The 57671-nt window shown below is 47.0% G+C and carries 36 protein-coding genes and 3 tRNA genes (2 of these 39 only partly in view); 5 read left to right on the top strand and 34 right to left on the bottom strand.

The features are described from left to right. From AC1DE7_RS16595 to AC1DE7_RS16560, 8 genes are all read right to left on the bottom strand, one after another. Window positions 1-3839 carry the beginning of an amino acid adenylation domain-containing protein gene (locus AC1DE7_RS16595; protein WP_477534816.1) on the bottom strand. The gene continues 3937 nt to the left of window position 1, outside the view, so 3839 of the gene's 7776 nt are visible here — the first part of the coding sequence; the start codon lies at window positions 3837-3839; the stop codon falls past the left edge of the window. Between the two features lie 70 nt (window positions 3840-3909). Continuing rightward, on the bottom strand, window positions 3910-19770 hold the full coding sequence (locus AC1DE7_RS16590; protein ID WP_477534815.1) for an amino acid adenylation domain-containing protein: 15861 nt from the start codon (window positions 19768-19770) through the stop codon (window positions 3910-3912). 44 nt (window positions 19771-19814) lie between these two features. Next, window positions 19815-21038, bottom strand: coding sequence for an ACP S-malonyltransferase (gene fabD, locus AC1DE7_RS16585; protein WP_405157580.1), 1224 nt, complete (start codon window positions 21036-21038; stop codon window positions 19815-19817). A 357-nt stretch (window positions 21039-21395) separates the two neighbouring features. Then, on the bottom strand, window positions 21396-23807 hold the full coding sequence (locus tag AC1DE7_RS16580) for an FtsX-like permease family protein (RefSeq protein ID WP_282320777.1): 2412 nt from the start codon (window positions 23805-23807) through the stop codon (window positions 21396-21398). A gap of 2 nt (window positions 23808-23809) precedes the next feature. Further along, window positions 23810-24586, bottom strand: a complete 777-nt coding sequence (locus AC1DE7_RS16575; RefSeq protein ID WP_127550779.1) for an ABC transporter ATP-binding protein — start codon at window positions 24584-24586, stop codon at window positions 23810-23812. A gap of 23 nt (window positions 24587-24609) precedes the next feature. Next, on the bottom strand, window positions 24610-25314 hold the full coding sequence (locus tag AC1DE7_RS16570; RefSeq protein WP_477534814.1) for a DUF4097 family beta strand repeat-containing protein: 705 nt from the start codon (window positions 25312-25314) through the stop codon (window positions 24610-24612). Window positions 25315-25401: 87 nt separating this feature from the next. Continuing rightward, window positions 25402-25944, bottom strand: coding sequence for an HAAS signaling domain-containing protein (locus tag AC1DE7_RS16565; RefSeq protein WP_164783394.1), 543 nt, complete (start codon window positions 25942-25944; stop codon window positions 25402-25404). Next, window positions 25941-26258, bottom strand: coding sequence for a PadR family transcriptional regulator (locus AC1DE7_RS16560; protein WP_127550772.1), 318 nt, complete (start codon window positions 26256-26258; stop codon window positions 25941-25943). Before AC1DE7_RS16560 ends, AC1DE7_RS16565 begins: the two co-directional genes overlap by 4 nt. A 287-nt stretch (window positions 26259-26545) precedes the next feature. Between AC1DE7_RS16560 and AC1DE7_RS16555 the strand changes: the two genes are divergently transcribed. Continuing rightward, window positions 26546-26764 (top strand): helix-turn-helix domain-containing protein, encoded by a 219-nt coding sequence (locus AC1DE7_RS16555; protein ID WP_390925961.1) that lies wholly within the window; start codon window positions 26546-26548, stop codon window positions 26762-26764. A gap of 332 nt (window positions 26765-27096) precedes the next feature. Here AC1DE7_RS16555 and AC1DE7_RS16550 read toward each other — a convergent pair. Continuing rightward, window positions 27097-27182 (bottom strand) — tRNA-Leu (locus AC1DE7_RS16550). A gap of 235 nt (window positions 27183-27417) precedes the next feature. After that, window positions 27418-27867: a general stress protein gene (locus AC1DE7_RS16545; protein ID WP_047843724.1), complete on the bottom strand. Its 450-nt coding sequence runs from the start codon at window positions 27865-27867 to the stop codon at window positions 27418-27420. 207 nt (window positions 27868-28074) lie between these two features. Between AC1DE7_RS16545 and AC1DE7_RS16540 the strand changes: the two genes are divergently transcribed. Then, window positions 28075-28299, top strand: a complete 225-nt coding sequence (locus AC1DE7_RS16540) for a hypothetical protein (protein ID WP_017687353.1) — start codon at window positions 28075-28077, stop codon at window positions 28297-28299. Window positions 28300-28493: 194 nt separating this feature from the next. On the opposite strand, the gene AC1DE7_RS16535 is transcribed toward AC1DE7_RS16540, so the two are convergent. Continuing rightward, the gene (locus AC1DE7_RS16535; protein WP_047843725.1) at window positions 28494-28976 is read right to left on the bottom strand and encodes a NucA/NucB deoxyribonuclease domain-containing protein; all 483 of its coding nucleotides are present in this window, start codon (window positions 28974-28976) and stop codon (window positions 28494-28496) included. A gap of 109 nt (window positions 28977-29085) precedes the next feature. Next, on the bottom strand, window positions 29086-30234 hold the full coding sequence (locus AC1DE7_RS16530) for a sensor histidine kinase (RefSeq protein ID WP_477534813.1): 1149 nt from the start codon (window positions 30232-30234) through the stop codon (window positions 29086-29088). Window positions 30235-30541: 307 nt separating this feature from the next. Between AC1DE7_RS16530 and AC1DE7_RS16525 the strand changes: the two genes are divergently transcribed. Together AC1DE7_RS16525 and AC1DE7_RS16520 are read left to right on the top strand one after the other, a co-directional pair. After that, window positions 30542-30736 carry a DUF6199 family natural product biosynthesis protein gene (locus AC1DE7_RS16525; RefSeq protein WP_036614780.1) on the top strand — a complete coding sequence of 65 codons (195 nt, stop codon included), beginning with the start codon at window positions 30542-30544 and terminating at the stop codon, window positions 30734-30736. A 140-nt stretch (window positions 30737-30876) separates the two neighbouring features. Continuing rightward, window positions 30877-32100, top strand: coding sequence for an MFS transporter (locus tag AC1DE7_RS16520; protein ID WP_477534812.1), 1224 nt, complete (start codon window positions 30877-30879; stop codon window positions 32098-32100). A gap of 41 nt (window positions 32101-32141) precedes the next feature. On the opposite strand, the gene AC1DE7_RS16515 is transcribed toward AC1DE7_RS16520, so the two are convergent. The 22 genes from AC1DE7_RS16515 to pyrR all read right to left on the bottom strand — a co-directional run bounded on the left by AC1DE7_RS16515 (window position 32142) and on the right by pyrR (window position 54621). Further along, the gene (locus tag AC1DE7_RS16515) at window positions 32142-32471 is read right to left on the bottom strand and encodes a DUF1904 family protein (protein ID WP_036614785.1); all 330 of its coding nucleotides are present in this window, start codon (window positions 32469-32471) and stop codon (window positions 32142-32144) included. 159 nt (window positions 32472-32630) lie between these two features. Beyond that, window positions 32631-32744, bottom strand: a complete 114-nt coding sequence (locus AC1DE7_RS16510; RefSeq protein WP_082219140.1) for a YjcZ family sporulation protein — start codon at window positions 32742-32744, stop codon at window positions 32631-32633. A 116-nt stretch (window positions 32745-32860) separates the two neighbouring features. Beyond that, window positions 32861-33535, bottom strand: a complete 675-nt coding sequence (locus AC1DE7_RS16505; protein WP_127550761.1) for a carbon-nitrogen hydrolase family protein — start codon at window positions 33533-33535, stop codon at window positions 32861-32863. Window positions 33536-33707: 172 nt separating this feature from the next. Then, window positions 33708-33857: a hypothetical protein gene (locus AC1DE7_RS16500; RefSeq protein ID WP_477534811.1), complete on the bottom strand. Its 150-nt coding sequence runs from the start codon at window positions 33855-33857 to the stop codon at window positions 33708-33710. A gap of 62 nt (window positions 33858-33919) precedes the next feature. Further along, window positions 33920-34735: an alpha/beta fold hydrolase gene (locus AC1DE7_RS16495; RefSeq protein WP_477534810.1), complete on the bottom strand. Its 816-nt coding sequence runs from the start codon at window positions 34733-34735 to the stop codon at window positions 33920-33922. 184 nt (window positions 34736-34919) lie between these two features. Further along, on the bottom strand, window positions 34920-36470 hold the full coding sequence (locus tag AC1DE7_RS16490) for a tetratricopeptide repeat protein (protein ID WP_477534809.1): 1551 nt from the start codon (window positions 36468-36470) through the stop codon (window positions 34920-34922). 236 nt (window positions 36471-36706) lie between these two features. Then, entirely contained in the window at window positions 36707-37129 is a 423-nt protein-coding gene (locus AC1DE7_RS16485) for a hypothetical protein (RefSeq protein ID WP_036614795.1), read from the bottom strand. Between the two features lie 182 nt (window positions 37130-37311). Next, window positions 37312-37385: transfer RNA gene (locus tag AC1DE7_RS16480), tRNA-Ile, on the bottom strand. A 56-nt stretch (window positions 37386-37441) separates the two neighbouring features. Continuing rightward, window positions 37442-37515, bottom strand: a tRNA-Met gene (locus AC1DE7_RS16475). A 71-nt stretch (window positions 37516-37586) separates the two neighbouring features. Then, a complete protein-coding gene (locus tag AC1DE7_RS16470; protein WP_047843730.1) occupies window positions 37587-37778 on the bottom strand; it encodes a hypothetical protein in 192 nt (63 codons plus the stop codon). A gap of 106 nt (window positions 37779-37884) precedes the next feature. Further along, entirely contained in the window at window positions 37885-39336 is a 1452-nt protein-coding gene (locus AC1DE7_RS16465) for an ABC transporter substrate-binding protein (RefSeq protein ID WP_036614797.1), read from the bottom strand. Between the two features lie 20 nt (window positions 39337-39356). After that, window positions 39357-40220: an ABC transporter ATP-binding protein gene (locus AC1DE7_RS16460; RefSeq protein ID WP_145323112.1), complete on the bottom strand. Its 864-nt coding sequence runs from the start codon at window positions 40218-40220 to the stop codon at window positions 39357-39359. A 2-nt stretch (window positions 40221-40222) separates the two neighbouring features. Beyond that, window positions 40223-43144 (bottom strand): ABC transporter permease, encoded by a 2922-nt coding sequence (locus AC1DE7_RS16455; RefSeq protein ID WP_127550752.1) that lies wholly within the window; start codon window positions 43142-43144, stop codon window positions 40223-40225. Next, a complete protein-coding gene (locus AC1DE7_RS16450; RefSeq protein ID WP_477534808.1) occupies window positions 43144-44253 on the bottom strand; it encodes an efflux RND transporter periplasmic adaptor subunit in 1110 nt (369 codons plus the stop codon). The genes AC1DE7_RS16455 and AC1DE7_RS16450 overlap by 1 nt, the downstream gene beginning before the upstream one ends. Continuing rightward, complete coding sequence (locus tag AC1DE7_RS16445) at window positions 44216-45163, bottom strand: ABC transporter ATP-binding protein (RefSeq protein WP_076250788.1); 948 nt, start codon at window positions 45161-45163, stop codon at window positions 44216-44218. The genes AC1DE7_RS16450 and AC1DE7_RS16445 overlap by 38 nt, the downstream gene beginning before the upstream one ends. Before the next feature lie 272 nt (window positions 45164-45435). Continuing rightward, entirely contained in the window at window positions 45436-46077 is a 642-nt protein-coding gene (gene pyrE / locus AC1DE7_RS16440) for an orotate phosphoribosyltransferase (protein WP_036674850.1), read from the bottom strand. After that, window positions 46074-46814, bottom strand: coding sequence for an orotidine-5'-phosphate decarboxylase (pyrF, locus tag AC1DE7_RS16435; protein WP_477534807.1), 741 nt, complete (start codon window positions 46812-46814; stop codon window positions 46074-46076). The genes pyrE and pyrF overlap by 4 nt, the downstream gene beginning before the upstream one ends. 103 nt (window positions 46815-46917) lie before the next feature. Beyond that, on the bottom strand, window positions 46918-50136 hold the full coding sequence (carB, locus tag AC1DE7_RS16430; protein ID WP_036614808.1) for a carbamoyl-phosphate synthase large subunit: 3219 nt from the start codon (window positions 50134-50136) through the stop codon (window positions 46918-46920). 1 nt (window position 50137) lies between these two features. Continuing rightward, the gene (carA, locus tag AC1DE7_RS16425) at window positions 50138-51280 is read right to left on the bottom strand and encodes a glutamine-hydrolyzing carbamoyl-phosphate synthase small subunit (protein ID WP_017687333.1); all 1143 of its coding nucleotides are present in this window, start codon (window positions 51278-51280) and stop codon (window positions 50138-50140) included. Between the two features lie 435 nt (window positions 51281-51715). Continuing rightward, window positions 51716-53020, bottom strand: a complete 1305-nt coding sequence (locus AC1DE7_RS16420; protein WP_477534806.1) for a dihydroorotase — start codon at window positions 53018-53020, stop codon at window positions 51716-51718. A gap of 126 nt (window positions 53021-53146) precedes the next feature. Then, window positions 53147-54058: an aspartate carbamoyltransferase catalytic subunit gene (locus AC1DE7_RS16415; RefSeq protein WP_127550745.1), complete on the bottom strand. Its 912-nt coding sequence runs from the start codon at window positions 54056-54058 to the stop codon at window positions 53147-53149. Continuing rightward, window positions 54058-54621: a bifunctional pyr operon transcriptional regulator/uracil phosphoribosyltransferase PyrR gene (gene pyrR, locus AC1DE7_RS16410; protein ID WP_477534805.1), complete on the bottom strand. Its 564-nt coding sequence runs from the start codon at window positions 54619-54621 to the stop codon at window positions 54058-54060. The genes AC1DE7_RS16415 and pyrR overlap by 1 nt, the downstream gene beginning before the upstream one ends. Window positions 54622-55332: 711 nt before the next feature. Between pyrR and AC1DE7_RS16405 the strand changes: the two genes are divergently transcribed. Then, window positions 55333-57671, top strand: the 5' portion of a protein-coding gene (locus AC1DE7_RS16405) for a YhgE/Pip domain-containing protein (protein WP_477534804.1). 337 nt of this gene lie beyond the right edge of the window; only the first 2339 of its 2676 coding nucleotides appear in the window; the start codon lies at window positions 55333-55335; its stop codon lies beyond the right edge, outside the window.

The raw sequence follows: 57671 nt of genomic DNA, 5'->3' as shown, positions 1-57671 counted from the left end.
GAAAGCTGCAATGTCTTGCCGTTAAAGCTCTGCACGGCCGGTCTACGGTAATCCAGCGGCAGGTTTAATAGAGGCAGTTCACCACAGAAATGCTCCAGCCAATAAGATTCATGGCGTTGCATCTCTTCCCCGCCGAGCCATTCATTCAACCAGAAGGCATAATCCTTATAGTGGATGTCAAGCGGCAGCAGGCCGTTGTCGTTATACATCCGCTCCAGTTCGTCCAGTAGAATGACTCCCGACAAACCGTCGGAAATAATGTGGTGCATATCGATCAGCAGCACACCCTCGGCCTGTCCGGTATGAAGCCATTGAATCCGCAAGAGCGGTGCTTCTTCCAAAGTAAACGGGCGGATAAACGACTTGATTTGTTCATCGATCTGCTGCTTACCCGCACCGGTCATTTCTACCTCTTCAAGCTTACAGTCCGCTTCGGGATGAATGATCTGGACCAGCTCCCCGTCAACAAAGCGGAACGACGTTCGAAATACTTCATGACGGTCAATCAACCGATTGATAATATGCTGTAAGCGCGCGGAATCCAAACGGCCTTGAACTTGGTAGGCGAATGGCATGTTATATGCCGTTGATTCCGACTCCTCTAGCGTATGTAGCACATATATTCTTTTTTGCGCCGGACTCACTGGATAAGCGTCATCGGCAGGTGCCGGTGAAATGGACTCTGCATAGTACACACCTCCGTTCATTTCCCGGATTCGCTCCGCCAAAAGAGCAGCGGTCGGATACTCGAAAATGTCCCTCACTGTTACGTCAACACCCAGCTCCCCTTGAATACGGGAAACAAGGATCGTTGCTTTTAGTGAATGTCCGCCTAAACCGAAGAAATTATCTTCTATGCTTACCCTCTTCACTTCCAGAATCTCAGTCCAAATGGAAACTAAGGACTCCTCCGTATCATTGCGTGCAGGTACAAATTCGCCCTCGTTACGCTCGATGACAGGTTCGGGTAACCGGCTGCGGTTAATTTTCCCATTGGCATTATGCGGCATATCCTCCAGTTGTATAAAGATTGTAGGAACCATATAATCCGGCAAACAGGCGATCAGATACTCCTTCAATTCGGATGCCGTTAGATCGACATAAGCCGTGTAATACGTGCATAAGTATTTCTCGGCCCCACCCTTGACAAGCACTGCTGCTTCCCGAATTTGTTCGTGCTCGCTTAACCTGTGCTCGATTTCTCCGAGCTCAATCCGGAATCCCCTGATTTTGATCTGTTGATCCTTGCGGCCGATGAACTCGACATTACCGTCAGGAAGCCATCTGCCCAAATCTCCAGTTCTATACAATCGAACGCCTGGCCTGGAAGCAAACGGATCCTCCATAAACCCTTTTGCAGTCTGCTCCGGATCATTAAGATAGCCTCTTCCTACTGCAATTCCAGATACACAAATTTCGCCAATGATTCCAATTGGACACAGTTGTGTTTGCTTGTTAACAATATACATTCGAATATTGGACAACGGTTTTCCGACCGGGATATATCCCTTATTCTCAGGTGCACAATCCATAACATACTGGCAAATATCATCAGATGCCTCCGCCGGACCGTATGCGTTAACCATTTTGATTCCGGGGCAAAGCTCAAACCAGCGTGTAGCCAGCGCAGGCGTGACGGCCTCCCCTGTAATCATCAAATGCTGCAGAGATTCAAAACGAAGTGAACGTGCCTTAACGATATCCAAAAGTATACTCAAATACGAAGGAACGACTTCGAGAAGGGTTACCCGATCCCGGATGAGCTGATGGATGAACCTCTCGGGTGATAGAATCAGTTCCTCTGGATAGATAACCGTGGTCCCGCCAAGTACCAATGCACCGAATAATTGCCATACCGAAATATCAAAGCAGTGATTTGCCGTCTGGGCGAACACAATATCATCAGATAATTGAAGATCATGCGCTTCAGCCCAAATATGGTTCAGCATCCCCAGGTGCTCGATCAAGACTCCTTTCGGCTTTCCCGTCGAACCAGAAGTAAAGAGTGTATAGGCCAAATCGGTCATTTCTACCGGGACGCCGATATTGCTTTCGGCCTCTTCACCCTCGGGAGGGACAAGGTTGTCCAGCTCCGCAAACCGGCCTGGATAACGTGCTTTCAACTCGTCCTCCACGTGTGCGGATAATGCAACAACGATTCTGGCATCCGAATCGGCAACGATCCCCGACTTCCTCTCCTGTGGATATTGAGGATCGACAGGTATATAAGCAGCTCCAAGTTTCCAAATGGCGAGTATGCTCGCTACCATTAGCGGTGAACGGTCCAGCATCACCGCTGCAAAATCACCCTTTTCAAGCCCGAACTGTCTGAATATGCGTGCCAAGCGATTCGCTTTTCGGTTCAACTGATCGTAAGTCAGGTATTCCTCCTGATAGCGAAGTGCAACTTTTTCCGGCTGACGTCGTGCTTGCTCTTCGAATAGTTCATGCGCAGGCTTGTCAAGCCTGAATTCCTTTTCCGTGTTGTTAAAGTCGGTCAGAATGACCCGCTTTTCCTGTTCGGAGATGATCTCGATATCCCGCAAATACACACCATCATTGTCCAATACAATGTTCACGATTTGCTTCAAGTGCCCTTCCAAGTTTTGCAGAAAATGCTCGTCATAGAGAAATCCGTTATAGGTGAACAACACTTCGAGTTCCTGTTCCGGGAATACGGTCACGTCCAGATTGTAATTGGTATGTTCCACCATTTCACTGTCGACTATCGACAGTCTGCCTTCATCGCCGCCCATCGTCTCCAGCGGATAATTCTCAAAAACGAGAATATGGTCGATCAGTTGATTTTTGAGTACTGTTTTTGACTGGATTTCCGCCAATGAAACATAGTTATACCGGTTCGCTTCCAGCATCGAATCATTCACTTGGGCAAGTAGTACTTGGAAAGAGGTGTCCTTATAGCTTCTGATTCGTAAAGGAACCGTATTAATAAACAGTCCCACCATGCTCTCGATACCAGGCAATTCTGCCGGCCTGCCCGATACGACCGAACCAAATACTACATCCTCGCTGTCGTTATAACGCTGCAACAATACACCCCAAATCGCATGGAACACCGTGCTTAACGTCACCTGATGTTTGACGGCCAGCGTTTTCAGGCGCCGAGTTGTATCTTCATCCCATTTAAAATGGTATTTGCGATGATCGAACCCTTTTCGATCCTCCCCTCCCCCCAGGGATGGGACCGTCGCACGCAATTCGTAATCCTCAAGGTATTGGCTCCAGTATTGCAGAGCATTCTTCTGGTCTTGCTCCCCGAGCCACCTTATATAATCGCTATAAGGATATACCGGAGCCAATCGTAGCGAGGAACCACTCTCCAAAGCCTCATAAATTTGGAACAAATCTTGGGCAAGGATCCCCATACACCAACCGTCCATAATGATATGATGGAATCTCCAGACGACTTTGTAGACATCCTTATCCAGTTTGAACACAGTCATGCGAAAGAGCGGACCTGTCTCTAAATCGAACTTTCGCTCCAGGTCCCGTGCTTGAAACACCTCGATGAGCCTCGGCTGTTCTTCCTTCGGACAGGTCGAAATGTCCTCAAAGCTTATTTCCGGCTCGCATTGGTTCAAGACGATTTGTAAGGGCTGCTCCACTTCCGTATATATAAATACCGTCCTTAATACATCATATCGTTCTACCAAGGTTGTAAAACTGCGCTTCATTGTTGGAAGTGATAGCATCCCTTGAATCGTGAAGGAAACATGCTCAAAGTACGCTTCAGAGTCGGGTTCCAATAAGGAATGGAACAAGATTCCTTCTTGAGTCGGCGTAAGCGGGTATATTTTATCAATTTCATGATTGCTCAATGTCACACACTCCCCATCTACTTTGGCTGCCGGATTGCCACCAATCCGGCAGCTTCCACCTACGGCAGGACTATAGCTTCTTCTTCAGCTTGCGAGAAATGGCATCCAATTGCTTTTGCGAAAGTTTGTTGTACTGGAAGTCGGTCGGTGTCATTTCCTTAACCTCCTTACGGGAGCAGTGTTGGACAATTTGTTCAAGATGTTCTCCAAACCGCTTAGCGAGCCGCTGAATCGTTTCCTGATGATATTGATACTTGTTGTAGTTTATTTCCATACTGAATTGACCGTTGGAAACCATGGCATTCAATTCCATCTTATATCCCTTCTGAACCTGCGGCCCGACCTCGGGTCCAGTCGAAATGTCGGACACTTGGAACACCGCCGTCCGCGCTGCCTCCTGGTCAAACTGCCCAAGGTAATTGAAGACAAGCTCCGGTTTGAGCAGGTAATCCAGTGAAAGTTCGGAGGTCGAGTCATGGAAGGTCAAATATTTCATAATTTCATAGCCCAACCCTTTACCCGGTACTCTTCGCAACTCATCCTTGGTACTCTTGATCAATTCGGCAAGATCGTCCGTCCCTTTCTCTCCGAGCACGAACGGGAACAGGGATGTGAACCATCCTACCGTCCTCGACACATTCACCCCTTTTATTACATCCTCCCGGCCATGCCCTTCCAGTTGGATCAGTATATTACCGGAACCTGCCCACTCTTTCAGCGTGCGGCTCAGAGCCGCAAGAAGAAGGTCTTGTATCTCCGTACTGTAGGCATGGTGAGCGTCTGTTAACAGGCTACGGGTAACATTGGTGTCCAATGTCAGCTTCTGAACCGCGTGATCCCCTGCCTGATTCGAAGAAATCGAATGGTCGACGGGAAGCTCGGTGACAGAAGTCCGCTCGACGGCACTCCAGTATCCTGTTTCTTTTAATAGTGACGAGCTTACGGAATACTTCCTCAGCTTCTCCGACCATGCTTGGAAGGAATCCGTTTTGTCCGGGAGCTTCGCCTCCGATTGTTCAAGCAATTGCTTGTAGGCAGTGGAGAAGTCCTCCAGAATGAACCGCCAGGACACCCCGTCAACGACCAGATGATGAATGATGAATAACAGATAATCTCCGGTATTTGTATGATAGATCGCCAGTCGGATAAGCGGTCCCTGCTCGATATTCAATTCCGTCTGCAGTTTGGCAGATTCCCGCTCGATTTCGGCCACAGTGTTTGCAGTTCCTTTGAGATCGATCACATTCAGCTTGTAATACTCCTGTTCTTCCAACCCTTGATTGAACTGAACGATCCTGTCATCCTCCATGCCAAACCTCATCCGCAGTGCGTCGTGGTGCTCCACCAGACGATCGAACGCCTCGGCGACCAACCCCGGAACAAAGCCTTCCGGCCTGTGCACCATGACTGAATGATTGTAATGATGGACATGCTCCCATTTCTGTTCGAACAGCCGATATTGAATCGGAGTCAAGCCTACCTCTCCAGTCACCGGCTCCTGACTGGTTTTGACAGTCAGCGTCTGTACGTATTTGCTCACTTCCCGGATTGTCGGATGTTTGAACAGATCCCTCATTTCCATCCGCAGACTGTAAGCTGTTAATCGTGAAGATACCTGCAGTGCCTTGATGGAATCGCCGCCGCATTCAAAGAAGTTATGATCCGTTCCTATACCTTGTACGCCCAACGTTTCCTCCCATACACGCAGCATCACTTCCTCAATTTCGTTTATTGGAGTCGAGTCTTCTCCGCAAAGCTTGACTTCCATGACCGGATCGGGAAGCGCTTTGAAGTTCACCTTGCCGTTCTCATTGAGCGGTATGTGGTCAAGGAAAACATAAGCAGAAGGCAGCATATATGCCGGAAGTCTGGCCCCTAAATAGTTTCTCATATCCTGCGCGGTCAACACTTGCGTAGTAACCAGATAGGTACAAACGTATTTGCTGCCGTTGTCGTCCTCCTTCACGGTGACTACGGCCTCTTGCACATCCGGATGAGCCGCAAGCTGAAACTCGATTTCAGCAAGCTCTACCCGGTAACCACGGATTTTGGTTTGATGGTCGACTCTGCCGATGAACTCAATGCTGCCATTCGGCAATCGCTTAGCCCGGTCTCCCGTTTTATACAGACGCTGTTCAGAATGGAGGGGATGGGAGATGAACTTTTGGTTCGTAAGTTCTGGCTGTCCCAAATATCCGCGTCCAACCCCCCGCCCGGCGATCACCAACTCACCTGGTATTCCATCCGGCAAAAAGTTTCCGTAATTATCCATAATTTGTGCTTCTGTATGAAAGATTGGCTGCCCAATTACCGGCTGACTGCTGAATTCCTCGAATGAATCCTGGTCGAATGGATGGGCAATACATCCGATCGTGGCTTCCGTAGGTCCGTAGTGGTTTACGAATCTGGTGTACGGATACCGTTCAAAATATCGCTTAACGTCCTGGATCCTCATTTTCTCGCCACCAAGAACGATCAGTTCCAGCGAGTTCAACAGCCCTTCCGTATCAAACCGTTCATGATTCGCCAAAATGTGAAACAGAGACGGCGTCACTTTAATAAATGTAATGCCGTTCAGTGACATGTAGTCCAGTACGAAAGCCGGGTCCACATAATCGTGTCGGTCGAGCAGATGCAGCTCGCAACCGCCCGCTAACGCCGGATACAGCGCGGTATAGCACAAATCAAAACCGGGCGAGGAAAGGAGCATTGTTTTGTCTGTGCCGTCGATTCGTTGACTCGTCACAAACCAGTGCACATAATTCACCAAATTGCGCTGCTCGATCATAACGCCTTTGGGTGTCCCGGTTGTCCCGGAGGTATAGATCAAGTAGGCCAAGTCGTCTTCTTTCACCGGAATATTCAAATTCTTCTCCAGACCATCTGTCGCTTTGAGATGATCTAGAAGGAATAATTGCCCCCCAGTGTCAGCTGCAAGCAGATCGGCAGCATAGGTCAACAGGAACTGGGCGCCGCAATCCGCCAACATATACTTGATTCGTTCCTGAGGGAACTCGGGATCAATCGGCAAATACGTGCCTCCCGCTTTGAAAACAGCAAGCAGGGCAGCTATCGTTTCAGGCCGGTTCTCCATCCTAATCCCGGCAATACGGTTGCCTTCTCCGAAACCGTTCTCCAGCAGCATTTTTGCCAACCGATTGGCTTTTCCATTTAGTTCGGAAAAGCTCCATCGATCCTCTCCGCAGACAAGCGCCGTCTGATTCGGCATCCGTTTTGCGGTCGACTCGAACCATTCAATCATTGTGCCAAATGCCGGTTTCTTCGCAGCTTCGGTATCTTGGAGCAGCTGCCTATGCGAACCGTCTGTCTTCTCCTCACCCGACAGCAGGGAGAGCTTGGCAAGCTCCAGCTCCGGCCTGTTCGCACACGTGTGAAGCACATGGACCAATAACTGAGCAAACCGTTCCAGTGTATCAGCAGTAAACAAAGCAGTGCTGTAGACGAATTCCAAAAGAATATTATCCCCGGTCCGTTTGACCAGCAGAGAGATATCAAACTTGGATGAGTTCTGCTGTAGCGCATAAGGCTTGACTGCCAAACCTTTCACTTGAAAATCGTCTTCGTCTGCATTCTGCATCGTCAGCATCACGTCAAACAATGGGCTTCGGCTCAAGTCTCTCGGAATCGACAATGCCTCTACCAAGCTCTCAAACGGAAACTGCTGATGTTCATAAGCGTTCAGGCATATGTCTTTGACTTCCATCAAATACTCACGGAAGCTCTTCCGGCCCTCTGGGCTAGTTCGAATCGCCAGTGTATTGATGAATACGCCCATCACCTTGCGCAGATCAACATGATCTCTTCCGGCTGACGCCGTCCCTACAATAATGTCCTCTTGCCCCGCGTATTTGGATAGGAGGATGCTGTACCCGGCAAGTAAAATCATATAGAGGGTTGTCCCCGTTTCGAGCGCTAACTGCTGCAATTGAGCTGTCAGCTCCGAACCGACAGAAGTTTCAAGTTTTGCCCCCTCATTACTTTGGTATTGCGGACGAGGAAACTCAGTCGGCATACTCAATACTGGAGGCTCTACGGCAAATTGCTTGAGCCAGTATTGCTTATCATCTTCAAACGATCCCTCATGCAGCTGCTCGTTATACCAGGCGGCATAATCTTTATATTGAATTCGAAGCTCCGGCAGTTCACCGCCGCTGTACAGCGTATTGAATTCCTCTATGAACACTTCAATGGAAGAACCGTCCGAAATGATATGGTGCATGTCAATCAGCAGGACATAACAGTTTGCATCCCTTTTTGCCAGACATGCCCTAAATAAAGGAGCTTTGCTTAGATCGAAAGGCATGATGAATCTCTTGGAAAGCGAGACTAAATCGGCATCGTCCATGCATTCGACAAGCTCAATGGCAAATTCAACCTCAGGATGAATGATCTGCACTGGCTCCCCGTCGACCGTCCGGAAGGAGGTGCGGAACGCCTCATGTCTTTGTATCATGGTACGGAAACTGGTTTCCAGCTTCCCAATATCCAGATCTCCCTCGACCTCAAAGGCTGCCGTCATGTTATATGCCGTGCTGGCCCCATTTAATTGTTCAAGGATAAACAGACGTCTTTGCGCCGCTGACAATGCGTAATGGCTGCGAGTTTCCGCAACGGGAATTTCATCAAACGTACGATGGTTGCCATGCTGAATCAACCTTGCTAATCCTCGTACCGTAGGATGATGGAAAAATTCCCCCACAGATATTCCCACACCCCATTCTTTGTTCATTCTGGCAATCATGATCGTCGCTTTCAGGGAGTGGCCACCCCGTTCAAAGAAATTATCATGAATGCCGACTTGCTCAAGGCCCAGTTCTTCCTCCCAAATCAGAACCAGTCGCTCTTCGATTGCATTTTCTGGAGGCGTATAAGACTCCAAAGTAAGTGCACTCACTTCCAGCTCAGGCATTGCTGTTTTGTCGATTTTTCCGTTTAGCGTCAACGGCATCTGCTCCAGCGGTATAAAGTAGGAAGGCACCATATATTCAGGCAGCGACTTGAGCAGACTTTCCCGAATCGAGCCCAGTTCGCTCCCCGCTTGCGGAACGTAATAAGCGCAGAGGTAGGAATTTCCTTGGTTGTCCTGTTTGGCCACCACAACGGATTCCTTTACCGGAAGCTGACGAATCATCGCTGCCTCAATTTCTTCGAGCTCAATCCGGTACCCACGGATTTTAACCTGAAAGTCCATTCTGCCTATATATTCAAGGCATCCATCTTCTCGCCATTTAGCCAAATCTCCGGTCCGGTACATTCTTTGGCCCCGGACTTGCGGATTGTCGACAAATTTCTGATTCGTCAAATCGTCGCGCTGCCAGTAGCCTTCGGCCAATCCATCTCCTCCGATGCACAGCTCCCCGGGCAGCCCGATCGGAACCAGCATATCGTTGGCATCCAGTAAATAAATCTGTGTATTGCTAATCGGTGTGCCGATATCCACTATTTCCTTCTTCGTCAAGTTACTGATACAGGACCATACCGTCGTTTCTGTCGGACCGTACATATTAAATATGTTTAAACTGGAACCCTCCTGAAGTCGGTGTAAAAAATAAATCGGGAGGGGTTCTCCGCCGAGCATAATGTCGGTCACGCTGCTTAGAAATGTCATGTCCGGGTCACCGCCCAGGAGCATTTTCAAACGGGACGGCGTCATTTGCAGCATTTGCACATGATGTTTCGTGATCAAACGGTTGAGCGCTAAGGGATCCCGCTGGTCCGACTCTCCTGCGATGACGACAGTGAGCCCTTTGGTTAAAGGCACCCACGTTTCGAGAACAAAAATATCGAAAGAAACCGTCGTCAGGCACAGTATGCTTTTGCCGGGGGAGAATGCGATCTCCTTGGTCGTAGCTTCGATAAAGTTATGGACTGCCCGGTGCGATATCATGACTCCCTTGGGATTTCCCGTAGAGCCCGAGGTATATATAACGTACGCATTGTGATCGGCTGTATGAACTGGTAAGGAAGACATATCTTCCGGTGTTATCCCCTGATACAAGCTTTCATCGTGCATGTTGATCGTTGCGATACTGTATTCCACCTGGACGTCCAGCCCTTGATCGGTCAGCAAAATTTGTGCACCGCTGTCGACCAGCATATACTCAATCCGCTGCACCGGATATTCCGGATCAATCGGCAGGTAAGCGGCTCCCGCTTTCAATACGCCAAGCAAAGCCACGATCATGTGAATCGATCGGGTAACCATTACCCCGGCAATCGTTCCGGGCAGCACCCCTTTTTGCCGAAGCGCAGCCGCGAGCTGGTCCGATTGGGCATCCAGTTCACTATAGGTATAAGACTTATCCTCCCAAATTACCGCAACCTCATCAGGAGCACGTTCTGCCTGCCGCCGGATCAACTCATCGATTGTCAACTGCTTGTCATAAAGAAGCTCGGCTGCATTAAATTCAAACAGCAGTTGTTGACGCTCCTCCGCGGATAAAATATCAATCTCCGATAGAGTCAATGCGGATTGATCCGCCGCAGCATTTAGAATATTTACATAATGCACGAGCATCCGCTCTGCCTTTTCATGCTTGAACAATTTTTTACTATAGTCCAGGTTTAAGGTTACCGATTCCTCATTCCAGTCCTCAGCACTAAGCGTCAGATCATAGGGCGACACACCAGGATTTTTCTCTTCCGGCTTAAATGTCACTCCCGCTCCAGACACACCCTCTAATTCCATATTTTGAAAAATAAACATGACATCGAACAACGGATTGCGGCTGGGGTCTCTTCGGATATTGAGCTTTTCCACCAGCATTTCAAAGGGATAACTTTGATTTTCGAATGCTCCGATGCTGCTGTGCCGAACTTCCTCCAAATACTCGGCAAATGTCTTGTCTTTGGCCGGATAACTACGGATCGCAACAGTATTGATAAACACACCAATCAGCGGCTCGATGTCGGGATGAATACGCCCCGAAACCGGAGTACCAACAACAAGGTCATCCTGGCAGGAATATTTATGCAAAAGTACTTTATAAGCCGTAAGCATAACCATATACAACGTGGTGCCCGTATCCGCGGCCAATCGGCGAAGTCTTTTCGTCAATCCTTCGTCCAAGCAGGAGGTTAGTCGTTCCCCCTCCACGCTCAGTTGTCCAGGCCGCGGATAGTCCATTGGCATATTCAGAGTGGGCAGCTCTCCTACAAATTCATTAAGCCAGTAAGCTTCCTGCTCTCTCATACGTTGTTCGTTAACCGTTTGATTCTGCCAGACAGCGAAGTCCGTGTATTGTACTCTAAGCTCTGGCAGTGCATCTCCTTGATACAATCCCACTAGCTCTTTCATAAATACGGCCATGGAATAACCATCTGAAATCAAATGATGCATATCTACTAACAGCAGAGATTCAGCATCGGACAGTTTGACAAGCTCTGCCCTGAAAAGTGGCGCTTGGGTCAGATCAAACGGCTTTACGAAATTTCGGAACCGGTCATCTGTTGTTTCCTCAGAAGAAAGTTCCGAGTACGGAACGTCCAGCACAACCGCATCACCAATTCTCTGCACAATTTCCTGGCCCCGAATTTCAAAAGACGTTCGAAACACCCGATGTCTGTCCACAATTTGTTGAAGAGCAGTAATTAACCGGTCCGGATCCAGTTCACCCGCAAGATGGATCTGACCCGGGATATTGTGGATAAGACTGTTCGCCTCAAGCTGCTCCAATATATAAATCCGCTTCTGGGACGCGGATATTCCATAGTACTCCTGCTGAGGCTGTACCGGAATCAGATCGTATGATTCCTCCGCATGTCCGTTCAACAACCCGGATAACTGGCGAACCGTCGGCTGCTGGAACCACTGGCCAATTGGAATTTGAATACCGAACTCCCGGTATATTCGCGACAGCATGACTGTCGCTTTCAAAGAGTTGCCGCCAATGTTAAAAAAATGATCGTTAGCACCAACATGCTCGGTCCCCAAAAGTTCGTTCCAGATTTCAGCAATGCTGGACTCCATCTCATTTAACGGCTCCTGTTCCTGCGAGAACATATCCAGACCGGATAGTGCATTTTCGTCGATGGATCCGTCATCCAATCGCTGGAACGACTCCAGTACCGCCACATCAGCAGGTATTGCATACTCGGCCAGGCGTTCGGCCATCTCCACTCGGACACGCGAAACATCGATCGGCATCTGAGATGCAATATACGCCGCAAGTCTCGTGGATGCGTGATGACATTTTATTATCCGAACAACCACTTGAGCCTGTTTCAAGCTTTCCAGCTTCGTCAGCTCGGCTTCCAACTGTGTCAAGTTGATGCGGTATCCGCGAATTTCCGCCCAGCGATCAGTATCCCCACACATGATCATCGCCCCGGAAGGAACAATCATCGCGAGCTGTCCCGAAGGTATCATTGCATCGTTCTCTAAATTCAAGGTATGCAGTTCGCCGATGGAACCGATCGGAGTCGGTTTCCGCTGCGAATCAAGAATATACTTTCCCTTATGTTTATTCTGGAACTGCGATAGCGCATGCGTATGCTCTTCAGTACTCAGCGACATTTGCGATACACTCATGGAGGAATCTTGTGTCATGGAAAGTAATAGATGCCGGTAACCTTCCGCCCAAATCTTCATAACTTCCGGTTCGAATAAATCGGTGCTGAAATCGAAATCCAACCTCAGCTCTTGATTGATTTCCGTTACATTAAGAAACAAATCATAATGCAAATGGCGAACAGGGTACGGAAGAAGCTCAGTTTCTAATCCACTAAAGTTCAGTTGACGAACAGGACGGTCCATATTGAACATCATATTCAAGTTCGGTATATGCACATCGGGCATATGTTCCATCAGGCTTGCGAGCGAACAACTTTGATGCCGGTCCACCCGCTGCATGACTTCCTTTACGGCACCTAAGTAGTCAGCGATCGATTCACTGTCATTCAGCTCCGTATATATAGGAAGCAAATTCACACAATTTCCGATCAGGTGGGTTTCCCCCATGTGGGATTGTCCTGCCGTTGGAATGCTGACGATAATTTGTCTTTGACAGGTGAGCCGATATAAAAACAAACTGTAAGCAGCCAGCATGGTAATAAAAATACTGTTCTTACTACGAATGCTGAGCGCCCTTAACCTCTTCGTCTCATCCCGATCCAGCACCAGAGTATACCTGCCACCATTGAACATCTTTTTTCTAATGTATCCGTGAATCGAAGGCAGCTGTAAGGTTGGAACTGGCTGGCTGCATTGGGCCGACCAGAACGTCGCAGCCTCGTCGGCATCGGGTTGATGAAGTTTTTGTTCCTGCCATTGCAAATATTCGCGAAATTGGACCGGCTGCGGCAGCTGCGGTATTCGTTTTTCGCAGACCGCCGAATAAGCCTCTTCCAGCTCGCCTGCAAATATAGCGATCGACCAACCGTCAATGACGATATGATGGAAGGCAAATGCCAAAATGTATTCCTCATCGTCCATTTGCAACACGGTAATCCGAAACAACGGCTGCCCGGTTTGCAGATCGATTGCTTCGGAAGCGTCCGCCGCCAGCCAGCGATCCAGATTATCCTTACTACTATCAGCCAGATCACCGCGCATATCCTGCACCCTCAACGGTGCTTGCGCCTCGGGCAGAATCTCTTGGTATTCACCGCTGGCATCAATGACCGTGCGCAGTGCCTCGTGCCTGCGGATCAGTAAGTTGACCGCCTGCCGTAACGCATCAATATTCAAAGACCCCTTCATTCGAAGCAGTACGGATTCATTCAAAGAAGCGGAAGCGGGTCCGCCTGCAACGGAGGAAATCCAAAGCTGTTTTTGCTCATTGGACAGCTTGACACGCTTTCCTCCTCCGCCGTCATCGTCCGGAGGTGGGTCTCCCGGCAAAAATCCGCCACGCTGTAAATCGCTCACGGTCTCTTTTACGATGTGAATGATCGTACCAATATCTTCATCGGAATGGGCCGTGGACATGAAGCAATTCCGTCCTTCCCACACATAAAGTCCTCTGTGGTTCAAATGATAGAAGAACAGCTCGATGTCTCCGAAGGAAACAAAGCGGAATAAAGATCCGAAATTCACCATATAAATCGGAACTTTCCGCTCTTTGAAGAAGGCGTTCAATGATTGCACGAGATAATCCGTTTTACTATTCAACTCGTCGTACAATGCGGGACCTTGAGACTCCAAATAGTCGATCGTTTTTAAAGCCACGCGCATCGTGAGCGGGTGAGTGCAGAACGTGCCTCCGACAAAGGTTTTACGATCGGCCTTTGACGGATAGGAGATATCTCCAAAATTCCACTTCCCGCCGTCGATCGGATCCATGAAATCTCCTTTCCCGGCCACGACCCCGATGGGCAGACCTCCCCCGACCACCTTTCCATACACCACCAGATCGGCATTTACACCAAACCAGGCTTGAGCGCCTGCCAGGCCGATTCGGAACCCGGTGATGACTTCGTCAAAAATAAGCGCCGTCCCCGATTCGGAAGTGATCTCCCGGAGCTGCTGCAAAAATTGGCGCGGCTGCAGGTCCGGCCGGCGACTCTGCACGGGCTCGACGAGCACTGCTGCCAACTCATGTCCATACTTGCGGATGAGTTCCAACGATTCAGGCTTATTGTAGTTCAGCATGATAACGTCGCGAACAAAATTTGCCTGGATGCCAGGTGCCATCGGGTACGCGGCAGCATCGGAATCCGGATGGGATACCCCCAACACTCCGTCGAATGTACCGTGATAGGAGCCGGAAAAAATGACGACCTTCGAGCGTCCCGTCGCGGCTCTCACCGTACGCAGTGCAACCATGACAGCTTCTGTTCCGGAATTGTAGAAAGCCACGCGTTCCATGCCCGTAATCCGGCTAATTCTTTCCGCTACATCGCCGGCCAGATCAGACATCGGGCCTAACGGAGGCAGAGAAGAAGAAGACTGCTCTTTCATCTCTGAAACGAGAAATTCCGGATTATGCCCGAGCAGATTTACGCCGAAGCCCATTGTCAAATCAATATATTCGTTGCCGTCCACGTCCCACATCCTTGAACCCGAAGAACGCTCGGCCACGATCGGATAAATTGCTTCTTTCCAATAGGAACGGAATCCCGGTACATTGCGGTTGTTTGCATGGACATACCGCGTCCGCTGCGCATATGTTTTGGACCCTTCTGTACGTCTTGTATATTCCGCAAAAAACTTATTCAGATGTTCTTTCTGCTGCTCTGTAAAATCTCCGTCCTCTCCAATCACCATCGGCTGATAGGGAATAAATGGCTTAGGCTCCTGCCCACCGCTGCCGGTTGGCGCAACCCGAACGGCAGGATCGGCCTGAAACACTTCGGTCGATTCGGGAGCAGCGCTGGAATCAGGAGAGGATACAAAGTTGGACAGATTGGCTGTGCTCTGGCCGTCTGGTCTCACCTTTTCTTTCTCTCCCCGCTTGTATCCACCCGGCAAAACGTCAAAATTCCGCACGTCTCCCTCAGTTCCGCTCATCTTTGCCCCGCTGCCGCTTAAAAGCTCCAACTGCCTGCCGAGAATATCATTCACATTTTGCTGCTGAAGGGTCATCAGCTCTATCTGCTGGGTAAAAATCCGCTCCAATGCCGAGCTTCCCGCAACCGGCGGAGATATCCAATCCTTCATCTCCACGGAAATAGTCGCTGCAGCCTGAAGTCGCTGATCTTCTGCTTCTTGAAGCACCGCTTGCTTCTGGGACTCTTCCTCCTGGTTCGGGACTTCCTTAGGTGCCGAAGCCACAGCCGGTTTCAAATTGGCATTTTCGATAATATATCGGGTTAATGTGTGGACATTGGTGATCGAGTCGAAAAACCTTTCAATCGCGATATCCAGCAGGTAAATATGTTCAATTTCCTTGCGAATCCGGACAAGCATGATAGAGTCCAGTCCCATTTCAAGGAAGTGGGCGGAGCTGTCTATCTCAGTCACGTCCAATCCTGAGGCATCACCGATCATTTTCTTCACTATTTTCTCTACATCAGCCGACAAATGGGAAGTTTCAGCGGTTGGCGTCATTAAATCCTTTTGCTTAGAATTCGTATGTCCTTCCTCCTTTCGATGATCGCTTCGTTCAATTTCAATCCAGCAGCGCTTACGTTCAAAAGGATACAGCGGCAAGGGAACCTTTCTCGCGGAATAGAGCTTGTCCCATTCGATCCGCGCGCCCTGAACGTACAGCTCGCATAACCGTTCAAGCTGCCACCCCCGGCTCTCTAGCGCCGTGGAAGCGAGGTTCAAAATCATCCCGGCTGCTTCTTCATTGATACGGTATAATTCTTCTTCAGTGATTTCTCCCCGCCCGGGTTCCCGGTTTGACTCGGAAACGATCCGATGTACACCTCGAAATATTCCCTGCTGTCCTTTGTTCTCAGCAAGATCTGTCAGTTTACGGGCTAATTCTTCGCGTGAGTGGCAGACGAATGCGATACGGTACTCAAGATGAGCCCTCCCTGTGCTTGCCGTGTAGCAAATATCGGATAAGGCCTGGTACGGATATAAGTCCAAATGGTCCACATGACTGCGAAGCAGCTCTTGAAGAGCGCCTTCGCTTTTGGCAGATAGGGTGAACAAATGGGATCGTCCATCCTCTTGTTCCGCTGCTTCCGCTCTTGGATCAACGAATTCCTCCATAACCACATGGCAGTTCGTTCCGCTGAATCCGAAGGAACTGACTCCGCAGCGAAGCAGTTGCTCCGTTGCATCAAATGCAGCGGGCTCGGAATTAATATAAAAAGGGGAATGCTCTAAATTTATATTTTTATTTGGCTCTCTGAAATGGAGCAGCGGCGGATTTTGCCGGTGCTTAAGCATCAGAACCGATTTAATCAGACCAGCGATCCCAGACGCTTCAAAAGTGTGTCCAATATTGGCCTTCACGGAGCCTAGTGCACAAAACTGCTTCTTATCTGTATATCCGGCAAATGCTTTTTCTAATGCTGAAAACTCGACTGGGTCGCCCAGCTTCGTCCCCGTTCCGTGAGCTTCGATAAACGTAAGGGTTGCTGGATCCACGCTCGCATCCTCCCAGGCCGCACGGATCACTTCACTCTGGGAAGCAGGGTTAGGCGCCGTAATTCCCACCGTCGTTCCATCCTGATTCACCGCGCTGCCCTTAATGACAGCATATACTTGGTCTCCGTCACGGAGCGCCTGAGCCAGAGGCTTCAACAACACGGATGCCACCCCTTCGCTCACGCCCGTTCCGTCCGAATCTGAATCGAAGGCGCGGGTATAACCGTCCTTGGATTCCATATCCAGACCTAAAGACAAGGGAAGTATGGAAGTTCTGACCCCCCCAGCCAACGCCATCTCGCATTCGCCAGAGCGAATCGCCTGACACGCCATATGAACAGCGACCAAGGAAGAAGAACAAGCCGTGTCTACGGTTACCGCCGGACCCTTAAAATCAAGAAAATACGCGATGCGGCTGGCCAAAACGGAGGGCAAGTTTCCGACGATATAATTTGATATCTGGTCCGGCTGTGCTTTGGAAATCAGACGTTCGTAATCATATCCCACTTTTGAATAACCGGCGTATACCCCCACCTTCCGGCCGCGCAGCTTATCTCCGGCATATCCTGCGTCCTCTATTGTTTTCCAAGCTTGCTGAGTAAATAACCTTTGATTCGGGTCCATTAACTTGGCTTCATTAGGGGTGATTTTGAAAAACGTATAATCGAATTTATCAATTTCCTTTAAATATCCTCCGGCACTAAACTCGGGTTCCTGGACATCCAGCCCCATCACGGATAAATAATCTTTGGCATCTTCCCGCCGATTACCCTGCAATTCTCCGATATGATGGCGGCCTTCCATCAAATTTCCCCAGTACTCCTGAACCGTTGCCGCACCCGGCAAATGAAGTGACATCCCGATAATCGCGATATCATGATCCTGTTTCGATGAATCAATTCCATTTTGCTCCGGTTGATGGGATAAATTTGGTTCAGACTTCAGGAATTTGGCCAAGTCATGAATCGTCGGATAAGCGAACAAATCTGCAACTGCTAGTTTGACCGAAAACCTTTTCTCAATCCGGTCAGCCATTTGCGCCATATGGAGGGAGTTTACTCCCATCTCGAAGTAACTGTCCCGAACACCGATCTCGTCTTTCCCGAGGACTTCGCGACAGATACGCTGGATATCACGCTCAATTTCCATTTGCGAACTCCTCGGATCGAGAGACTCTTGCTGCTCGTCCGCCATTTCCTTTTTTTCTGCTGAGAACATACTCTTCAATTCCTGTAAAACCTCAGTAAACTCGCCATTCTGATACTGTTGGGCAAGTACATACCGCTGTATCTTTCCGCTGGTCGTTTTCGGCATTCGTTTGGTCGGAACCACATCCGCAATTTCCCAGCCTCCCCGCTCGTTCAAAAGCCGCTTTAGCTTTAGCGCGATCGGATAAAACTTCTCTATTTTTCTTTTGGAAACGACAAATATAACAATTTCTTCCTTTTTATTTTCTGTATTGTAAATCCCACATACGGCTATTCGGCCGAGCTCCACACCGTCTATTTCCTCAGCAATTCGCTCCAGATCATGAGGGTATACGTTTTGCCCGTTCACAAAAATAATATCCTTCGCCCGTCCGGTGACGACTAACTGACCGTTGCGGAGGAATCCCAAATCCCCGGTTCTAACCCAGCCGTCCGGTGTTAATAGCTCACCAGTTGCTTCCGGGTTATTGTAGTATCCTTTGGTGACGTTATCCCCCCTGATATGTATATGGCCTATCTTACCGTTCATTGACTCTGTTCCGTCCTCATTACAGATCCTCAACTGGCAGTAGTCGATCGAGTAACCGACTTCTACAAAGGACAACGCATAGGGTAATTCTTGATCAACTTCAATAACCTGTTCCCCAATATTAAGATGACGGCGGTCGACAAATACGGTCACAAATTCATCTTCGATCGGAGGCAAAGCAACGCCTACAGAAGCTTCGGCAAGTCCATAAACAGTACACATAGCAGTCCGTTTTAGACCGTAAGGGGCGAAGGTGTCCAGAAATTCATTACACAGCTCGGTTGAAATCGGCTCTGCTCCGTTATAAATCAGGCGGATATTTGATAAATCCCAATTCTCAGCTTTTTCCGGTTTGAAAAACTGCAGTAAGTATTTATAGCCGAAATTCGGAGAGGAGATGACAGTAACCTGATGCTCGCTTGCTTTTTTGATCCATAGTGCGGGTTGTCTTATAAATAAGGATGTTGGAATAATATATTGATCCGAGTTGGCTGTCAGAGGTGTCAAGTGGTTGCATATCATTCCCATATCATGAGTCAGAGGCATCCACTGCAAATAGGAGTCTTCAGAGGTGGTTTTAGTTCTGTTTATAATACCGTTAACGTTATAGATCAGATTGCGATGGGTCAGTATAACCCCTTTGGGATCTCCCGTCGAACCTGATGAAAATTGAATAAAGGCAATATCTTCGGGATGTGGACTATAGATTTGGGGAGAGAATGCCCGTGAGAATACTGAATTGTCGTCAAAAAGTGATACCTTGCCGCGAAGCTTGTCGAATAATTCTGTCTGTTCGCTTTTCACCGCAAATTCTTCCAAATTTTTCAATATTTTTGAGTTTGCAAGCAAATAAGGGCGATTCAGTATATTCCAAATACGAAATACTTTGCTCTTATGTTCGTCATTGTTCCCAGTGCTTACCGGGACAGGAATCATACCGCCAAGGATGCAGCCCCAAAAAGCGATAATAAAATGGCGATTGTCGTCTATTTGAAACACAACCTCCTGCCCTGTCTCCACTCCCCGCTTTTGAAGGTAGCCTAAAAATCCGCAGGCTTCTTCATAGAGCTCCTTATATGTAAGCTGCTTCTCTTGATCGTCCCCTTCAATAAAAATGATTCCCCGATCCGCTGTGTTCCCTCTTTCTTTCAATACGTCAACCAGGCTTGTAAATTGCTTTGTGTACACATTCTTCCCCCCAAAAAAATGATGAAATTCATTAGTGCGGCTTCCTAATCCATTGCCGGTAACTTGTCAGTGATTTTCATCTGTTCTTCCAGCGGTAATTGTTTGGTGAACAGTACTGACTGCAACAGACTTTTAATCTGATTTAGCGTTTGCGTAAAATCCGAAGGATTATTTCCACACAACTTTTCGATCAAATCCCTGATTTGTTGGATGGGCAGAATTACGCCGGCACTGTACGCTATGGCATCGTTATTCCGATTTCGCGCAATGATAGCGGCTGTCAATGATTCTCGAATGCTGGCGATGACGGCTTCACGATTATTCTCGCTTCTGTCAAACCATGCACGCAGCTCCTCCAATTGCTTAGGATGATCGAATTGGCAAGTCTGAACAGCGGGATAGGTGCCCTTCATTAGATGTGTCAATACCTGGCGTGGCCCGACTTCCACCGTTCGGCTGATTCCTTGACTGTTCAGATAATGCATCGTTTCCAGCCAGCGAACCGGTTCGGTCATTTGGCGGTAAAGAAGCGGAAGTAGTTCTTGCCGCCCATACGTTCTTGCCGTCACGTTCGATATGACCGGCCACCGGGCGTCCCTAGTCTCAATCCTCTCCAGTTCAACGGCCAGTTGCTCCGCCGCTGATTGCATCAATGGACTATGAAAGGGGGCGCTAACATTTAAATATTTAACGCTTACATCTGTAAATTGCGCTTGTAGCCGATGAACCACCGATTGTACAGCTATTCGATGACCGGCAAGCACATGTTGGTTCAAAGAGTTATAACAAGCAATAACAACTTGTGATGTGTCGTTACTAGCTTGACGACAAAACTCCTCCAATTGATCAGAAGCAGCATGCGTCACAGCGACCATCGCTCCAATGTCGGAAGAATGCGCAGCTTGCATTAACATCCCCCGCTTCCTTACAATCCCGAGTCCGTCCCGAAAAGATAGCACACCGCTGCATACAAGTGCGGAATATTCGCCAAGACTATGTCCGGCCATAAAATCAGGTTGCCACCCCAGTTCCCTCCTGCCGATTTCGAAGGCAATAACGCTTACTGCCAATATGGCCGGTTGTGTATTCATCGTCTGCATAAGCTGTGAATGGCTACCTTCAAAACACATTTCAGTAAGATTGAACCCCAGCGCATCGTTCGCTTCTTCGAAGTAACGCTTTGCTACAGTAAATTCATCGTGCAACTTTCTTCCCATACCGACATATTGTGATCCCTGACCCGGAAACAAAAATGCCGTAGTTGGCATAAGCAAACCTCGATTCGTAGTATTTTGTTTTAAAACAATTAAAGCGGTATGAAAATTACTCTATGTTGGGAGATTTTGATGAAAGATGTCGATTTGTGGTTGATAAAAGAAGAATTTGCTTTCGAGTTATACTCAATAATAGGATATAGTTGTAATTTAAGCATAAAAATACAATACAGTACAATTTATTTCCATGTCAAGTAAGTATTTAGCTTAAAAAGAGGCTGTTCTAAAAGTAGATATACTACTGGCGGAGGAAGACGGAGCGTTCTCAATTCAATTTTACATACTCTCTCTTCAAAAAAGAAGGGTGTCACAAGCAGCCATTTCATGGCTTTTTGTGACACCCTTCTTCTATTAATCCATCGTCAAAAGCCGAGGAGATGTAGTTTGAATAGATTTGGATGCTGCCCAACAACCTAGACCAGCAGCGATGATGCTTAGAGGTATCATCAAGGCTATCCCTCCACCGTTCATAATCAGTGGAACTTCAACAATTCCGTAATCTGCCAATATAAAGTTAAGCAGAGGGGGGAGTCCTACTAAACCTAATGGAATTCCGACCAGCGCACCGATCCCCGATACGACAAGGATTCCAGTGGTTTCCGACAATCGGATTTGACGGGATGTCATACCGATTGACTTGTAAATTCCGTAGGTACGGCTCTCTTTCTTCATGTTAATTCGGCAAATACTGTATATGATAACAAACGTAATGACGATAAACAACAGCGCCATGACCGACATTGGCAGTACGATGATCGTGACAGCCTGGGAGAATACCTCATCAACCAGCGCAGCCTGACTTGCTATCCAGATTACACTTCCATATCGCTGATTCAATTCATTCACGAATTGATCAACTGAAGTTCCCTCATGCAGATTAACAAATGTTGTGTTCATCGCACTTCCATAGTCTGGATTACTTTTTCTGATGACGTCAGCGGTAATTCGCCCCGTATTGGACATGTTCGCGATCGCCTGGTAAATTCCGGTGACTGTCAGAGTATGTTTTTCACCCTCAATGTAAATGTCCAATGAGTCGCCTGACTTGATGCCCAGAGTTCTTGCAACATTCACACCGACCGAGATTTCATTGTCAGAAACTGGGTTATGACCCTCAACATTTTCATAGCCTATTTCATCATAGTTCCCATCAGCCACCGTCAGTAATATCCCCATCGTATCCTGTTTCATTTCAACCCCAGACTCCTGAGGCATCGGCAATACCGCATTTGCATCCCCGTAACGTGAGTAATTCTTAACTCTCGGATCCGAAAGAACCTCTTCTTTAAGCTGTTCAAAGGTCAATTCGGCTGGATTATCGATTCTTACGGACAGATCGGCCGAATCATAGCCCCATTTGGCAATGGTTCCATGTATGGACGAAATGCTGTATACAAACAGGAAACCAAAAACGAGTACAGAGGTGGACAAAGCCGATATCAGAACAATCAGCAGCGAACCCCGAATATTTTTCGTGACGCTTCTTAGCCCGATAATCATAGAAGTCGGAAGAGCGCCTATCTGGAGGAGCTTTCGTTTCCATGTTCCACTCCCTCCTGATTTTTGGGAATACGCCTTCTCCGACATGCCATAACGAACGGCTTGTGCGGGCTCGACACTGCGCGCCTTATTAGAAAACAGCAGGGCAGAGAGGAAGATAACCGCTACTACAGCCGCGCCAGTCCAAATGCCTGTTACTGAATACAGCCCATTCATACTTGATGACCCTGTGTTGAGATAAGCCATGGAATTTGCAATAATTGTACCTGAGAGGATATTGCTGACCAGAATCCCCGGGATGACCGAAACGAGCGCCAAGAGGGTATATTGCCCTACATAAGCCATAATTACTCTGCTGGAAGATAATCCAACGGATTTTATAATCCCGATCGTCCTGTAGCTGGAAAGAATAGCATCGGAAATCGTGAATCCCAAGGTGTAAAGGGCAACAGAGATCATGACGACTGCAAGAAATATCATAATGAAACTGATGACCTGGTTCGCAATCATATAATACGAAGACAAGCTCTCGAAGTCTTTAACCGATTCCAGATAGGGGGTCCCGAGAGACTGTTCAAATCTTTCCCAGTAGGCCCTGTTTTGGCTGTAGTCATCAAACCGCAATCCGGTCATATACTTATCGTCGCCCGGCAATGTGGTCATATTTTTATTATAATCCTGATGATTCAGCCAGATTCTCCCGCTCGTAGCAAATGGCGAACAGTATGAAATATCCACGACGACGGCCGCAACGTTCAACTGGATAACCCCTTCGTCCGTCTTAAATTCAATCGGATCCCCAACATGAATATCATTGGGATAAGCCAGAGAGGTGGGAATCCAGGCGCTTCCTTCTTCCGGTGTGCTTTTTTCTTCTCCTTCTACAAACTGCAGCCGGTCGACGGGAAAAGGTCCGCTTGGTGCATCCATCATGAATAAGTCAACATTAGGGATCTCTTCTCCAGCGTGAGACATACTAGACAGATAGCGGTACCGCATTAAATCCGAAACAATGACGCCTTTCTGCTTCTCCCACCAATTGTGTACCTGGATCGGATCATGGATGCCGTTCTCCATCCGCAATATTTGATGGGCGCCATGGGACTGATCATGCATACTCTCATACATACGATTTGTGTTGTTAAGAACCGACACAGCCGTTGAAAGGAGCAGGGCTGCCAGCATGATGATGATTGCAATGAAGCTGTTTTGAACTTTTTTATGCTTCAGGTTCGTCCAACATAGTTTCCATGTTGCATACATCCCTACCCCTCCTTACCTGACATAAAAATGAATATTTGGTTTTCTCTTGCTTTCAATTCATCCGGGGAATATTTGCCCAGTTCCAATATCCCTTCGATGTTTCCGTCTTTGACCAAAACTAACCGATCCGCCCTGCATGCAGCTTTTATATCATGCGTCACCATAACGATCGATTGAGCATTCTGGTTCATTTCGGTCAAAAGATCCAAAATAACTGCACCTTGCTCCTGACTTAATGCCCCTGTTGGCTCATCCGCAAAAATCACTTCTGGGGAATTGATCAAGGCTCTGGCAATAGCTGCTCTCTGCTGTTGGCCTCCAGATACTTGGGATGGCAGGCGTTCTGCTTGAGCCCCGATCCCTATCCTATTCAACAGGTCTAATGCTTGTTTATTCACATCCTTTTTGCTGCGGCCAGCCACGTACCCCGGGAAAGCAACATTTTCAAGCAATGTGAAATCAGGAATCAAATTGATCGATTGATACACATAGCCGATTTTGTTGGACCTGAAATCCGTAATTTCCTTTTCTGAATATTCATCAATTCGTTCTCCTTTGAAAATCACTTCTCCGGAAGTGATTCCATCTAGGCCGCTGAGGAGGTATAATAACGTAGATTTACCCGAGCCCGAACTGCCCATAATAACCGTAAAGTCACCTTTGTATACTTCAAGATTAATACTTTTAGCTGCGAGAAACTGTTCATTTCCCGAGGTGTAGACTTTGCATAAATCAACCGTCTTGATTAAAGTTTCTTTCTTGGAATTTTGTGTTATCAAAAGGACGCCCCCTAAAATTAATCTTATTTTTCTTCCTGATATTCGCCTGAATTCTGTTTGATCTCAAGATTGCCGGTGTCGGAGATAAGTTCTACCAATGGGCCTCCCTCACCGATATAACCATCCTGATAATTCGGCAGTGTCACCTTAATGGTTCCAGAATCCGCAAACAATTTGGTGCGCAGTGCTTGGGGAGCTTCAGCTGTTTGGATGAGAATATCTCCCGTATCAGATGTAGCACGGATATTTTGACTTATGTTAACAAAAGAAGCAGTGATTGCTCCCGTATTTGTTTCTGCGTTTATTACCCCTTCTTTTATATCCATCTTTATAGAACCCGTGTCGCTTATCACCCGATATTCGCTCGCCAAGACGGAGCCTACATAAATATTTCCTGTGTCAGTCACAACCTGCAGCTGGTTTAACTGGGTTTCAGGAATCCCTATCGTGAGTTTAAGGTTCGTATAGATATCAAAGAAACGGAATTTGCTGTCCTGAACAACTTCAATTCTGGTTTGTCCCTGATCCTGAGTGATATCCAGCCGGTAATCCTTCAGCGACTGCTTTGTTGTCTTTCCCTCCAAATTTGCCTTGATTTCATGTCCCTTAATTGGCACCACATCTACCGTCCCTGTTTCTGTATGGATAAGGACGTTTGTTGTCTGGTCCATCCGAACATTTTGTTCAGTAGAAATCTCACCCAAATTGAATGGCGACTTTCCTAACATATACAGCACTACATTTCCAATTACTCCGATAACGATCAGTAGAAGAGCAAGTCTGGTTAAGTTCCGGAATCTATTTTTCAATATAGTTCACATCCTTTTTATGACTTTCAAATTATATTTCAGATACCTGATAACAAGATTGTAATAAATTCGGGTAAATTTTAATGCTCCAATGACTATCAAAATTCCTCCACCGACCAAGACAAGCATAAGAAAAATATCATTGAAGAAAAACGCGACCGACTGATTCTGAATAATGAATAAGATCGGCGAAATGATTAAGAAAATTGCAAAGCCGAATCCCCCGGCAATGATAACTAAAGAAGCGACAAATGGCAGCATAACGATAATTAAGTTGAACAATCCTAAACTCACTGTTGCCAAAACCGCTTTAGTTACGCTTAAGAGCGTAGGCGATTTATCCGCCTTTGCAATTTGAGACTGGGCAAGTACTTCACGAGCAACCAATCGGGGATTTCCCAGCTTGGAGATCACCTCTGCTTCAGACCGTCCGCTTAATTTGGCAAACTCAAAATGTTCCCTGAATTCAGCCATAATATCAGTAAATTCCTCAGGAGGAAGCAGCTTCAGATACTGTGCCAATTCATTTAGATAGGCTTCTTTATTCAATCCGATCCCTCCCCAATCATTTCCTGCACTCCTACGGCAAAAGCGTTCCATTCTTCAATCATTTTGTTCATAACTTTCCTTCCCTCATCGGTAATCTTATAGTATTTGCGGGGAGGTCCCTCATCCGATTCGGATAAATAGGTTGAAAATAATCCTTCCGAAGCCAGTCTTCTTAACAACGGATAGATGGTTCCCTCCGCTATTTCAAATTTTTGCGATATCTGTTCAACTAACTCATATCCGTAACGGTCCTTTTTTGATGTTAAAACAAGAACACAAAGCTCCAACACACCCTTCTTGAATTGAACATTCATAATTTTTCACCACGCTTTATTTAGTACTGAGCAATAAACAGTAGCTGTTAATACAAATATTACCACCTACTACCGTTTATTGCAAGGTACCTGTCAATATTTTTCCCTTTGACTCCATTTTCTGGGTATATTTTTGGACAGCGGAAACAATGTCGTATATCGTAAAATCATTACCCTATGAGCCTGTGAGGTACGACAAGTGAAACTATCAAAACTCCTTAATGAAGACCGAACAATCCTGAAATTTTGGCAATGAAGACAGCCATCAAAGCGACCAGGACTTGCGAATGCACGAAAGATATCAAACGATCTTGCTTAATCTTCATGGAGTGTCCAAAAAGGACATCAGCAAGTTCATCGGATGTTCACTTTCCACCGTCTACAATTACATAAACGCCTATCGCAGAGAGGGAATCCACGGTCTGCGACTCGAACCACCTATTGGACGTCGGCCTTTTCTGACCGCCGAACAAGAGCAATGCGTTTATCTTCCGCCAGATACTTGAAGGCCGCATCCGCAAGTCTATCTGCCGTTGACCAAGCGCTCGGATACTTCCGAATAAAGCCGTGCCGCGTATAGTCGCTCTGCGTCTGCTCGGCTAACCCCTCAGCACGCTTATAATCGAGGAACCGCGCTACGCCGCTTCCCACGATTATCTACACTAACTTTCGTAATTCTCACCACAACAAAAAAACACCCCTTCCGCAATTTACGGTGGAGTGCTTCGAGTGTGTTTGCGCGAATCCTGTGTACCTGCAAATGCTTCATTACAAGTACACAGAACCCAACGATAATTATCGTCCATTTAACACTGTCTATCAGGAATAAACCTAGTTATGCCGAGGACCGGGATCGAACCGGTACGGTAGTCACCTACCGCAGGATTTTAAGTCCTGTGCGTCTGCCAATTCCGCCACCCCGGCAGGATTATGTATTTCTTGGCGACAAGAAATATCTTACCATGAACTAATTAACTTTGCAACACTTTTATTAAAAATAATAAAAAAATGAAACAGGCACTGCAAGCGTCAGCTCACAGTGCCTAGAAAGTCCGAGTTGCGGTCCCGGACTTCCGGTAAACCAATCTATATTAAGGGAGGTGTGAGATAAGAATACCTCCCCAACATTAAAGAAACCTAAAATCAGCCTTAAATTAAACTAAAAAAGTAAAATAGGTCGAACACGAGCCGCTTCTTCCTCACTGCACTCCACGATAACCAAGATATGGTCCTTTAACAGCCAATCTTCGTAATACCGCGCATCCTCCTCCGAGATCCCCGCTTCAGTCAGTGTAAGCACCAAATCATCGGTCTCACTCCCAATCTCATTACCAGCGAGTCTACGCACTGCATTTCCGATCGACATCGTCTGATCCATTCGCTTCCCCAGACCAGCCAATATGCCTTTCAGAGCGCCAAAGGCACCATCTGTTCCGGCACCCTTCAAAGGTTTGGGCAGCCCCGTCTTTTCGCTCACCAGCTCCAGATTAAGCTGCTCCTTCGCCACCGCTCCCAAATATTTATCCTTGATGCCTTCCTCTTTGACCTTATTCAGCATAATTATAGCCTCGTTCTCGGTACGGGCCAGCCCAATAATTAATTGTGTCATTCCGTTCCCCTCCTTTTACCCTAATATAACCCCGTAATCCCCATTCAAAAACGGATCATCCACAGCTAAGACAAATCACCTAGAAGATTGTTGATTTCTCTTCTGGAAATCTATACCTAGTTCTGATAGACTAGATAAAGAAGACAAATTAACCATTGAAAACATTGACATATGGATTTAACATCTCATAATCAGGAGCAATGACTTATGAAAAAAGAGGTAGAAATTGCCATCCGGCGCAAGCAACAGATCATGGTTCGTAATACAAGCGGTCAGACGGTAACCGGATTTCCCGAGCGTACCGCTGATACATCCATTCTTTCCTTACGTACGGTCCACGGCAGTCTGTGGATACCGTTTGATGAGGTGGAACATGTTACGCGTCTGTTAAGCATCCGGTCTCATCATTTAAGCGGAATGCAACTCGTTTAGTCGGCTCTGTAATCCTAGAAACTCCAGTTCCCGTATAGATACGTTAACTAGATCTATTTATGCCAGCACTTTACACCAAAAAACCAGACGCATGCACGTCTGGTTTTTCTCTTCTACTTATCCTGTACCACGCTGCCACTGACCTCACAACAAAGGCCTTACAATCCTTATTTCTGCCCAACCATATCCTGTTGTTACTTCACTACAAACTTCACTCGTGTTCCATCCGGATATGTACTTAACTGATTCCCTACCCATGAACCTGCACCACGATTATCCTTCGGGGTAATGTACTGGATATCTGCACCTGTTCCTCCCTCAGCACACATCGCCATGGGCCACTCGTCACGATCCTTACCTTTTTTGACCGGAACACCCTTAAGTGATAGATCCCGATTGCCTTCCGCTCCATTACGATTAATGGTGCATACATCCGAATGCCCTGCCTTGATAGCAGCTTTAATATGTTTGGCTGTTTCGGGATAACGCTCTGAAGGGAACGTAATGGTATGGTCTACACTCTTATTAGTCCCACCGAATGGATTAGGTATCTCCTCGGGCCATTCGCCCCCAGCCCAGGCATAGAGGGCTACCAGCAGCATTGCTACCAGCGTCAGAACCTGCTTTTTGAAACCTTGCTTACCTTTACGTTTTCTTCTTGTGCGTCTCTTACTCATGCTGTGTCTCCCCCATTCAACACTTGCATTATAACAGAACGCCCGTTCGTAAAACAATCCAATACAATAAAAAAACAGCCGAGACCGCCCGGCTGTTCTGCTTGATTGATTATCCTACATTGGGAATGGCCTGTTGGCGCAGCAAGGGCAGTGTCACCTCAAACTGTGTACCTTTCCCCTCTGTACTCTCCACCGAAATCTGACCATTCATCAGTTCCAGCAGTTCTTTGCAGATGGTCAGACCAAGACCGCTTCCGCCAAATCGGCGCGCATGGGAGATGTCGGTCTGGGTAAATGCATCAAACAATGGTTCGATCTGATGCTGAGGAATGCCAATTCCCGTATCACGCACAGAGAATACCAATACAACGGTATCCATCAGTTGTTGCCTCACATCCACCTGTAACTGCACTTCACCTTGTTCTGTGAACTTAATTGCATTACTCAGCAAATTATCCAGTACCTGCCGAAGTCTTAGCGGATCACCGATAAGCACATCAGGAACATTCAGATCAGCATGACAGAGCAGACGAATTTGTTTATTCCGTGCCGCAGGCTCATGTGTCTTCACAATCTGTTGGATCAGCTTCAACGGCTGAAATTCAATGTTTTCAACATCCATTTTGCCTCTGCCCAGTTTCGCCATATCCAGGCTGTTGTTAATGATGTTCAGCAGCGCCTCACCTGATTGACGTGCTAGCTCCAGATATTCTTTCTGCTCATCCGTAGTTTCACCCATACTGGCAAGTTCGATCATGCCCATAATGCCGTTAAGCGGGGTACGAAGCTCGTGATTCAGCTTGCCGATGAATTCCAATTGCCCTCTGCTGTTCATCTCAGCCATGGAAGTTGCAAACTTCAACTGCTGTTCAGCATACTTCCGTTCTGAAATATCGTATTGAATGCCTACAAAATATAAACACTCTCCGGATTCATTCAAGATCGGATCGATATTCAGTTCGTTCCAGAACTTCTGACCACTTTTTGTATAATTTAAAATATCAATCTTAATGGACTGTTGTTTCTTTAACGCATCACGAATCTGCATTATCGTTTCCGGGTCTGTATCCTGCCCTTGCAAAAATCGGCAATTGTGTCCGACAGACTCTTCATACGTATATCCTGTCAGTTGGGTAAAGTGTTCGTTTACATACATGAGCGGAAGCTCAGGCAAGGTAGCATCGACCACCGTCACGGAGGATTTCACTTTCGAGATGATAAATTCCCATTGTAATGAGAGTTGATTATGTTGGCTCATGCCTTCCTCCTTCATCTCACACACATTAATGTTTATATATTCTGCAATCGTACATTATAAGGAGAGAAAACTAACCAGTCGGAATGTGTTGATATTAAATCAATATATTTTAATTGTAACATAGTTATTCAAGTCATGTGGTTTATGGGTAATAGTTGATAACTAACATTCCACAATAACCTAACTACTCACCAGGAGGAACATACATGAAATTTCTGTTAATTATCATCATTATTATTTTGATTGTAGTCTTTTTTACCAGACGCAAACGTTAAAATAAGATCCGTTATGTAAGTGAGAAAGGAAGATGGGTATGAGAACCCTCTTTTTTATATTCATGGTACTCTGTATCATCAATCTCTGTTTCCCAAAATTCGGCTGGTATCTGCGCTATGGCTGGATTTCCCGGGGCGAAGCCGAACCCAGCAGGCCTTATATGACTATGGTCAGAACGACCAGCCTGCTGATGTTGCTTATCGCCTTCACACTTGCTATGGCATGAACTATAGGCATTAGAAGATGACTGCCCTGTTGGGCAGTTTTTTTGTGATGAAATGACGGGAAAATGATAACTTTGTTTGTGGTGCAATGATGACAATGCCCGTAATATAGATATATCGTTTCGGAAAGGACATCATTGGCATGAACATCGCATTTTATCCGTACTGGGCCGCCAAAACGCTGCTCTCGCTTATTAATGTCATATATATCATAGTCATTACTACATTTATATACGGTCTCACTGGATCGGTACTCTCTGCTGCAATGTTTCCACTTATTCAGATCATTGCACGCATAATAGCCGGTCTCACTTTGCCATTACTTGTGAACCGTTTCCCATTCTCCAGACTATTGATCAGCATTTCCATAGCCAAAACATTAATCATGACCTGTATAGCCATTTCGTTGAATCACATGATTTCACAACTGCCGCTTCTATTGCTCGGAGTGATTGTACTATCCTTCTTGGACGGATGGGAAACTCCGTTACTGAAGACTTTAACGCCACGATTGGTTCAAGGTGAGGACCTTATAAAAGCAAATAGCCTACTATCTTTCTCCAATCAGACTGTAACCATTGTCGGTTACGCCATGACGGGATTCGCCGTGATGAACTGGGGAGCGTCACAGACCTTCTGGGCAGCTACAAGCCTGTCCTGGGCCGTTCTGATCTTCATGATTGCCATGGGCTCGCTCACACGGAATGTAGAACAACCTCAGAAATCTGCTGTATCGCGGAATGTATTGAGGGAAGGTTGGAGTATACTTTGGAAGAATCCATCATTACGGCTGATTACGCTTATGGACATTGCCCAAGCACTTGCGGGTTCCATCTGGATCGGAGCTGTTACGCTGGCCTTTGCAAAAGAAGCTCTGGGACGAGGAGAAGGTTGGTGGGGACTCATGAACTCGAGTTACGCTGCTGGAACCATGCTTGGAGGTATTCTGGCTCTTGCACTAGCCAAACGTATTCAGAAGCATCTAATCGCTAGTATGACCATGGGTTCTCTTCTCTTCAGCCTTCTGACCGTCGTTTATGGTCTAAACAACCTGCCATGGCTCGCTCTGGTGTTATGCATACTGATGGGTCCAGTTCATCAGATTCGTGATGTGGCTCAGCAGACAGCGCTTCAGAACAGTGTACCTGTCGAATCCCTAACCAAGGTATACGCCACCCATGGCGTCCTGATATCCACGGTTATGAGTGTATCCATAGTTATCTTTGGTCTAGTCGCCGATCAACTGGGCGTTCGGTGGGTATACCTTATCGGTGGAGCCTTGTTTATTGTATCTGCGATATGCTCATTATCGTTGAGCAGAGTTCACAGAAACCATCCCATTGCTAAACATACGAAAAATATGTAAATGAAAAGAGACGAGCAACATTCTGCTCGTCCCTCATAATCTCAATCCAATCGATAATCTGTAAGCGGCTTGCCTTTTTTATAATACAAAGTAGGTGACAATATATTGAAGAAAATGTGCACATCCGGCATATATGCTTCTTCCAAAATAGCTTGCACCGACGATGCAATCCGATTATGAATCTCCTGGTCACGTTGAAACATCAGAATCTCTATAGAAGCCGGAGAAGGTGTCAGCGCTTGTACATCATGACGCTCTGCCTTCATTCTCTCCCTTGGAATATGAGTAATTAGGGCCATCTGCTCTGTAATTTGGGGTACAACTTCCTCTAGCTGAGGACCTGTGAATCCTTTAAAGCGAATAAACGGCATTGCTATCCCTTCAATCTCTGTTAATAGTCTCTTATGTGATTTTAAGCACATTGTTTTCAGTTGTCAAATGTCATGGATGGCATATGTGGCTTCTTATAAATAGGAAAAGCCCCGCTGAAGTCTCAGCGGAGCCACTGTTTGCACGTTTCTACACGTGACTTACAGCCAGAAAGATTTTGTGATGATCACGAGCAGGATGAAAAGCACAAGAATTGCACTTGTAGAAGTCCATCCGCCACCAGCATTACAACAACCGTATCCAACTTGACTCATTTGATTGGCCTCCTTTGAATTTCAAGGTATGCCATAACATATGCGTATTCCGTGCAAGTGACCGGGCGAATCGGCAAGTTCAACAGCCCATTCATCTGGTATTCATGCCTGGTAAATTAACCAGATGGGTCGATGGAGATTCTCAGTTGTATTTCTTGTGACTCCTGAGGTGAAGGGTCTGTATTTCCTCTGTCCAGAAGGATTGTACGAGTACGTGTATCACTTCGGGATGCCAGAACAACCTCTCCATCAGGAGTGATACAATAAGCGATTGGAATGGAGATCCCGCTATCACGGTACGAACCATCCGCATGGCTAGTCCCCATGACAATACATTGATGCTTCAAGGCGATCTGCCGAGCCTCTTTGACCCACTCACTGTACTGCTCTTCACTGAACATACCCACACCAATGGAATGCATCACAATATCCACACTTCTTATATTCTCGTTGCAAAATCCTTGCAGGACCAGCTCATCACACAACAAAGTGCTTATTACCCAACCCTGTTCCTGAGCCGTCTCAGCAGGTGTATATTTAGCTTTCTCCAATACAATCTCTCCAGCCTTACTGATGATAATCGATCGGTCCTTTGGACGTTCGTTCAGTCTGCGATGACCTGATACAATCATGGTCCCATATTCAGCCGCCAACCTGCAAGCTTCCTCAACATTCTGGTTCAGATAACCTTCAGGAAAAAACAATATATCCGCATCTGGATGTTGCTTGAGTTCGGCTTCAAGCTGCAACAAATCCTGTTCGAGCTTCGGTTGTCCAATGATAATCTTCATCTGGCATCCCCCATTCATAAATAAAAGCCGGTTCATACCTGAATAAGGTACGAAACCGGCTTAAAGGTTGTACGGACAGAACTCCTGCTCACCATACTTCGCTTCAAGAGTAATTGGTTCTCATGTTATTGCTCTCTGAAAACAATTACCTTTACAGTTGAATGATATGTAGTTAGGCATTTCTACGTTCAATACTATCATAGATAGCCTGCCCATCATAGCTTCGATCTGTCGCGATATCCTTAGCCAATAGTATCGAATCAGCAGTCGCTGCTGGATTCGCACCCAACGCTCCCAGCACCGCCACAAATGGATAAAACATTATGGTTAGAATCTTCTCCATAACATCAGCTCCCTTTTCGTTTAACATAATTTAATGTACCTTCAATCCTTAAGCAACGAAATAATCTCATCTACAACAAGTGCAGGATTTTCTAAATGTACGTAATGGCCAGAACCTTCGACGGTAATATGATTGGCTTTATCGGATAGAGTAGCCAGGTCTTCTTGCAATTCTGCCCACTTCACTTCCATCTCAGGACCCATTCCGTGTTCCGTCGCTGAAATCACCGTTAATGGAGTATGGCGCAATGCATCATTTTTACGTATTTTACCAACAAATGAAAAGCTTTTTGTCACTTCCGTATAGTCGCCCTCTACTGAAAACTGCGACTTGTATAAATCTATAATCTCTGGTGGTAATGTTGCCAAAATTGCCTCTTCCTGATTTTCATGAGAAGAATCTATCAGAACTGCGCCAGCCACTTCAGAAGTATAGCGATCAGCAAATGCTCTGACATTCAAACCTCCAATACTATGTCCAACAAGTAAATATGGACCAGGTATATTAGCTTTTCTCAGCAATTTATGCAATTCTTTCACTTGTTGTTTCGTCGTTTTATCTTTATTTGTATCTCCGCTAAGCCCAAGTCCAGCACGATCATAAGATACTGTCAAAGTATGCTTTGCTATCTCAGATTGAACTTCCGACCATATAGTCGAACTATCTCCATATCCACTAATAAAAACTACCGTGGGAAAAGAATGTTTTGTTCCTTGTATTTCAGCATATAACGATACTCCGTTACTAACTTCATACAAACCACTCGAACCGATTTGGCTTGGTTTTCCTTCTACTAATTCTGAAGGAATCAGAAACACAAGACAAAACGCCAAAATTAAAACTAATTTACTCTTCATTTACATATCCTCCTTAAAATATTGAAGTAGATTATATGAAAAGTATATCTATAATGGGTCATTATGTAAATTAAAGAATTATATTCTTTAATTTGTATCTGGGCTCATTTCAGTCCAATACGAAAAAACAGCACACCCCCGTTTTCATACGGAGCCGTACTGTTTGTTTTTTCCTATAAAAATATCACTCGAAACTCCTCAGTAAATCCCCTGCCTCTTCATGATCAGGTTCCAGAGCCAATACTTTATGCGTATATGACAGGGTTTCTTCTTCCAGTTCAAGTTCGTAACAGCACACAGCCAAATCGTATAAGACGGCTGGATTATGGTTACTCGGATCTGCAACCAATGATATCTCCAGAAACCGTTTTGCATCCTCATACATATACATCTCATATAACAGCTGCCCTGCCAGAAATGCGAGACCTCCTTGCTGCTCCATCACGTAGTAGGACGACCACATCGTATGAATGCCAGACTGAATATCGAGCATCTCCTCATCACTTGCATCAGGAAGAAGACTGGAAATGTGGGTCGCACTGTGAATCAAGAACTCAGCATCATATCCACCCAGACGCCAAAACGGTAAAATATGCTTCAACTCCATACTTTCTATTCGAGAGTCTACCCATTGTTTCATGCTGAAAAAGTCATCCGGTCCAAAACGTTCAACAAATCGATGGTAGGCGAGACGTGTATTCACATAACTGATGGGTTCGTCCACCATCAACATGCACCCAACATTCAGATCTTTATAATGATGTGTTGTGAATCGTGTATGGGCACCTTGTTGTTCCAAGACATACTGAATGGCATGGTAGTTGGCTGTTAAAGAAAAACTTCCGTGCAGAACAAATTCAGGCGGCTCTGCGAACTTCCAATTATCCAGGCGATGATCCCCTTTATCAGCGGTAATCAACACATAACCTGACTGTGACAGCTTGTTCAACCGTTCGAGACAGGACAATCCAATTGCAGGGAACAGAATGTGCGAATCCTCCAGTTCCTCTTTGTACAATGTGATAAGCTCCTGATACGGATAATTATCCGCACTGTATTCCGGCGCGCGGCGATACTCATAACTCAGCGTCATGTTCTTCAGCATCTCAGCGGGCTCAAGATCAAGACGACGATCCGGAGACTGTACAAGCAGATCACACTCATAGATCTCGCCATCCCCAATGTAGATTAATTCCTGTGGAATGCTGTCAAAAAAGTAATTAGCAATCAACAACAACGGTTGTTTCAGATCACCGGGCTGAATAACCGTGCCTGCAACGACCAGATTCAATTCCGTATCCGCTACAGCGTCAAAACGCGCAAAATCCAATATACCTTGTTGAATAAAGGATTGCATGGATGGATGCTCCTGCCAACCTAGCACATTCTCCGCTACGAGATCCGTCATCACATATCTGAAAGGCGGTAAAGGTATTCCAGCAAATTCCTTTAACTCAAGCAATTTCAGGAGAACTTGATGTGCCAAACGCCCTACACCCGCTCCAAGTTCAAGAATGGTTACGGTCTCGTTGATCTTTCCTTTGTTCGAAAGGTCCTGAAGAAAGCCAAAGATCATCTCTGCATACGCCGTGGCAATCAACGGATTACTCGTAATATATTGAGGGACATGGTTCTCTGTCCAAGCTTGTAGCCCCTTCTGCTCATAATAAGCTCTCTGCCAATCCCAGACCGGAGCTTCACTGTAACGAAAACGTTGACTTTCATTTGACGTCATTAAACGGAAACCTGCTTTCTATCACTAATTTCATACGTTTCTCAGATGATCACGTATTATTTGATGTCCAATACCATTCAATCTCTGTAATGCATTATATCATAGAACCCTACCTACTCGATGAAGTTCAGTTTTCCCCTTCAACAGGAAAAAAACCTGCTTTTTAGGGCAGGTCCTTGAGGCCTTTCAATTAAGAAGACTATTGATCTAGTTTACTTAGGCAAGGACGCTCAACATTAGTCGGAATATACAGCTCCATCAAAGTTCTCAGGGCCTACACGGATCGTACCGAGCAAGTTGGAACTGATAAATGCAGTGTACGTCAATTGAGGTGTGATAGGCGGGTTGAAGTCATCTGCAGAGAACGTAATAATCTGAGGTGCAAGGACACTCAAGCTAAACGTAGACGTTGCGGAATAGATCACAGGGTCCGTAGCCAAAGTCCCCCTAACAATTGTAATAGTTACACCAACGAGTGCCAAAGGAAGTTGCACAGACACCGTTCCTTTGAATTGTACCCGTGGGTTTGCCCCTGCTCCTGCTGTTTGCAGACCAATCTGACCGAATAATTGTGGTGTATTAATAACCAGGATTGGTATTGCAATAGAGTTAGCCAAACTCGCATTCTGAGATGTTCTTGCATCAAGAAATTGACTCATGAAATCTACCTCCTATGGGTTGGGATAAGGTAGTATATGCGAGATTTGAGATATGGCATGGACATACATCGTGATTCGAAAAAAAGGGCATACTAGAAAGACACCATTTACAAGATACCTTTTACTTCAGAGCTTACATGCAGACAGAAAAAAACCCTTGCTAGGCAAGGGTTTTAAGAGTATGGGCCCTACAGGACTCGAACCTGTGACCAATCGGTTATGAGCCGACCGCTCTAACCAACTGAGCTAAGGGCCCTAGACATAATGTATAACGTGCAGATGATGGCTGTGAATCATCCAAGTGAAACTAAATTGCGGGGGCAGGATTTGAACCTGCGGCCTTCGGGTTATGAGCCCGACGAGCTACCGGGCTGCTCCACCCCGCGTCAGTAAGAAATATTAAAACAGCGACTTAATTAATATACACCATTCTATCCCAATAAGTCAAGGGGTAATGTCAGGGAATAAAACGTACACCGTAACGTCCTTTACGTGATCGATAAACTTCCACTTCCGCTGGTTCATTATGACCGTAAATCCACCCATCCTGCTCCATACGTTTGGCCAGACACCCTGCCTGAAATTTGGTTGCATACAACTTGCTGAAATATACCCAGTGCATACCGCTCGTCCTTTCCGGAGTCGTCATTTATTCCTGCTTTTTGTAGAATACCCCATTTTCATAAAAATAGCCGCCAAAGATTAAAATCTTCAGCGGCTATCCTTAACTTATGATATGACTACTACATCAAATCTCATTGAAACGTAGCTTTAGGATCCTTTTTCAATTTCTCCAGCATCTCGTTTCCTTTAGCTGCCCACTCACCAAGTGCTTCTTTTGGTGTCTTTTTGTTCTCTAGTACCTGGTTGAAATATTCCATACCTTTTTCATTGACTTGCCATAAACCTGGGGATTTTTGATACATTTTATCCAGATTGGTATTTGTTGGCGGAATCGGCTTCAGCGAATAGAATGCTTGAATGTTATAATCCAGGCCGTCTTTGGGCTTAATGAAACTCTTCCGTGATACCATCTCATAGCTGCTGCGTGCTTTAATCTTAGCCCAGTCCTCACTGTTCATGTACTTGATCAGTTCCCACGCATCATCCGGGTTCTGAGCCGCACTATTAATCGCCATGAGGTTGCTCAGGTAGATGCTACCTCCAATTTCAGGAGCTTCCGGGTGAACTGGAGGTGTTACCACATCCCAATCCACTTTCGTAAAGTCTTTCATTTTATCCGCATTTTTATTGGCATCAATTAATTGATTAATATAGCTGTAATCACCAATAACCATGGCTGACTTGCCACTCAGGAATAGGTCACCCTGTACAGGATCATAACGCCCACTCGGATTCTGATCCTGTGGCTCGTCGCCTTTAGGAATAACTTTGTCAATCGCAAGTTTGCTGATGGTGCTCCACACTTTCTCCCATTGAGGAGAATCTACTGTCATCTTCTCTGCTTTGTCATCAAACGTCTTCAGCTGCAACGAGCTGTAGTACTGCTGCATGGAGTAGTACGGCGGACCACCCTGATATGTCGTGAAGGAGAAACCAAATACATGATCTTTACCTTCACCTTTCGTTAGACGGGTACCCAGATTGAAAATATCATCCCAAGTCATATTGTCCGTTGGCGGTTCCACGCCTGCTTTTTCAAACATACCCTTGTTATAGAACAAAGCGGAGGAGGAAAACGTTGGTGTCAATGCATAGATGCTCTGGTCCCCAAGGTCCTTAATTCCCTCCAGCACACTAGGCACAATATCACTGGTATCAAACTTGTCTTCCTGCATCAATGGGTCCAGCTGTTTGACCAGATTCTCCTGAATTAATGATTTGACTGTAGAGGTATCCGCCACGATGACGTCAACCGGATTATCCCCAGTCATAATCTTCTTCAGACTTTCCATCGTATCCGGAGCTTCCTGCTGTTCTTCTGTGTTACCGTACCCATACATACTGCTCTGATCAACGGCAGCCACAATCTCGATCGTTACATTGGGGTGTGTCAGTTCAAAAGCATCGGTAAATTGCTGACGGAAGTAACTGTCATCCTGTCCGCCCCACATCGTAGCCACACGCAATACGCGCTGCTCCGTATCCTTCGCCTCACTTGCCGTACAACCGGCAATCAGCGGCATTGCCAGCGTTGCTGTAGCCATGACGGCTAAAACACGTTTTCCCCACATACTGTTCTTCATATCCCAGTTCCCCCTCTAAATTATCTTGGCGGTGTAATAACAATGCGTTCACCGTCAAATTCCAATGTAGCCCGGTTATCAATGGATAAGGCCTCCAGATACTCTTTAGGCACCTGAAGTCGCCCTGCACGGTCAATAATGACAAATGCTTCGTGAATGTCCGGCATACCCGCCTCGGACAAGCTGTGTTCATCATCCAGATTCGGGTTGCGCTTCACAAACTCGGTACTGGTCAAGCCGTCCCGGATCGCTACGATCCGGTCTACCTTGCCAGCAAGCGTCAAGTCATGGGTAACGATGACAATCGTAACGCCGAGTTCCTTGTTCATTCTTCGGAAAATGCCCATGATTGTATCACATGTCTCGGAATCGACCGAACCGGTAGGTTCATCTGCAAGCAGAATTTTGGGACGATTGGATAATGAGATCGCAATCGCTACCCGTTGCTGCTCTCCTCCTGACAATTGATGCAATTTGTTATGCATCCGATCCTTGAGACCTACCCATTCGAGCAACTGTTTCGCGTAAGCACGATCACGCTTGCCTCCCAGAATCATGGGAGTCTCCACATTTTCCAGTGCAGTGAGATAAGGCAGCAAGTTACGACCGTTATTTTGCCAGATAAAACCTACCGTATGACGTTTGTATTCGACCAATTGAGCATCTGTCATCTTGAGCAAATCCCAGTCTCCCACAACAGCCGTACCAGCCGTAGGACGATCAAGTCCGCCCAGAATATTCAGCAGCGTGGATTTACCGCTACCGCTGTTACCGATGATCGCCATCATTTCACCTTGATTGACAGTCAGGTTGAGACCCTGAAGGGCAACGACTTCCACATCGCTGGATTTAAAAATTTTGACAAGTCCTTCGCATTGGATCACGTTTACCTCTCCTCTCCCATTTTGACTGCCTGGTGAACTCGCAATCTGCGAATCTGCCAGAGCAACATCGTTGCACCAATGACCAGCATCACTACGGTGACCCCATACAGTTGCAACATATCTTGCTGTTCAAACACAATCCGGAACGGAGGTACCTGAGCAGATACATTATCCGTCGTTTGCAGGAATGGCAGGAATAAACGACTGGATACCTGACCAATCCCAATACCTAGCAGGATCGATAGACCTGCTGTGAACACCTGCTCCAGCAGCAGCATGCCGCTTAGTTGTGCCCGGGATAACCCCATGGCCCGTAATACACCAAACTGCACAACACGCCCGGACAAATTGAAGAACCAGTACAGCACGTATCCGATCAACGAAATAATAACCGATACCAGGAATCCAAGGCTCAGTATCCCGAATACGCCACCTCGAGACGGATGTTTAGCCTGAGATACCAATTCTGTGCGGACGTCACGTACAGATGATAACTCAATGCCTTCTGCTGCAAGTTTCTCCATTAGTGGAGCCACTTTGGCATCCGGTTCCATTTTCAGCCACACCTCATAAGGAATCAAAGGCACCTGATCATAGATATAATCCAGATTCGCCACGAAAAATGGCATCTGATCCGGATACTGCGCTGGCCAGTAAGGTATGATCCCAAACACGACGAATTCAATCGCCTGTCCCTGTACACCCATGGAGACGAGGTCTCCAGTTTTGAGTTTGAACTTGTCAGCAAATTTGGAAGAGATCAATGCAGCCCCTTCATATTTACCAAGCAAGTCAAGGTACTTGTAGGGATGTGCCGGGAACAGATCGTTGCGGAACCATGCCACTTGAGCAAAGTCCACATTATCAATTCCGACCAGCATCCCCTGTCCGCCCGATTTACCAGAGACGATAATATTGCCTTTGGTCTGTAGCACGCGTGCTGCATGTTCAACCCCGTCTAATCTGCGGAACACTTCAAATGGAGGTTCGGAGTAGATGACTTTGGATGGCTGCGAAGAACCGCCACCACCACCTGGAGCACCTCCACCGCCATTGCCTCCGCCGGAACCACCACCAGCAGAACCTCCTCCTCCATTGCCGCCACCTTGTTGACCTCCACCCGTACCGCCGTTCTGTCCGGAACCACCGGGTTTAACCTCAGGTGTTCCTTCCCATACAGTCTGCATAATCACATCAGAACCATAACGGTACAAGGTACGCTCAGTGGAATTCAGATCAATCGTCCGAGCTGCAGCCGAGTTGTACACCCCAAGTCCCAGTGTCAGTACAAGGAGGATCATCAGCGGATAATATGAAGAAGATGAACGCGATAACTGCGTTAATGTCAGATACAACGGGACCGGGAGAAACTTGCGACCGATCAACTGAATAAGCTTTAATATCCACGGGAACAAGCGCAGGAAGAATAGTCCAAGCGCAAAGATCGCGAGTGCGGGTACAAAGAATAGAAACGGCTGTACCTGCAACTGATCGGTTGTCATTCCGGTCTGGAAGGTCAACATCTGACGTTCATAGAACAGGTAGTATCCATATCCAGCCAGACCCAGCAACACAACGTCCAGGAACCAGCGCTGCCATACTGGAGCACGGTCTGTTCGTGCTTGCCGCCGTTTGGCAGATACAATGGTTGCCCGTGCATAAGTTATCGCAGGGATAAGTGATGCGATGATCGCTACAAGGACCGCTGCTACTCCCAGGAGAATAGCTTCTTTTGATACACCGATCGGAATAGACTTCCGATCTACGAACGAGAGAAAGCCACTTGCTGAACCAATACTCTTGGCCATAAACCAACCGAGAAACGGTCCAATAATCAACGCAATAACGCCCAGGAATATACCTTCAAGCAGGTAAAGAGAGAAGATCTGCCGAGCTGAAGCTCCACGGCTACGCAATACCGCAATATCACTCTCTTGCTTCTGTAATGACTGTCTGGCGTTCATCGCAATAAAATAAAAGACCATCGCAATCATCGGTGCTGCCAAGGTAAACAACATGGTCTGCAGTTGCAGACTCTGACTGCGGAACTGCTTAAGCAGATCACCAAAGGTGATGTCCACTTTTGTATCTTTCAGCCGCTGGTACAGATCGATATCCAGCCTTTCCAGCATGGAAGTCAGACCTGATAACTGGCTGGTTTGAATTTCTTTCAGATCAAAGGCATAATACCAACGTGAATTTTGAAGTGGAATCCCTTTTTCCTTCAGTAAAACATCATTAAAAACCGATTCATCCACATATAGTCCATTCATCATGCCGTCAAATCCTTGTACCCAGTAAGGACTGTTCGGATCATCTGCCTTGAAGGACCCCGTAATCTTTACACGTAACGTGATATCAAGACCGCTATACACCGGATATTCCAGAATATCGCCGATATGCAGGTCGTTACGGTACATACCCTCTTCCAACATGACTGCCTCGATCGTGTCATCTTTGACCTGGTTTCCAGGTTTCACCCCGGCAGAGTAATTCACCTGTGCATCCAGTCCACTCATCGTGCCCAGACTCATACTGCGCGCCCTGCTGGCATCCACTTTGGTTGGATCTTCCGGGCTCACTTCTGTGCTGCGAATGGATCTCGAATTCACATAAGTATGAAAAGGAAACCCGATGTCGCGAGGGACATCCTCACGAATATAACGATCTACTTCATCCAGCCCCCGAGTGTCTGTCTTCACGCCACCAGGTGCCTGATAACTCATCAGCAACGAACCGGCTGGCAACCCTTCACTGTTATCCTGCAGCGTTTGCGCGACGACCCGTTTCAACGCACCATCGGCATACATTGGAATACTGACGGTGAACGCTACCGCCACAATCAATCCGATCAGTGTGCTGAAGGTCATCCAGCGCGTGTTCCACATTTTGCGGAACAGCAACCGAAGCAATGGCAGCCCCATTAGCGTCCCACTACTTTCTGACCTACGGTCAGACCTTTCAGAATCTCGACATCTGTCGATGTCTGCTGTCCAACTTCAACGTCCACTTCACGCTTGCTGCCATCACTCTCCACCACTTGTACATACGTTCTTGAACCGATGGAGCGTAAAGCGGATACAGGAATCACAATCGCGTTCTCGGTACGCTGCGTTACAATCGAGACCGATAGTGGTGTGCCACGTTCGACGCCTTTTGGCATTTTTGCAAGTGTGACGATGACATACTTATCCAGCGTTTCCTTGGTTGGAGGCGTACCGCCTTCACCCGTCCCTTCGCCACTGCCGCTTCCCGATGCTTCCGCGATAGGCATAACTTTAATTTTGCCAGCGACTTTACCAGCTCCATTAATATCTACTTCTGCCTTCATACCGGCCGAGAACTTCTCCAGATCTTCCTTGGCAAAGGTAGCTGCCACAACCAGATTCGATGTATCCGCAATCGTAGCAATCGGATCATACGCTTTCACAGTTGCACCCTTCTCTACCTGCACAGCAATAACGGTGCCGCCAAACGGAGCGGTCAACGTGGCTTTGCCCAGTTGTTCCTCCAGATCAGCGAGTTCCTGGCGTAGTTCTTCAAACGCAATCGTTGATTCTTCGAACTCTACCGGGTCCATCTCATCCTTCTTGCGGAGTGTTTCCTTCATTTGAACTTCGGATTTGCGAATAGCCAGTTTCTTGCCACGGATCTCCTTCTCTACACTCTCCACATCGAGGACAGCAAGAAGTTGACCCTTTTTCACTTTATCCCCTGGTTTAACATTTAATTCTTTGACATGCATGCCATCAAGCGTGAAGTACACCTTCTCTTCCCGCTGACTCATCATCTTGCCGCTACCACTTACTTTTTTCTCCAACGTTTCCGTCCGGACTTCATATTCCGGTTTCTTGGAGATCGTTGGTGGTGTAATAGGCGGAAGTACTTCTTCCTCTGTTTCTGACGGCAGCAATGAGCAGCCGGACATCGTTGCAACTATTATCGCACCGAGTACAATAATCGCTGCGCGTTTCCCCCTCTTCGGAGCGGCCCCTTTACTTGATAAATCTGCCGTCCGCCATTTCATAAACATGGTCCGCAACCTCCAAAATTGTAGGATCGTGTGTAGTCATACATATTGTTACTTGTTCTACTTCAATAATATTGCGGAATACGGCCATGACCTGAGCGCCCATCTTGGAATCCAGTTCCGCTGTAGGCTCATCCGCAAGCAACAATCTGGGTCTATGGGCAATCGCCTTGGCTATAGCCACCCGCTGTTGCTCTCCCCCGGACATCTCGAAAGGTCGGTGCTTCACCCGTTTGGATAATCCAACCAGATCCAGACAGTGACCAACCCTGTCCTTCCATTCCGCTCGCGGAACGTCCGCCATTCGCAGCGACAGTTCTACATTTTCCCAAGCAGATAATAAGGGCATTAGTGCATACGCCTGGAAAATAAAACCGATCTCTTTGCGCCGCAAAGCGGTCCGCCGCCGGTCTCCCCAATCCTGAAGAGGCTGACCAGAGAACAGAATGTCTCCACTTGAAGGCTGATCCAGTCCACCGAGCATATTCAGCAGTGTTGTTTTGCCTGAGCCCGATCGCCCCTTCAGCATGACCAGTTGTTGCGGATTCACTTCCATATCAATGCCTTTGAGCACATGGATAATGCGACTGCCTGTCTGGAAACTGCGATGCACGTTACGCACCTCCAGTACAGGTCCATCATATGGAGGCAGCATATCCTTCTTTGGTTTGATCTTCTTCTGGGGTTCATCAACGGTAGTGACAGCAGCTGCAGCCACTTCATCTGAAGCGATTTCACTTTCAGGTAACGGAGGTTTACTTGTCGGGTAATCGTGTTCATTGTTGTATGTATTTTCCCCCGACTCCGTCGATGCCTCCAACGGTGTTTCCCCCTGTTGATGTTCATCGCCTGACTGGCTCTTGGCAGGTCTTTTTCTGAGAAATAAATTCTTCATGCCAGCAATCACGCTCATCCTTTCTTGAAATCCCGTTCATTTCTTCAAAAAACCTAAAATTAGAAATCTGTTCCATCCTACACTGAATTATAAACGACCGATCACAACTAAAAGTTACAAGCTTTTTACAACGGTAGAGAGAAAAAGTTAATATTTTGATGAACAAACAAAAAAAGCACCCCAAAGTGCGGGATGCCTCTTGCATATTCGATGGTTTTGCCGCTATGACGGCAATCATTACAATTTTGATACCGTTCATTCCTGAACATTTTTTTGAGGTATCAATGATATTATTTACCAAATGAAGAAGGATCTTCACGCCAGGATTTAAGCAACTCAAAGTCACTCTCCTGAATCGTTCCCTGAGCCAAAGCCACATCCATCAGCGCCGTGTAATTGGACAACGTCTGAAGTGGAATTCCAGCATCTTCAAATGCTTTAACACCTTTATCCAGCTGGTAGCTGAAAATGGCAAGTACGGCGAGAGGTGTTGCGCCTGCTACACGTACGGCTTCGGCTGCTTTGATCGAGCTTCCACCTGTAGAGATCAGATCTTCGATGACAACCACTTTCTGTCCTTCGGTAATCAGACCTTCGATCAGGTTCTCCTTGCCGTGTCCTTTCGCTTTATCACGAATGTAGGCCATCGGCAGATTCAGCTTCTGAGCCACCCAGGCAGCATGCGGGATACCGGCGGTTGCCGTACCTGCAATGACTTCTGCATCCGGGTATTGGTTCCGAATAATCGTTGCAAAGGCTTCAGCGATATCGTTGCGAATCTCTGGATAGGACATCGTTAAGCGGTTATCGCAGTATATTGGTGATTTGATGCCGGATGTCCATGTAAATGGCTGCTGCGGACGTAACGCCACGGCTTTGATTTTCAAAAGTTGGGAAGCAATATGATTCGGAATCTCATTCAGTTCGATCATGCGTTCAACATCTCCTTCAAAATGGTTTCTACCGCTTCACGCGGATTGGGGGCGCCTGTAATGGGTCTGCCTACAACAATGTAATGACTGCCTCTGGCGATGGCTTCACCTGGCGTCAAGACGCGTGTCTGATCTCCCAGACCGCTACCCGCTGGACGAATTCCCGGTGTAACGGTATGAAAAGCACTGCCACACGCTGCCCGAATTGCGGGCACTTCCAGTGGAGAAGCAACAACTCCATCCAGTTCGGCCTCTTGGGCTAGTCCTGCATAACGGACCACAGCAGCTTCCACACTTCCCGGGATGCCAATCTCGTTATTCATCGTTTCCAGACTTGTACTGGTGAGTTGGGTGACTGCAATGATCTCGGGCTTGCTAAGGGAAGGATCGGCAGCGATTGCTGCCTCAGCACCTTCACGTGCAGCACGCATCATAAGGGCTCCACCCGCTGCATGCACATTGAACATGTCTACACCCAGACGTGTGATACTCTCAGCTCCGCCACGAACGGTGTTGGGAATGTCATGCATTTTCACATCCAGAAAAACGGAGTAACCTTTGGATTTCAGCTCCCGAATAAAGTCAGGTCCTGCTGCGTAGAACAGCTGCATACCCACCTTGAGATAACAGGGAATGCCCTCAAGAGCTTGTACCAATTCTTGAGCTTCTTCCGCTCCAGGATAATCGAGTGCCACCATCAGACGGCCAGCCATTTCATTGAAACTCGCTTGATTCATCACCAGCGCTCCCCTCCACTTGCTCATTTTTTCCGTTTTTGCCCGATATAAAGGACATCCCGCCAGCCCGCAGGCTGACTGATGTCCTTCATCAGAGAGTTATTTATTTTACAAAGACAGGCATTGCTTCCGAAGAGAAGTTGATCGTTTGCAGCATGATCAGCAGCGCACGAATCGTATCCAATGAAGTCATACATACAATGCCGTTTTCTACCGCTTCACGACGGATACGGAATCCATCACGCTGCGGTGTTTTGCCTTTGGTGAGTGTGTTGAAGACAAAGTTTGCTTCGCCGCTACGGATCATATCCAGAATGTTCGGCGAACCTTCACTTAATTTGTTCACAGTCGTTACCGGAATGTTCGCTGCTTCAAGCGCAGCTGCTGTTCCGCCGGTAGCCATGATTTTGTAACCCAGTCTGTAGAAACCTTCGAGCAAAGGAACCGCTTCGTCTTTGTCTTTGTCTGCTACAGTTACTACGATCGCTCCGGTTGCCGGAATTTTCATTCCTGCGCCGATGAGACCTTTGAACAACGCTTTAGCGTAATTCGGGTCACGACCCATAACCTCACCTGTAGACTTCATCTCAGGTCCGAGGGTTGGCTCTACACGACGCAGCTTCGCGAAGGAGAAGACCGGAACTTTAACAGATACATGATCCGATTCAGGCCACAGTCCATCGACATAACCAAGATCTTTCAGTTTCACACCCAGAATGGCTTGTGTTGCCAGGTTTGCCATCGGAATGTTGGTTACTTTACTCAGGAATGGTACGGTACGGGATGAACGTGGGTTCACCTCGATAATGTACACTTGGCCATCATGGATAACAAACTGGATGTTGACCAGACCAACCGTTTTCAGTTCTTTCGCAATTTTGATTGTAATCTCTACAATTTTCTCTTTCAAATCCTGGGACAGATGTTGAGGAGGATATACCGCGATGGAGTCACCAGAGTGAACCCCTGCACGTTCGATATGTTCCATGATTCCCGGAATCAATACCGTTTCACCATCACAGATGGCGTCAACCTCAACTTCTTTCCCCATCATGTAACGGTCGATCAGGACCGGATGCTCCGGATTGATTTTAACCGCCTGTTCCATGTATGTCAGCAATTCAGCATCGGAGTATACAATCTCCATCGCACGACCGCCGAGTACATAGGAAGGACGAACCAGTACCGGGTAGCCCAGACTTTGAGCTGTTTCTACCGCATCATCAACGGAAATGACTGTTTTACCTTTTGGCTGTGCAATCTCCAGACGGGAGAGCAGACGTTCGAACTTCTTACGGTCCTCCGCCTCATCGATGCTTTCCAGATCGGTTCCGAGAATCGTTACACCTGCATTACGCAATGGTGCTGCCAGGTTGATGGCTGTTTGACCACCGAACTGTACGATAACTCCTACTGGCTTCTCCTGTTCGATCACGTTCATGACATCTTCGAAGAAGAGCGGTTCAAAGTACAGGCGATCCGATGTATTAAAGTCCGTAGACACCGTCTCCGGGTTATTGTTGATAATGACTGCTTCATAGCCTGCTTTTTGCAATGCCCATACTGCGTGTACAGTTGAGTAGTCGAACTCGATCCCTTGACCGATCCGGATTGGTCCTGAACCCAGCACCACAACTTTTTTCTTGTCTGAAGGGATAACTTCATTCTCTGTCTCGTAAGTTGAGTAGTAATATGGCGTTGTTGCTTCAAACTCAGCCGCACATGTATCTACCATTTTGTACACTGGGCGCAGGTTCTCTGCTTCCCGACGAGTTCTAACTTCCGCTTCAGTTGTTAATGTGCCTCCTGGTTGACCTTGCGCACGCAGTTCAGCAATGGCACGGTCTGTGAATCCAAGGCGTTTCGCTTGATACAGAATGTCGGAAGACAATTCGGATTCTTCGCGAATGCGATCTTCAAATGCGATCAGACCTTCGATTTTGTCCAGGAACCACCAGTCAATCTTGGTCAGATCCTGCAGCTGTTGCAACGTATAACCTCTGCGGAATGCTTCGGCAATCAGGAAGATACGCTCATCATCTGCTTTGATCAGACGTTCGTTCAAGGTCGCTTCGTCCAGCGTTTCGGCATCCTTCAGGTAGAGGCGATGTACGCCAATTTCCAGGGAACGAACTGCTTTGTGAATCGACTCTTCGAATGTCCGGCCAATAGCCATTACTTCGCCTGTTGCTTTCATCTGAGTTCCCAGTTTACGGTTCGCCGAGATGAACTTGTCGAACGGCCAGCGTGGGATTTTGCTCACGATGTAATCCAGTGTAGGCTCAAAGCAAGCATACGTTTGGCCTGTTACCGGGTTCACGATTTCATCCAACGTGTAACCCATGGCAATTTTGGCAGCCATTTTTGCAATCGGATAACCCGTTGCTTTGGAAGCCAGAGCCGATGAACGGCTTACCCGTGGATTTACTTCGATAACATAGTATTGGAAGCTGTGTGGGTCCAGTGCAAACTGTACGTTACATCCACCCTCGATGTTCAGGGCACGGATGATTTTCAGGGAAGCTGAACGCAACATTTGATATTCACGGTCCGACAATGTTTGGCTTGGTGCTACGACGATACTGTCACCTGTATGAATACCTACCGGGTCAAAGTTTTCCATGTTGCAGACAACGATACAGTTATCGTTTTTGTCTCGCATAACCTCATACTCGACTTCTTTCATACCTGCAATGCTCTTCTCGACCAGACATTGCCCAATCGGGCTGTAACGAATTCCCGCTGCCACCGTCTCGCGCAGCTCTTCTTCGTTCGCACAGATTCCGCCGCCTGTTCCGCCCAGTGTATAGGCTGGACGCACGATGATTGGATAACCAATCTCATTCGCAAATTCAAGTGACTCTTCAAGTGTCGTTACGATGACACTCTCTGGTACAGGTTGTTCCAATTCACGCATCAGGTCACGGAACAGATCACGATCTTCCGCTTTCTCGATGGATGTCAACTGTGTTCCGAGCAATTTCACATTTTCACGTTCCAGCACGCCAGCACGAGCCAGCTCTACAGCCATGTTCAGACCTGTTTGACCACCCAGTGTTGGCAACAAACCGTCTGGACGCTCTTGACGAATGATTTGGGTCACAAAATCCAGTGTGATAGGCTCGATGTATACTTTGTCAGCCATGTTTGTATCCGTCATAATGGTCGCCGGGTTGCTGTTGATAAGTACAACTTCCACGCCTTCTTCTTTCAGAGCCTGGCAAGCTTGTGTACCGGCATAGTCGAACTCGGCCGCTTGACCGATGACGATTGGACCGGAACCAATCACCAGGATTTTTTTGAGATCTTTGTTAATCGGCATGTTATTGTGCTCCTTTCACTGCGGCTGCCAATACGGCTTGACGCGGCTTTTGCGGGTTAGTGATCTTGTGCTCGCGAATCATCTCGATGAAGCGGTCGAACAGATAGCTGTTGTCGTAAGGACCCGGGGCTGCTTCAGGGTGATATTGAACCGAGAATGCCGGGAATGATTTATGTTTCAGACCTTCAATGGTCTTATCGTTATTGTTGATATGTGTAACTTCCAGGTCCGTGCTCTTCACAGACTCTTCGTTTACAGTAAATCCATGGTTCTGGGATGTGATGAAACAACGTCCGCTCTCCAGTTCTTTCACCGGGTGGTTTCCTCCGCGATGTCCAAACTTGAGCTTTTCGGTGTCTGCTCCTGCTGCAAGTGCGAACAACTGGTGACCCAAGCAGATGCCGAAGATCGGGTATTCGCCAAGCAGTTCACTGATCATGTTAACCGCGTGAGGTACGTCTTTCGGGTCCCCAGGGCCGTTGGACAGTTGAATGCCGTCCGGGTTCAGGCGACGAATCTCGTCTGCTGTTACATCGTGTGGAACAACAACTACGTCACAGTCACGTTTGCTGAGTTCGCGCAAAATTCCTGTTTTAGCACCATAATCCACGAGCACAATACGCTCAGCCGTTCCCGGGCTGTTGTAGACATGCTCTGTAGAAGTCATTGGCACCTGGTTACGCAGCTCAGCAATGGTGGTGTCTCCCATCATCTCCAGCAGTTCTTCCACAGGCTTCGATCCTGTTGTGAGAATTCCCTTCATTGTGCCGTGGTGACGAATCCGGCGAGTCAACATGCGTGTATCAATTTCGCTGATTCCTACGATGCCGTATTCCTTGAGCAGATTGTCTACGCTATATTCCGCACGCCAGTTGCTTGGCGTTGGCTCATGACGACGCACAACGAAACCGTGTACGTATGGACGAATCGACTCAAAGTCATCACGCGTAATGCCGTAGTTTCCGATCAGCGGATACGTCATGGTCACGATTTGACCGCAATAGGAAGGATCCGAAAGCACCTCTTGATAGCCTGTAATTCCCGTATTAAAAACGACCTCACCTGTAGTTTCACCTTCAGCACCAAATGCTTTCCCGGTGAACAGTGTGCCGTCTTCCAACAATAATCTTGCCTGTGCCTGCATCCCATTTCACTCCTCTGTGTTTATCAACGTTGAATGCATTGGGGTTGAACATGGGGGACGTTACGATTGTGCGGCTCCGTGGGCAGAAAACCCTTTGATCGCTGTTATCCCCGGATTACTTTTTATCATTTTTCAAATGATGTAATCCGGTGATAAAGGCGAACGCTTTGCTTCTTCGGGTCTTTTCTGTCCGCTCCGCAGTTACGTTGGTGTCCAAGTTCAAAATCATGACATTCAACTTTGCTTGTTTCGTATGTTAGACTCTCGGCATGATTTGCCTCGAGTTAGTTGAAAAGATGTTACTGGTGTAAAAGTTATAGATTAGTTTTAGAGTTAAAAAGATTTGTTGTTTTAAAAAAGTTAATAATTACTGTTACTGATTTAAAGAGTTAAAGATATAGAATTACTGTTTTATTAATTTGCTAAGTTACCGTTTTACTGTTGTACCGTGTTATTCCACACGCTTTTGCCATCCACCCATGTTTGTGTGGCCCAGCCTTTCAGCTTCCAGCCTGTGAATGGTGTGTTTCTTCCTTTGGTTGCAAACGTTGCAGGATCAACTGCTTTTTCCTCGTTCAGGTCAATCATCGTGATATCGGCTGGTGCTCCCTCTTCCAGTTTGCCTGTATCCAGTCGGAATACACGTGCCGGATCAGCTGTCATGCGTTTCACCAGGAATTCCAAGCTCCACAGTCCTGTTTCCACAAACTTGGTGTACAGCAGCGGGAAGGCTGTTTCGAATCCTACGATTCCGAAAGGTGCCAGCTCCATGCCTTTGGCTTTCTCTTCTTCACTGTGTGGCGCGTGATCAGTTACGATCATGTCCAGCGTGCCGTCCAGCAAACCTTCGATACAAGCCTGCACATCGCGTGGTGAGCGCAGCGGCGGGTTCATTTTCCAGTTGGCGTCCATGCCCGGGATATCTTCATCCGACAACACCAGATGGTGTGGACATACCTCAGCAGTTACTTTAATGCCGATGGACTTCGCTAGACGAATCAGACGAACTGATTGCTCTGTACTTACGTGACAGACATGGTAGTGAACTCCTGTTGCTTCTGCGAGCAAGATATCACGGCCAACGTGGATGGCTTCGGATTCATTCGGAATCCCTTTGATGCCGTGACGTTTCGAAAACTCACCTTCTGTCACATATCCACCAACAACCAGTGAGTCATCTTCACAGTGTGCGATCACGGGCATATCCATGCTTGCCGCGAGGCTCATGGCATCTTTCATCATTTGAGCGTTTTGTACGCCTACACCGTCATCTGTGAATCCAATAGCGCCTGCTTTTTTTAATGCGGCAAAATCGGTAAGTTCACGACCCAGTTCATTTTTTGTAATGGCTGCATAAGGCAACACTTTAACCAGATCAGCTTCTTTGGCTTTATCCAATACCAGTTTCACAACTTCCGCTGTATCTGTAACTGGTCTCGTGTTCGGCATGCAAGCGATTGTTGTAAAACCACCTTGTGCTGCTGAACGGGCACCTGTCTCGATCGTCTCTTTGTGTTCGAATCCAGGTTCACGCAGATGCACGTGCATATCGATCAATCCCGGAATGACCAGTTTGCCTGATGCGTCTGTCACACTTTGCGCTGACTTTTCGGCATCCAGAACGGCTTGGTCTTCCAGACCAGCGATCTTTTTAATTTTACCTTCATCTATAATGATGGTTTTCCGTTCAAGTTCCCCTTGTTGGTTCAAGACGTTTGCGTTTTTTATAATCTGTAGCATAATTGCCCTCCGCTTCGGTTCTGTCCGGCTTACCAGGCAAGCCGGATGATTTTCTTTATCGTGTACTCTCTTATTGCTCTATAAGAACTACCGTACCGTCAGCCTATGACCCACAGCCAGACCCTGTTACAGTTTCATCGCACGTTCCATAACCGCCATGCGGATTGGAACGCCGTTTGCCATCTGCGGGAAGATCCGGGATGCTTCACTTTCCACAACCGCGTCATCTACCTCGACGTTGCGATTCACTGGAGCAGGGTGCATGATAATGGTGCTTGGTTTTAGGCGTGATGCCCGTTCTTCCGTCAATCCGTAGTGTTCGCGATAATCCTCAGCTGAAGTAATTAAGCCATGTTGATGACGTTCCAGTTGAACACGAAGCATCATGACTACATCTGCATCCAGCGCTTCTTCAAGACCGACATAAGGAGCATGCTCTGCGAGTTCCGGTGCCTGCATCGTTTGCGGAGCACAGAAGCGTACATCTGCACCAAACTTTTGCAGTGCCCACAGGTTCGAACGCGCTACACGGCTATGCAGGATGTCACCAATGATGGAGACACGCAAGCCCTTCAGTTCGCCAAATGTTTTCCTCATCGTGTAGAGATCCAGCAGTGCCTGTGTGGGGTGCTCATTGTTGCCATCTCCGGCGTTCACGAGTGGTACATTCACTTTCTGAGCCAGTTGTTGCAGAACGCCTGCCGGTTTCAACCGGATCACGCCTGCATCAATGCCCATCGACTCAAGTGTTCGTACCGTATCGTAGATGGACTCTCCTTTTTCCACACTGGATGCGGCTGCTGTAAAGTTCAATACTTGTGCGCCCAGGCGTTTCTCTGCCATTTCGAAGGAGAAGCGGGTACGTGTGCTGTTCTCGAAGAACATGTTTGCAACGAAGCGTGATTCCAGTACCGGAGCCAGTTTCTCTTTCTGCGCTTCCCAGTGAGCCGCTCTGTTCAGAATGGACTCGATTTCTCCTCGACTAAGTTCCTTCAGTCCAAGCAAGCTTCGGTCTCTCAATGCTGTCTGTGTAATCATTATGCTTGCTCCCCCCGGTTCTGAGTGATTTTGACTTCATCCTGTCCGTCCGTTTCCATGAGTGCAACTTCGATCTCCTCTGATTTGGAAGTCGGCACATTCTTGCCGATAAAATCAGGTCGAATCGGAAGTTCCCGGTGTCCGCGGTCTGCGAGTACAGCCAGCTGAATGTTCTGCGGTCTTCCACAGTCCATCAGGGCATCCATCGCTGCGCGAATCGTCCGTCCGGTATAGAGCACATCATCGAACAAAATCACTTTTTTGTTATGGATCGAAAGTGATTCAGGTGTCATAATCAACATTTCCTTGCGATTCGCTTTATTTTCCTCCAAGCGGTCATCGCGGTAAGGAGTCACATCCAGTTCTCCCCAGGGGACTTTGGCGCCTTCGATTTCTTCAATCTTGGCGGCAATCCGTTCTGCCAGGTAAACCCCGCGTGTACGGATACCAACCAACACACAATCGTCGATTCCTTTGTTTTTCTCCAATATCTCATGGGCAATCCGTGTTAATGCGCGGCGGATCGCCGTCTCATCCATAATGACATGTGTCTCTGTGCTCATGCGTTCAGCCTCCTCAGGATTTCCCTTCAGCATCATGGCCCCGTGACGAGGAGAAAAAAAAAAGACTCCTTGCCGTGTTTATTGGCAAGGAGTCTCCGAACTTCAGACCGCTCTGAAGAAAGTTTACTCTCGGGGATGCATCGCTTCATTTGCCGCAGCAAAAAAACGATGTATCGTTCACGTTACCTTGCCAGTCTCACGGGACTGATTTAAAGGTGCTATTCATGTCGTTCATATTGCAGAACCTCACAGGGTTCTGTAATCAATATGTCCGTTTGTCTTCATGAATTATGACAGAAAGACAACCCCCTGTCAACACCTCACCATCGCAGGTGAAAACCCTCTGCTACGTTCTTCTTAGAATCAGCAGTTAGGCTGAAAAACATCCATGCACAATACATCTCATTGGTTATTCATAATTATACAACATTTCTGCATATTTATCCATAGGCAAATGAGAAATTTGATATAACCAAAATAAACCTCTGACTATACTCAAGTAGAGACAAAACACTTCTTTTTAGAACAGACAGTGAGTTTCATTTTACGCAATATATGAAGGCTCTGAATTAGTACCAAGTGAAATGGGTACAGTTTATAAACATGAACCGATTATAAGATACTGCAATAATGCCGATATACATACGATTCACAAATATGAGTCATAGAAATAAGTTAATCCCTACATTTATGTACATTTAGGAGGAAGTCATGCGTCACATTTGGCACGTTTACAAAACAGACTGGTTGCATATTCTGAAGGTTCCCACAGGTATATTTCTAATTGTGGCTATTATTCTACTGCCCGGGGTGTATGACTGGGTCAACGTGAAGTCCGTCTGGGACCCATACAGTAATACCCAGGGGATCAAAATTGCGGTGACAACTGAGGACGAGGGTGCGACTGTTGAAGGAACCCATGTTAATATCGGAGACGAACTGGTATCCAGCCTCAAACACAACGAAAAGCTGGGCTGGACTTTTGTGGACCAGGCTGAGGCTAATCGGGGTGTGCAAACTGGAGAGTATTATGCAAGCCTGCTCATTCCGGGGGACTTTTCATCCAAAATTACAGGCATCGTTAATGGGAAGCTGGAGCGACCGGAAGTAATCTATACCGTCAATGAGAAGGTGAATGCCATTGCTCCTAAAATCACAGGCTCTGGTGTATCTGCCATAACAACACAAATCAATGAAAATTTCACTGAAGCCGTCAGTGAGGCCGTTCTGACCAAGCTGAATGAAGCCGGGGTTGAGATTAATTCCCAGCTTCCAACATTACGCAAAATGGAGAATGGCATTTTTACGCTGGAGAAAAATCTTCCGGCTATTCAAGCCGCAGGTCAAAAGGTTCTGGAAGTAGAAAAAGCCATGCCCGAGATTGTAAAAGATGCTCAAAAGATCGTTGAAATCGAGAAAAAACTGCCTGAAATCAATGAAGCAGCACAGTATGTGCTCAAGGTGCAGGAGTATTGGCCACAAATTAATGATGCGGCTTCCGAAGTGCTGGCTATTCAAGAGCGGATACCGGATATACAAAAAGCGGTAGAACGCATTCGAGAAGTGGATGAAAACTTTAGCCAGGTATCAGATGTCATCCAAACGGCGCTGGATAAAACCAACAAAGCTCTGTCTATCGTAACGGCAGCAGAGCAAGGTTTGGACAAAGTATCACAAATCGCTGGCAACGGGATTGAGCTTGCAGAGGGATTAAATCAGTTCGTGGATTCCAGTGAAGAAGCGTTTCAGACAATTGGCCCGACGATCCGCCAAAATCTGCTGCTGGTGCAGCAGATTACTAACGCTACAGGAGACGTATTTGCACAATTGCAAAATTCGGATCTTAATAACCTTCCTACAGTAGAAGATCTCGACCGGATTGCTTCACGTTTAGGGGTTGCGGTAAAACTCGTGGACAGTATGGCAGAACTACTGGGCAACATCAATAACTTGCTTCCAAGCCAACCACTTGCCGATAAAATCACACAACTGAACTCCGTTTCAGATAAACTTCAGTTGCAGATCCGCTTGGCTGGCATCATCAGTGATGCCATGCGTCGTAATACAACTCCACCAACAGACGTCATCGCTCAGTTAAATACTCTCTCGAAGGACATCAGCAGCGGGATTGGCAATATCTTAAACACCTATGAAAGTGAAATATCGCCTGCACTTGCAGCTGGTGCGGATAAGCTCAGGTCTACCCTCTCCACTTCAGCAGAAACTCTGCAAGGAGCAAAAGATCGTATTCCGGATATTGCGGACATTCTTGCATCAGCCAAAGAAGGAATTACGTTTGGGCAGGCAGAGTTGACAAAAATCCAGAGCGAACTGCCTCAAATACAATCTAAGATCCATCAGATATCAGAGACACTCGCGAACAAAAGTGAAGGTTTTATCCAAGCTCTGAACACAGTTTCTTCATTAATTCGAAACGATCTACCCAAGCTGGGAAACAAACTGAACGAAGCAGCTGATTTTGTTCGTAATGATCTGCCTACTGCCGAGAAACAGATAGGCAAGGCATCCGATTTTGTACAGAATCAGCTGCCGGAGGTCGAAAAAGGAGTTCACCGTGTTGCCGCGCTTGTACGTGATGATCTGCCAGCATTGGAAAGTGCCATCAGCAAGGCTGCTGACAAACTTCGGGAGGTCGAAGGTAATAACCAGTTTGCGGAGCTCGCCAAACTTTTGCGCGGCGATATTGAAGAAGAGAGTGCTTTCCTTTCGAGTCCCGTGCAAATCAAAGAACAACAGCTTTATCCGATTCCGAATTATGGATCGGCCATGTCACCATTTTATGGCGTGCTGTCCTTGTGGGTTGGCTCAACACTGTTGATTTCTCTGCTTCGTGCCGAAGCTGAGAATCCAGGGAGCAAGTTCCGGGGATATGAATTGTATCTTGGACGTCTCGCTACTTTTCTGACCATTGGGTTACTTCAGGCGATATGTGTCACCCTGGGAGATATCTTAATCCTGGGTACCTATGTTGCAGATAAACTGTGGTTTGTCCTGTTTGCCATGCTGGTGAGTGCCGTATTTGTCACCAT

This window comes from Paenibacillus sp. 10L310, from assembly GCF_056395745.1.
The sequence above is the reverse complement of the archived record's forward strand: the minus strand, read 5'-3'. Positions and strand labels throughout refer to the sequence as shown.

What these genes read in the sequence shown, in the direction of transcription:
- fabD (WP_405157580.1), bottom strand. Translation starts at nt 21,038, where the DNA reads ATGCCAACTACGGCATTTTTGTTTCCGGGTCAGGGATCACAATATGTC.
- AC1DE7_RS16580 (WP_282320777.1), bottom strand. Translation starts at nt 23,807, where the DNA reads ATGTATGCAACATGGAAACTATGTTGGACGAACCTGAAGCATAAAAAA.
- AC1DE7_RS16570 (WP_477534814.1), bottom strand. Translation starts at nt 25,314, where the DNA reads ATGTTAGGAAAGTCGCCATTCAATTTGGGTGAGATTTCTACTGAACAA.
- AC1DE7_RS16560 (WP_127550772.1), bottom strand. Translation starts at nt 26,258, where the DNA reads ATGAATGTTCAATTCAAGAAGGGTGTGTTGGAGCTTTGTGTTCTTGTT.
- AC1DE7_RS16555 (WP_390925961.1), top strand. Translation starts at nt 26,546, where the DNA reads ATGCACGAAAGATATCAAACGATCTTGCTTAATCTTCATGGAGTGTCC.
- AC1DE7_RS16545 (WP_047843724.1), bottom strand. Translation starts at nt 27,867, where the DNA reads ATGACACAATTAATTATTGGGCTGGCCCGTACCGAGAACGAGGCTATA.
- AC1DE7_RS16540 (WP_017687353.1), top strand. Translation starts at nt 28,075, where the DNA reads ATGAAAAAAGAGGTAGAAATTGCCATCCGGCGCAAGCAACAGATCATG.
- AC1DE7_RS16535 (WP_047843725.1), bottom strand. Translation starts at nt 28,976, where the DNA reads ATGAGTAAGAGACGCACAAGAAGAAAACGTAAAGGTAAGCAAGGTTTC.
- AC1DE7_RS16530 (WP_477534813.1), bottom strand. Translation starts at nt 30,234, where the DNA reads ATGAGCCAACATAATCAACTCTCATTACAATGGGAATTTATCATCTCG.
- AC1DE7_RS16525 (WP_036614780.1), top strand. Translation starts at nt 30,542, where the DNA reads ATGGGTATGAGAACCCTCTTTTTTATATTCATGGTACTCTGTATCATC.
- AC1DE7_RS16520 (WP_477534812.1), top strand. Translation starts at nt 30,877, where the DNA reads ATGAACATCGCATTTTATCCGTACTGGGCCGCCAAAACGCTGCTCTCG.
- AC1DE7_RS16515 (WP_036614785.1), bottom strand. Translation starts at nt 32,471, where the DNA reads ATGCCGTTTATTCGCTTTAAAGGATTCACAGGTCCTCAGCTAGAGGAA.
- AC1DE7_RS16510 (WP_082219140.1), bottom strand. Translation starts at nt 32,744, where the DNA reads ATGAGTCAAGTTGGATACGGTTGTTGTAATGCTGGTGGCGGATGGACT.
- AC1DE7_RS16505 (WP_127550761.1), bottom strand. Translation starts at nt 33,535, where the DNA reads ATGAAGATTATCATTGGACAACCGAAGCTCGAACAGGATTTGTTGCAG.
- AC1DE7_RS16500 (WP_477534811.1), bottom strand. Translation starts at nt 33,857, where the DNA reads ATGTTTTATCCATTTGTGGCGGTGCTGGGAGCGTTGGGTGCGAATCCA.
- AC1DE7_RS16495 (WP_477534810.1), bottom strand. Translation starts at nt 34,735, where the DNA reads ATGAAGAGTAAATTAGTTTTAATTTTGGCGTTTTGTCTTGTGTTTCTG.
- AC1DE7_RS16490 (WP_477534809.1), bottom strand. Translation starts at nt 36,470, where the DNA reads ATGACGTCAAATGAAAGTCAACGTTTTCGTTACAGTGAAGCTCCGGTC.
- AC1DE7_RS16485 (WP_036614795.1), bottom strand. Translation starts at nt 37,129, where the DNA reads ATGAGTCAATTTCTTGATGCAAGAACATCTCAGAATGCGAGTTTGGCT.
- AC1DE7_RS16470 (WP_047843730.1), bottom strand. Translation starts at nt 37,778, where the DNA reads ATGACGACTCCGGAAAGGACGAGCGGTATGCACTGGGTATATTTCAGC.
- AC1DE7_RS16465 (WP_036614797.1), bottom strand. Translation starts at nt 39,336, where the DNA reads ATGAAGAACAGTATGTGGGGAAAACGTGTTTTAGCCGTCATGGCTACA.
- AC1DE7_RS16455 (WP_127550752.1), bottom strand. Translation starts at nt 43,144, where the DNA reads ATGGGGCTGCCATTGCTTCGGTTGCTGTTCCGCAAAATGTGGAACACG.
- AC1DE7_RS16450 (WP_477534808.1), bottom strand. Translation starts at nt 44,253, where the DNA reads ATGTTTATGAAATGGCGGACGGCAGATTTATCAAGTAAAGGGGCCGCT.
- AC1DE7_RS16445 (WP_076250788.1), bottom strand. Translation starts at nt 45,163, where the DNA reads ATGAGCGTGATTGCTGGCATGAAGAATTTATTTCTCAGAAAAAGACCT.
- pyrE (WP_036674850.1), bottom strand. Translation starts at nt 46,077, where the DNA reads ATGATCGAACTGAATGAGATTCCGAATCATATTGCTTCCCAACTTTTG.
- pyrF (WP_477534807.1), bottom strand. Translation starts at nt 46,814, where the DNA reads ATGAATCAAGCGAGTTTCAATGAAATGGCTGGCCGTCTGATGGTGGCA.
- carB (WP_036614808.1), bottom strand. Translation starts at nt 50,136, where the DNA reads ATGCCGATTAACAAAGATCTCAAAAAAATCCTGGTGATTGGTTCCGGT.
- carA (WP_017687333.1), bottom strand. Translation starts at nt 51,280, where the DNA reads ATGCAGGCACAGGCAAGATTATTGTTGGAAGACGGCACACTGTTCACC.
- AC1DE7_RS16420 (WP_477534806.1), bottom strand. Translation starts at nt 53,020, where the DNA reads ATGCTACAGATTATAAAAAACGCAAACGTCTTGAACCAACAAGGGGAA.
- AC1DE7_RS16415 (WP_127550745.1), bottom strand. Translation starts at nt 54,058, where the DNA reads ATGATTACACAGACAGCATTGAGAGACCGAAGCTTGCTTGGACTGAAG.
- pyrR (WP_477534805.1), bottom strand. Translation starts at nt 54,621, where the DNA reads ATGAGCACAGAGACACATGTCATTATGGATGAGACGGCGATCCGCCGC.